General features: G+C 58.3%; 39 protein-coding genes and 2 pseudogenes. 11 read left to right on the forward strand and 30 right to left on the reverse strand.

All coding sequences use genetic code 11. The annotated features are described in order from the left end of the window. Together ACVWVQ_RS10490 and ACVWVQ_RS10495 are read left to right on the forward strand one after the other, a co-directional pair. A partial coding sequence (locus ACVWVQ_RS10490; RefSeq protein ID WP_457508349.1) for a DegT/DnrJ/EryC1/StrS family aminotransferase occupies positions 1-180 on the forward strand: 180 nt, incomplete at its 5' end. 257 nt (positions 181-437) lie between these two features. Then, complete coding sequence (locus tag ACVWVQ_RS10495; protein ID WP_457508351.1) at positions 438-1,478, forward strand: DUF58 domain-containing protein; 1,041 nt, start codon at positions 438-440, stop codon at positions 1,476-1,478. A gap of 104 nt (positions 1,479-1,582) precedes the next feature. On the opposite strand, the gene ACVWVQ_RS10500 is transcribed toward ACVWVQ_RS10495, so the two are convergent. From ACVWVQ_RS10500 to ACVWVQ_RS10515, 4 genes are all read right to left on the reverse strand, one after another. Beyond that, positions 1,583-2,542 carry a patatin-like phospholipase family protein gene (locus tag ACVWVQ_RS10500; protein ID WP_457508353.1) on the reverse strand — a complete coding sequence of 320 codons (960 nt, stop codon included), beginning with the start codon at positions 2,540-2,542 and terminating at the stop codon, positions 1,583-1,585. Positions 2,543-2,609: 67 nt separating this feature from the next. Continuing rightward, positions 2,610-3,248: a histidine phosphatase family protein gene (locus ACVWVQ_RS10505; protein WP_457508355.1), complete on the reverse strand. Its 639-nt coding sequence runs from the start codon at positions 3,246-3,248 to the stop codon at positions 2,610-2,612. Positions 3,249-3,293: 45 nt separating this feature from the next. Then, a complete protein-coding gene (locus ACVWVQ_RS10510) occupies positions 3,294-4,262 on the reverse strand; it encodes an NAD(+) kinase (RefSeq protein ID WP_457508388.1) in 969 nt (322 codons plus the stop codon). Between the two features lie 206 nt (positions 4,263-4,468). Next, complete coding sequence (locus ACVWVQ_RS10515) at positions 4,469-5,686, reverse strand: RNA-guided endonuclease InsQ/TnpB family protein (protein WP_457508357.1); 1,218 nt, start codon at positions 5,684-5,686, stop codon at positions 4,469-4,471. A 242-nt stretch (positions 5,687-5,928) separates the two neighbouring features. On the opposite strand from ACVWVQ_RS10515, the gene ACVWVQ_RS10520 reads away from it, so the two are divergent. Next, positions 5,929-8,154: a serine/threonine protein kinase gene (locus tag ACVWVQ_RS10520; protein ID WP_457508359.1), complete on the forward strand. Its 2,226-nt coding sequence runs from the start codon at positions 5,929-5,931 to the stop codon at positions 8,152-8,154. Here ACVWVQ_RS10520 and ACVWVQ_RS10525 read toward each other — a convergent pair. The 3 genes from ACVWVQ_RS10525 to crtH form a co-directional block, all read right to left on the reverse strand. Further along, positions 8,151-8,657 (reverse strand): hypothetical protein, encoded by a 507-nt coding sequence (locus tag ACVWVQ_RS10525; RefSeq protein ID WP_457508361.1) that lies wholly within the window; start codon positions 8,655-8,657, stop codon positions 8,151-8,153. The genes ACVWVQ_RS10520 and ACVWVQ_RS10525 overlap by 4 nt on opposite strands. Positions 8,658-9,105: 448 nt before the next feature. Next, positions 9,106-11,073 (reverse strand): O-linked N-acetylglucosamine transferase, SPINDLY family protein, encoded by a 1,968-nt coding sequence (locus tag ACVWVQ_RS10530; protein ID WP_457508363.1) that lies wholly within the window; start codon positions 11,071-11,073, stop codon positions 9,106-9,108. Positions 11,074-11,336: 263 nt separating this feature from the next. Beyond that, entirely contained in the window at positions 11,337-12,893 is a 1,557-nt protein-coding gene (gene crtH, locus ACVWVQ_RS10535) for a carotenoid isomerase (protein ID WP_457508364.1), read from the reverse strand. A 203-nt stretch (positions 12,894-13,096) separates the two neighbouring features. On the opposite strand from crtH, the gene ACVWVQ_RS10540 reads away from it, so the two are divergent. Continuing rightward, positions 13,097-14,116 (forward strand): aromatic ring-hydroxylating dioxygenase subunit alpha, encoded by a 1,020-nt coding sequence (locus ACVWVQ_RS10540; protein WP_457508366.1) that lies wholly within the window; start codon positions 13,097-13,099, stop codon positions 14,114-14,116. Here ACVWVQ_RS10540 and ACVWVQ_RS10545 read toward each other — a convergent pair. From ACVWVQ_RS10545 to ebsA, 10 genes and pseudogenes are all read right to left on the reverse strand, one after another. Next, on the reverse strand, positions 14,099-15,049 hold the full coding sequence (locus tag ACVWVQ_RS10545) for an ABC transporter permease (protein WP_457508368.1): 951 nt from the start codon (positions 15,047-15,049) through the stop codon (positions 14,099-14,101). The two genes, ACVWVQ_RS10540 and ACVWVQ_RS10545, sit on opposite strands and share 18 nt — an antisense overlap. Next, a complete protein-coding gene (locus ACVWVQ_RS10550; protein WP_457508389.1) occupies positions 15,043-16,182 on the reverse strand; it encodes an ABC transporter ATP-binding protein in 1,140 nt (379 codons plus the stop codon). The genes ACVWVQ_RS10545 and ACVWVQ_RS10550 overlap by 7 nt, the downstream gene beginning before the upstream one ends. A gap of 224 nt (positions 16,183-16,406) precedes the next feature. Beyond that, positions 16,407-17,288, reverse strand: a complete 882-nt coding sequence (locus ACVWVQ_RS10555; protein WP_457508370.1) for a PD-(D/E)XK nuclease family protein — start codon at positions 17,286-17,288, stop codon at positions 16,407-16,409. 183 nt (positions 17,289-17,471) lie between these two features. Beyond that, positions 17,472-18,011, reverse strand: coding sequence for a hypothetical protein (locus ACVWVQ_RS10560; RefSeq protein ID WP_414331790.1), 540 nt, complete (start codon positions 18,009-18,011; stop codon positions 17,472-17,474). Positions 18,012-18,108: 97 nt separating this feature from the next. Next, positions 18,109-18,292: pseudogene (locus ACVWVQ_RS10565) on the reverse strand (hypothetical protein); the annotation flags it as partial. A 35-nt stretch (positions 18,293-18,327) separates the two neighbouring features. Then, the gene (locus ACVWVQ_RS10570) at positions 18,328-20,661 is read right to left on the reverse strand and encodes a DNA polymerase III subunit gamma/tau (RefSeq protein ID WP_457508391.1); all 2,334 of its coding nucleotides are present in this window, start codon (positions 20,659-20,661) and stop codon (positions 18,328-18,330) included. A gap of 122 nt (positions 20,662-20,783) precedes the next feature. Further along, positions 20,784-21,308, reverse strand: coding sequence for a hypothetical protein (locus ACVWVQ_RS10575; RefSeq protein WP_457508372.1), 525 nt, complete (start codon positions 21,306-21,308; stop codon positions 20,784-20,786). A gap of 29 nt (positions 21,309-21,337) precedes the next feature. Further along, a complete protein-coding gene (coaE, locus tag ACVWVQ_RS10580) occupies positions 21,338-22,054 on the reverse strand; it encodes a dephospho-CoA kinase (protein WP_457508374.1) in 717 nt (238 codons plus the stop codon). Positions 22,055-22,128: 74 nt separating this feature from the next. Next, the gene (gene cimA / locus ACVWVQ_RS10585) at positions 22,129-23,823 is read right to left on the reverse strand and encodes a citramalate synthase (protein WP_457508376.1); all 1,695 of its coding nucleotides are present in this window, start codon (positions 23,821-23,823) and stop codon (positions 22,129-22,131) included. Continuing rightward, positions 23,813-24,184 carry a type IV pilus biogenesis protein EbsA gene (gene ebsA / locus ACVWVQ_RS10590; RefSeq protein WP_457508378.1) on the reverse strand — a complete coding sequence of 124 codons (372 nt, stop codon included), beginning with the start codon at positions 24,182-24,184 and terminating at the stop codon, positions 23,813-23,815. The genes cimA and ebsA overlap by 11 nt, the downstream gene beginning before the upstream one ends. A 492-nt stretch (positions 24,185-24,676) precedes the next feature. Here ebsA and larE point away from each other — a divergent pair, with 492 nt between their 5' ends. The 3 genes from larE (at position 24,677) to ACVWVQ_RS10605 (ending at position 28,205) form a co-directional block, all read left to right on the forward strand. Then, entirely contained in the window at positions 24,677-25,597 is a 921-nt protein-coding gene (gene larE / locus ACVWVQ_RS10595) for an ATP-dependent sacrificial sulfur transferase LarE (protein WP_414417221.1), read from the forward strand. 52 nt (positions 25,598-25,649) lie between these two features. Next, positions 25,650-27,482 (forward strand): DUF3769 domain-containing protein, encoded by a 1,833-nt coding sequence (locus ACVWVQ_RS10600; protein ID WP_457508380.1) that lies wholly within the window; start codon positions 25,650-25,652, stop codon positions 27,480-27,482. Positions 27,483-27,920: 438 nt separating this feature from the next. Beyond that, positions 27,921-28,205 carry a DUF1830 domain-containing protein gene (locus tag ACVWVQ_RS10605; protein WP_457402739.1) on the forward strand — a complete coding sequence of 95 codons (285 nt, stop codon included), beginning with the start codon at positions 27,921-27,923 and terminating at the stop codon, positions 28,203-28,205. Between the two features lie 24 nt (positions 28,206-28,229). Here the strand turns inward: ACVWVQ_RS10605 and ACVWVQ_RS10610 are convergent, their stop codons facing one another. From ACVWVQ_RS10610 to ACVWVQ_RS10635, 6 genes are all read right to left on the reverse strand, one after another. Next, the gene (locus tag ACVWVQ_RS10610; protein ID WP_457508382.1) at positions 28,230-28,619 is read right to left on the reverse strand and encodes a hypothetical protein; all 390 of its coding nucleotides are present in this window, start codon (positions 28,617-28,619) and stop codon (positions 28,230-28,232) included. 31 nt (positions 28,620-28,650) lie between these two features. Further along, positions 28,651-29,376, reverse strand: coding sequence for a hypothetical protein (locus ACVWVQ_RS10615; protein WP_414417224.1), 726 nt, complete (start codon positions 29,374-29,376; stop codon positions 28,651-28,653). Positions 29,377-29,417: 41 nt separating this feature from the next. After that, entirely contained in the window at positions 29,418-29,987 is a 570-nt protein-coding gene (locus tag ACVWVQ_RS10620; RefSeq protein ID WP_414343197.1) for a DUF3110 domain-containing protein, read from the reverse strand. 89 nt (positions 29,988-30,076) lie between these two features. Next, positions 30,077-30,328 (reverse strand): hypothetical protein, encoded by a 252-nt coding sequence (locus tag ACVWVQ_RS10625; protein ID WP_414381985.1) that lies wholly within the window; start codon positions 30,326-30,328, stop codon positions 30,077-30,079. A gap of 247 nt (positions 30,329-30,575) precedes the next feature. Then, a complete protein-coding gene (locus tag ACVWVQ_RS10630) occupies positions 30,576-30,920 on the reverse strand; it encodes an ArsR/SmtB family transcription factor (RefSeq protein ID WP_457508395.1) in 345 nt (114 codons plus the stop codon). Positions 30,921-31,171: 251 nt separating this feature from the next. After that, positions 31,172-32,089, reverse strand: coding sequence for a LysR substrate-binding domain-containing protein (locus ACVWVQ_RS10635; protein WP_414357059.1), 918 nt, complete (start codon positions 32,087-32,089; stop codon positions 31,172-31,174). Between the two features lie 130 nt (positions 32,090-32,219). Between ACVWVQ_RS10635 and ACVWVQ_RS10640 the strand changes: the two genes are divergently transcribed. Further along, a complete protein-coding gene (locus ACVWVQ_RS10640) occupies positions 32,220-32,978 on the forward strand; it encodes a sulfite exporter TauE/SafE family protein (protein ID WP_414357058.1) in 759 nt (252 codons plus the stop codon). A 133-nt stretch (positions 32,979-33,111) separates the two neighbouring features. Here ACVWVQ_RS10640 and ACVWVQ_RS10645 read toward each other — a convergent pair whose 3' ends face one another. Continuing rightward, complete coding sequence (locus ACVWVQ_RS10645; protein ID WP_457508397.1) at positions 33,112-34,305, reverse strand: metallophosphoesterase family protein; 1,194 nt, start codon at positions 34,303-34,305, stop codon at positions 33,112-33,114. 219 nt (positions 34,306-34,524) lie between these two features. Between ACVWVQ_RS10645 and ACVWVQ_RS10650 the strand changes: the two genes are divergently transcribed. Beyond that, positions 34,525-34,959: a Fur family transcriptional regulator gene (locus ACVWVQ_RS10650; RefSeq protein WP_414331897.1), complete on the forward strand. Its 435-nt coding sequence runs from the start codon at positions 34,525-34,527 to the stop codon at positions 34,957-34,959. A gap of 47 nt (positions 34,960-35,006) precedes the next feature. Here ACVWVQ_RS10650 and ACVWVQ_RS10655 read toward each other — a convergent pair whose 3' ends face one another. From ACVWVQ_RS10655 to ACVWVQ_RS10665, 3 genes are all read right to left on the reverse strand, one after another. Beyond that, on the reverse strand, positions 35,007-37,112 hold the full coding sequence (locus tag ACVWVQ_RS10655; RefSeq protein ID WP_457508384.1) for a thioredoxin domain-containing protein: 2,106 nt from the start codon (positions 37,110-37,112) through the stop codon (positions 35,007-35,009). A 106-nt stretch (positions 37,113-37,218) separates the two neighbouring features. After that, entirely contained in the window at positions 37,219-37,722 is a 504-nt protein-coding gene (locus ACVWVQ_RS10660) for a GNAT family N-acetyltransferase (RefSeq protein ID WP_457466605.1), read from the reverse strand. A 77-nt stretch (positions 37,723-37,799) separates the two neighbouring features. Next, a complete protein-coding gene (locus tag ACVWVQ_RS10665) occupies positions 37,800-38,267 on the reverse strand; it encodes an SRPBCC family protein (protein ID WP_457466604.1) in 468 nt (155 codons plus the stop codon). Positions 38,268-38,561: 294 nt separating this feature from the next. Here ACVWVQ_RS10665 and ACVWVQ_RS10670 point away from each other — a divergent pair, with 294 nt between their 5' ends. Beyond that, positions 38,562-39,338, forward strand: a complete 777-nt coding sequence (locus ACVWVQ_RS10670) for a DUF502 domain-containing protein (RefSeq protein WP_457466603.1) — start codon at positions 38,562-38,564, stop codon at positions 39,336-39,338. On the opposite strand, the gene ACVWVQ_RS10675 is transcribed toward ACVWVQ_RS10670, so the two are convergent. From ACVWVQ_RS10675 to aroA, 3 genes and pseudogenes are all read right to left on the reverse strand, one after another. Beyond that, on the reverse strand, positions 39,335-39,685 hold the full coding sequence (locus ACVWVQ_RS10675; protein WP_457508386.1) for a TIGR03792 family protein: 351 nt from the start codon (positions 39,683-39,685) through the stop codon (positions 39,335-39,337). The genes ACVWVQ_RS10670 and ACVWVQ_RS10675 overlap by 4 nt on opposite strands. A 122-nt stretch (positions 39,686-39,807) precedes the next feature. Beyond that, positions 39,808-40,204 (reverse strand): annotated as a pseudogene (locus ACVWVQ_RS10680) (IS630 transposase-related protein); the annotation flags it as partial. A gap of 98 nt (positions 40,205-40,302) precedes the next feature. Then, positions 40,303-41,637, reverse strand: coding sequence for a 3-phosphoshikimate 1-carboxyvinyltransferase (aroA, locus tag ACVWVQ_RS10685; RefSeq protein ID WP_457508399.1), 1,335 nt, complete (start codon positions 41,635-41,637; stop codon positions 40,303-40,305). Positions 41,638-41,823: 186 nt separating this feature from the next. On the opposite strand from aroA, the gene rsmH reads away from it, so the two are divergent. Next, positions 41,824-42,783: a 16S rRNA (cytosine(1402)-N(4))-methyltransferase RsmH gene (rsmH, locus tag ACVWVQ_RS10690; protein ID WP_457473853.1), complete on the forward strand. Its 960-nt coding sequence runs from the start codon at positions 41,824-41,826 to the stop codon at positions 42,781-42,783. The last annotated feature ends 108 nt before the right edge of the window (positions 42,784-42,891 follow it).

The raw sequence follows: 42,891 nt of genomic DNA on the forward strand, positions 1-42,891 counted from the left end.
CCGTTGCCGCTGCAGCCGGTGTACCGAGGGCTGGGCTACAGGCGGGGGGATCTGCCCAAGGCGGAGTTGTGTGCTGCTCAGGTGTTGTCTTTGCCCTGCTTTCCTGAGTTGACCCTCTGTCAACAAAAACGGGTGGCTGTTGCCATCGCAGACATCCTCTCCACATCATCACCCCCATAGCACCAATTATGATTATTTCAAATTACACTGAAGTAGCTTGTAGATTCCAGACTCTCCTTCTCCTTTGGGAGAGGGGCTGGGGATGAAAAAGCGCTGAGAGGACTGCCGTGTTGTTGAAACTAAGCCGAAAATTATTTCAAAGGATGGGAGGCCGGGGAACCTTCTCCTCAAAGCAGGGATCGAGATCTCGGGTTCGCTTTCTGCGCCGCTTCCGCTTTACCCGTATCGGGGGGCGGTTTATCGGGATCGCCCTGTTGGTGAGTATTGCTGCTTTCAACACCGGCAACAATCCCCTGTACTTGTTGCTGGGGATGCTGCTCAGCCTCATCCTCATCAGCGGTACCCTCTCTGATATCACCCTCAAAGATTTGGAGGTGAGCCGGCAGTTGCCCAGCCGCATTTTTGCCGGTCAGCCTGTCTTGCTGGGGCTTACGCTCATCAACCGCAAACGGCGCTTGCCCAGCTTTTCGTTGCAGGTGAGCGAACGCATTGAGGGGCTGAGGCGGGAAGATTGGCCTTCCAGCTATGTTTTGCGGGTGGATCCCGGTGCCAAGGTGGACACTTTTTATCAGCATACTTTTTCAAAGCGGGGAGTCTGGCAGTTGCAAGGTTTTGAAGTTGCCACCAGTTTTCCATTTGAACTCTTCCGCAAGGCGGTAGAGATTAGGGATCCCCAAACGGTGATCGTGTTTCCGCGGCCTGCCTCGGTTCAAGGATTGGTGCTGTGGGATCAGCTCAGCAGCGGCAACCAATTGCGCCCCCAACCCGGTCGAGAGGGAGACTACCTGAGCTTACGGCCCTACCGCCCCCAGGACGATGTGCGCTCTGTCCATTGGAAGATCTCGGCAAAACGGGATCAACTAATCGTGCGGGAGTTGGAGCGTCCACGATCCCAAGCCATCACCCTCTGTTTTGAAAATCGCTGGCAGCCCCAGAAAGAGAGGCCCGAGATCCATCGAGACAAGTTGGAGCGAGCTGTAGAGCGCTGTGCCGGGATCCTCTTCTACTTGATGCGAGAAGGTTACCCGGTAGCACTCGTTACGTTACAAGAGCGGACTCCTTTTGGGTCAGACCTGGCCCATCAAGATCACCTGCTGACCGTGTTGGCACGACTTACTTTTGTCGGGGATCCCCAGCTCAGCCCTCCACTGGAAAGAGAACCTGATCCCTCTGTCAAGTTTGACCTCACCCCTCAAGATCGCTGTGTGCTGCTGGCCCATCCCGACCAGGATGGAAAATCTGCCCCGGCCCATCTCATCCACACGGGATCGCTGTTGCAATTTATCCCAATTGAGTGAGCTTCAGGCCCATTTTGATAGCAGGATCCATCGGGGATTGTTTAGAAAGCTGGGGGCGCAGATCCTTGCAAAGCTTTAGGTTGAACTGCTGAAGAAGTGGTGGTTCACTGCTCCAACTTTTGTCGCAATTCTGGAATGGCCCGCCGCATTTGTCGATAGCCCTCCTGAATAATCGGATCTGCTTGATGAAAATCGAAGATCCCATACTGGCTCAGCTTGGGTTGTAAGAGCAAATCCGGCGGATGTTCGGCTAAAACACTGCGGGTAACGATTTGCTCCATCACGTTCAACGTCTTGCCAATAACGTCGAAAATATTGGGACCAGAGGGCTCATCTGGAAACCATTGGCTAATTTTTTCTTGGATCCCTTGTTGTAGGGATTGATAGCGTTTGCGAATGCGGGTGATGAAGTTGGCTTCTTCTTCGATCACTTCTCCTTCAGCATTCAAGCGCTGTCGCCGTTGAAGGGTTTCTTCCACCTCTGTTTCTTCCAGTTGCGACTCCACATCCGCGGGATCCACATGGTTGAGATTGACCGCAACAACAACATCGGCCCCCATCTCTCGCACCACCCGCACTGGCACCGGGTTGACAATGCCCCCATCTCCGAGATAGCGCCCTTCGTGGTGAAAGGGAGTGAAAATTCCTGGGATAGAGATGCTGGCCCGCACGGCATCTGCCATTTTGCCCGAACGCAACAGCACCTCCTGGCCTGTGATCAAGTCGGTAGCCACACAGCAAAAGGGGATCCCGGCCTCTTCAATACACAGCTCTTGCAAATGTTCTGTCAGCAGCTCATAAATTTTGTTGCCATCCAGCAGGCCACAGGTGGGAAAGACCACATCAAACAAAGACAGGATCATCTTCCAGTTAAGATCTCGCACAAAGTCTTCCAGCTCATCCAGTTCTCCCGCTGCATAAATGGCTCCCACAAAAGCGCCAATGCTCGTCCCAGCAATGTAGTCAACGGAGATCCCAGCCCGCTCTAGAGCTCGAATCACACCAATATGAGCCCATCCCCTCGCTCCGCCGCTGCCCAGTGCTAATCCCAGTTTTTTGCCCATGATTGCTCCCTCAAAAAGAGACCCAAAAGACTTCAGGAATCTTAAACTTTGCTCTCTCTAAAATCAATTAGGTACCTGCCCTTTCTCGCAGATCGGGAGGCAGATAACTGCGTTCCCCTAAGATTTCCAGAAGGGGGCCATAGCGGTCGAACTTGACCACGCTGACCGAGGCGGCCAAAACCTCAATGCGATCCCGGTAGCGGCCCAGGTCGATGCCCAGCAGGCTGCAGAGAATAACCCGAATGGTGGCCTTGTGGGAGACGATCAAGACGTGGCCGCCTGTCCATTTTTCCTGGATCTCGGCCACAACCGGCATGGCCCGATTGGCAATTTGCACGGCGGTTTCGCCCCCCGGAGGGGCGTTCCAGGCCGGCTCGGTCATCCAGCGCCAATAGGCTTCTGGGTAGGCTTCTTGTGCCTCGGCGTGGGTTTTGCCCTCCCACTCGCCGTAGTGAATTTCTCTTAGGCCCTCTCGAATCTGCATCTCCAAGCCAACTTTCTCGGCCAGGGGGCTCAAGGTAGCCAAGGCGCGCCGCATTGGGCTGACGTAGAGAGCTTGCCAAGGGATCCCAGCATAGGCTGCGGCAAAGGCTTCTGCCATTTGTTTGCCTTCGGGGGTGAGGTCGGGATCGAGAGCGCCGCAAAAGCTGCCGGAACGGCTGTAGGGGGTTTCTCCGTGTCTAAGGAGGTAAAGTCTCAGTCTCATGGGAGATGTGCGGATGGGTGGTGAACTTCGCCACTCTAGCTCTCCTTATCCCCCTTCGGGGCGGTGGTTGGTGGTGGGGATGTAGATGCGGCTGCCCGCCCACTGCAATTTTTCCCGCAGAGTGCGAAAGTAGGAGAGCTCTTTTTCCAGGATCATCAGCTTGGCCGGTGTAGGCGCTTGCTGAATGTGAACCCACTGGCCGGGATTCACCGACTGGGCCAACACGCCATCTGTCCACAGGCGGGTCAACCCTTCGGGATCGGCAAGAGGCCAAATGTCCACCCTGGCTGTGCCGCTGATGACAATAGGACGGCTGGACAAACTCAGGGGACAAATAGGGGTGATGATGATGGCGTCGAGGGTGGGCTCGAGGATGGGGCCATTGGCTGCCAGAGTGTAAGAGGTGGATCCCGTCGGTGTGGCCACCAGCACGCCATCCCCGTGGTACTGATCCAAAATCTCTCCGTTGACCTCGATCTCCATGATCGCGGCAGGCAGCCGTTCTCGGTTGATCGGCTTCAGGCAGATCTCATTGAGGGCATAGTAGACTTCGCTAACCGGGCGGCCCTGGGGTTTTCCCTCTCCACGGGCGGCCAAGGGATCCCCTCGTCCCAACTGCGGCTGTTCCCAAATCTGGGCTTGCAACATCATGCGGGCTTGCAAGAAAAAATCCCCCGCCTGGATACGATCCCAGGGATCCTGTTGCAGCACCCGCTCCGACTGGGCCAAAAACCCCAGCCTACCCCCCGCTTTGATCGGCAAAATCGGGATCCCATGGGGAGCCAGGTATCGTGCCGCCGCCAACACCGAGCCATCTCCCCCCAGCACCACCGCCAGATCGATGGGATCCGAGGTGGCCTCCAAAAAGACTGGGTAGGGGTTGTGGTGCAAGCCGGTGGGAGCCGTTAACACCGTAACGCCGCGCCGGCGCAACTGTTCAGCACACCTCTGACAAGCGGCTTTGCTCTCCCGATCCCCCTCTTTGTAGGCAATCACCACCAAGCCCAAGTCCATGGTCAACCTCATCAAGGGATCCCTGTCGATTGTCCCCTTCTTCAGACTGGGGATTGCTCAGGATAATCCAGACTATCCCCCCCAAAGTTAACCAGAAAATGTTCTCTTGGACGGTGAAACCGATCACCGCAGCTCTCCCTTGAGCGTCACTGCCCCCGCCAGAGCTTTCTTCTACAACTTTTAAGTAACAGTTAAGTAAATGTAAACTACCCGACCCTGACTGCTTCGCAGCACAGGGCGGGCTTTCGGTAGCCCTGCAGTTGGCAAGCCAACCACGAGCCTCTAGGCTGGTTTACGGCAGCCCCCAAAAGCGCAATCACATTCGCACCATTCAAGTCCGCATCCCCTTCCCATCCACAGTGTCCACACTTAAACTTCTTTCCACTGCGGTAGGATTGCGCAGGGTCGGGATGAATGTGCAAACACCGGTGGCAGGTCTGCGACGTGTAAGCAGGCGGCACAAGAATCAGAGAAACCCCTGCAGCCCTCGCCTTGTATTCCAGAAACTGGCGTAGTTGGTAGAACGCCCAACTGTTGGCCCTGCGCCGTTCGGCTTTGCTGCGCGGCTGTTGATTGACCCTTTCCCGAATCCCTGTCAAGTCTTCCAGAGCAATAGCGCTATTTGTCGCCTTTGCCCTGGAGACAATAGCTTTGGAGATGCGATGATTGACCCACGCCTGAAAGCGTCTCTCCTTGCCAGACAGCCGTTGCAACAGTTCTCTGCATCTGCGCCGCGAACTGCGGGTGCCCTTACTGGCTTTGCGTTGGAGTGCCGCCCTCAGCTTGGAGTAGTGGTCGCGGATTCGGTTCAACTGCTGTCCATTCCAGTTATCCCCTTCTGACGTATGGGCAATATCTGTCCTTCCCAAGTCCACCCCCAGCACTCTACCCGTGCGTTGCGGTGGGGATGGCTCTGCTTCCACACAGATTTGAATGGAGTAGGAACCGTCTTTGCGCTTGACCAGAGTGGCAGATTTGGGATTGGAGCCCGCCAGCCGTTCTCTCTGGTAGCGGCCAATCGCCAGCTCAAAGCGCTCCCGACCCTCCACCGTGGTCAGCGACACCGTCCAGTCTTTCTCGCGGAACGAAAAGATACGAGCGTCGTAGGTAGCGAAGCCCCCTTTGAACGCTTTGACGGGGCGGTTTTTCTGTTGGGCAACTTTACGGGCGCCGGCCAGCCGTCTGCAGACCTGCTGGTCGCGTAAGCGGGACGTAGTCCTTGCCAAGTTACTGGACAAGCCGAACCGGGCACGGATTTCGCGGTAGCACAGAGACTGGAGCTTAACGGCGTTGGCGACTTTCTCCGGCGTGTTCTGGTTGACCCAGTTCAACGCCTGCACAAAGGCATCCATTGTCGCGTCCAATTTGGCGGCTTGCGACTGGGACGCCTTGAGCTTGCAGGATACGGTCAGGACTTGGGTCATGGTTCTATCATAACTTCCGCATTCCTCCCGACACTGACCCTACGGGTACAGTGCGGGGCTCCTGCGATTTCTAGCTGAGAAGTCACCTTGAAGAATCAACTGAAAACCCCGCCATTTCCAACAGATGGCCCCAATCCGGATCCCTGAGTTCAGCCACCGGCGTAGGCTGGTGCAGACCTCAGCAATTCGGTTTATGGTATGGACATTCCCCCTGCAATTCCTCTTCTCCAAGCTGCAAACCCATGACCGCAGATCTCACCAACCGCATTTTGGGCAACCGCTACCAGCTGATTCAAGAAATTGGTAGCGGCGGTATGGGATCCGTCTTCCGCGCCTTAGACTTACACAACAACGGCCAAGAGGTAGCTGTCAAGATCTTATATGCCCCCATGCTGCTGAGCCGGGGCGACTTCCAGACAGACTTGCGCCGTCGCTTTGCCGAAGAGATCCGCGTTAGCACCCTTCTGGGGCAGCATCCTCGCATCGTCAAGGTTTTGGATCACGGCCAAGAGGGGGAGCAGGCCTACTTGGTGATGGAGTACCTCAAGGGGCAGGATCTGGGCAAGCTGATCCGAGAAAAAGGGGCTTTGCCGGTTCGACAAGCCGTTCGACTAGCCTTGCAGGCCTGTGAGGGGCTGCACTTTGCCCACACGTTTCAGGCCAAGGTAGAGGGTCGCGAGATTCGAGGCGTTATCCATCGCGACATCAAACCCAGCAACCTCTTCATCGAGCAAGTTTTTCAAAATGGCAAGCTCATCCCCCAACTGAAAATCCTCGACTTTGGCGTGGCCAAAACCCTGGCGGATCACACCCTCAGCCTGGGCACCCAAAAAGGGGGAGGATTTATCGGCACAGCTCGCTACGCCTCTCCCGAACAGATACGGGGCAAAGCCTTGGATGCCCGCTCGGATATCTACTCCTTTGGGGTAGTGCTCTACGAGATGCTGACGGGATCCATGCCCTTTCAGATGGAAACCGACTCCCTGCACAGCTGGATCCACGCCCATTGCTACGAAAGCCCAATCGAGATCAACCCGAAGGCAGCTCCCCAGCCGATCCCACCCCCCTTGGCAGCCGTGGTGATGGATTGCCTGAAAAAAAACCCAGACGAACGACCGCAAACGATGCGGGAGCTGGGGGAACGACTGCTGCAAGCCTATGACCTGACGGCAACCACCCAACTCTCTAGTGGCCAAGCCAGCACTGTGATCCTGCCCACCGGCAGTGCCAAGCCTCAACAGGATGCTCCACCCTCTTCTGAGTCCAAGCCACCGATCCAAACCACCCGCAATACAGGATCGGCTTCTGGAGCCTTTGAAGATATCCGCGATGAGGATCTGGATCTCATCGAAGATGAGCCGGTCTCTCCCCCTCCTCCAGGTGCAGGGATCCCCTATTACATCACCGAGCGGGAACCCTCCTCAGCAGAAGCTTCGCCGGAAACACCGGATCCCTCCCCCCAAAGTGAGGATGAAACTCCCAAAACGCCCTCCACAGTGATCCCAGCCAGCAACGCTCTCCCGACCGTTCAGGATCCCCCCGTCGCTCGCCCTGCCACGCCGGCACGAACCGATACTCCCCGCACTCGCCCTCTGCGGCAAGCTGCCCCCCAAACGGTTCTACAGCCTTCCGACAGCAACCTGAAGTGGGTTTTGGCCGGGGGATCCCTGGGCGTTATGGCTTTGCTGGCCGCCTTTTTGCTGTGGCCACGTCCAGCGGTTCGCGATAGCCGGGAAGAACCGGATCCGATCCCTACCGCTGAAGTAACCCCAACACCTACACTCGAACCTGCTCCCACTCCAACGCCGACACCCACCCCGACTCCAGCACCAACACCCACTCCGGTGCCAACGCCCACCCCGACGCCGACGCCGACGCCCACCCCGACTCCAGCGCCAACACCCACTCCGACGCCGACGCCCACCCCGACTCCAGCACCAACACCCACTCCGGTGCCAACGCCCACCCCGACGCCGACGCCGACACCCACCCCGACTCCAGCGCCAACACCCACTCCGACACCGACGCTTACCCCTATCCCTCAATTCACCCCGCTTGTCCCTCGTACTCCTACCCCCACCCCGACTCCATCCCCCACTCCCACTGCCACACCTGCCCCAGCAACGCCAACACCTGCGGCAGAGCTGGCCCTCAGCGGCGAGTGGCTTTACGAGGGAGGATCTTTTATCTGGCAGGGATCCCTGTGCAAGGTCAATGTTGCGGCTGGCGTCCAGGAAACCGTCTCCATTCGTCAGGAGGGCAACCAGATCAGCGTTTCCTCCCCCAGCTTTTCTGAGCGCAGCGGCCAGCTTATCGGCAGCCAACTTTCTGTCAGCGGTAAGGCAGCGGGTAGTGGCACCCCAACCATCACTTGGAGCGGCACGGTCAGCGCTGACGGGCGCTCGATTCGAGGAACGGCTACCTGTGGTAGCGCCAGCTTCGCCATTAGGCTCACACGGCAGAGCTAAATACCTACGCCTCCTCCCCGATCACCGCCGCCGCCGTCTTCCCTATCGTCCGGTTTCTGTTGCCGTTGAGGCGGTGGAGGAGGAGCAGCAAAGCTTTCGCTCACAACTTCGATGGTGTAAGGGCCTCGCCCAGGGCTACCCGGCCCAGCCGTTGGAGAGGCATTTTGCGCCCAGTAGCTTTCCACCCGGAGCAAGTAGCAGCGGTCTTGCCGCACGGGGATGGTCAGCTCAGAGGTGGTAAAGTTGCCAGGGGTGGCATCATCATTCACAAAAACGTCAGGATCAAATCTCTGGTTGCTGTCAAAGCTGCCGATGACCAATAGCGGGTCGAAAACCGGGCTGGTCAGCCGGATCGTAACCCCCGTAACGTTGGCTGCAGAGGGAAAGTAAAGAAACCCATCTGAATAAAAGGTAAACGTGCCGGGAGGGGGTGGGAATTCCCGGGCATTTCGAAAATTGCCCTCCTCATCAAAATAAAACTCCAAAAGGCTATTCGGCCCCAAGGTTCCACTGCGCCTATCCCCCTGTCGGCGCAGACCAATCGATGCAAAAAGGCCTGGACTGAAGGCTTGTTCGCAGACGTTCACCAGAGGCGGTATTGTACTCCCTCCACTTCCTCCACAGCCTGCCAAAACCGCAGCTGAGGCCAAAAGGCACAAGAAAACCCTCTGCAGGGATCCCTGCGGAGCTCTAGAAGCATTCGATGCTGGCCCTGGCATAAGCACTCCTCCGGACACCGGATGTCAATGTTCCTCTAGATTACGATGCTCTGAGCAATTCTCAGCAAAATGCAGATCACTGACAGGATTTTCCCACGTTTAGGCTTGCACCGGCCTGGGGGGGCTGTTCCGCTGTTGACCTCGAGAAGGGAGCTTCAAGGGCGTAGTGGGGCCGTTGAGCCAATTTTGTCCTCAGGAAGGGATCCAGAGCAAAACCCTTTTTCGCAGTGGGCTAACCACTACTGGCGTCGGGCTTCTTGGTGAGGAAGAAATGGGCCAGGGCTGCCACACATTCTCGATCTTCGAAGAGTAGGTGGCATCGCTGCCGAACCTCCTCAGCCATGTGGTAGCGAAACTCAGAATCGGATCCCAGTTTTACGGCCAAATCCTCGTAGCTTTTAAGATCCGAGGCAATTAAGCTGTCCAGCTCCATTCTTTTGAGAATGGCATAGGTATGCCGCCCCCGCATCAGCTTTCCAGGGCAAGTGATTACAGGTAACCCAATCGCAACGGCTTCTAGGGTGGTGATCCCACCTGACCAGCCATAGGAATCTAACATAAGATCGGCACAGCGGTTGAGATCCAAGTAGTCTTGATAATCCAATCCGGGCAGGATCAGGCAGTGGTCTTCTACATTGAGGCCATACAAAGAAAAAGCCCGGGTGAGCCGTTCCCGAAATTGTCGGGCAATAGCAGCATTGGGTAGAGCCAAAAAAACAAATTGAGCGTTGGGCACTCGCTGAGCAATAGCGGCAAAAAGATAGTCATATTGGGGCAGATATTTACCCAAGTATTGACAAGCTAGGTAAACCACTGCGTTTCTGCGCAGGCCGAAATCCTCTCGATAGCGCTTTTGCTGAGGCAAAACCGGCTTTTCGAAGCAAGTACCCAAATGAGGTAAACGAATCAGGGTTTCACTATAATGTTCTTGAGCATCCTCTGGCTCCATTAAATCGCTGGAGAGGAAATAGTCAATCGTAGAAAGTCCAGAAGTTATAGGATGAGCCCAAGTGGAGCACTGTATCGGTGCCAGTCGCAGGGAAGCCAGTTGCAGAATAAGAGGTGAAAGACCAATCTCCAAATACACCAAAATATCTAGCTGATCCTGCAGGATTTGTCGGGCTGCATCCTCAAGTCCGGTGGGAATGTATCGAAACACATCGGCATATTGACGATACCGGTCTGTCATGAAATCGGTTCTGGGATCCAAGTGATAGGCGAAGACTTGAAACTTTCGCTCCGAGTTAGCCTGTCCATCAGCCCAATTGGCGTTCAGGTACTTAACCCAACCCAGAGATAAGCGGCTGTAAGAGCAAGCTCGCATGGAAGCTGAGGCAAACCCAACTCGGAGGGGATCCCCTGGTTGGGATTGGCAAGGAAGATATCTCCAATCGGGATAACAGGCGTTGACTATGCGTTGAACAAACTGGGCATATTTTTTCTGCAAATCCAGGTCGTTGTAGCCTTGGTACTGTAGGTAGTGATTGGTTCCCAGTCCTGACGCCCACAGCGCTCTGCGACGTTGCTCCTCCGTTTCTAGGGGAGTTTCCTCAATAAGACAATCCAGATGCTCGATAAAGCGAGCACGAAAGGAGTTGAGTTCTTCCTCGCTCCGATAGACTGCTGGCAGATACAGATGATAAAACCAACGAGCCTGTTCTAACTGGGGATCCAAAGCCATTGCTTTCTCCAGGTGATCCAACGCAACAGCGTGTTCTCCTTGATCTCGACAGGCGATGGCCAGATTCAGATGCACCTGCGCCAAAGGGATCCCTGTCTGTTCATCCGAGTTTTCCAGTAGAGGATTGAGTAGGGCAATGGCTTCTTCGCTACGTCGCAGGTTAACTAAGATTTTTCCAGCTTGAAAGGCAGATCCAGCAGCGTGTGGATTCAGTTTCAGGCTTTGCTGATAACAGGATAGCGCTTCCTCCAGTTGACCCAAAGACTCATAGACGACACCCAAATTGTGGTGATACAGAGCCACTTCGGGATGTTGCTCAATGGCTTCTGCAATGAGAGCCGCTGCCAATTCCGAGTCTCCTCTGGCTTGAGCTACCGTTCCCAACAGGTGAAGGGCATCTGCATGCTCAGGAAAATCCGCCAAGATTTCGGAGTAAATGGCCTCTGCTTGCCGCAGATCTCCTGCCTGCTGAGCTCGGATCCCGGCCAGAAGTTTGTCTGTAGGTGTCAAGTCCGACATCCGCTACAAAGTGGCTAGAAATTCCCCAGATTTCTCTGCCCAGTATAGTCATTTCAAGTGGATATAAACATCCCCCAAGCTCCACCATTAGCCCTTTTCCCAGAGGAAGAGGGGAGTTGGGGATCAACGGAACAACAGTTTCACTGCTATTGGGAATGCCCCCGTTGTGTTGCTTCTGAGTTGTTGATGTTTGGATGTCTATGTCGGCATTTCGAGGACTTGTAACTCGCTTTTCCAAACCGGTAAGCGAGGAGAAGGGCAACCTAAACCAAATCCGCTGCCACCCGGTGGGCGCAGGCAAAGCCGGAGAAGGCAACGGCATTGAGCCCTTGGCCGGGGAAGGTGCTATCCCCCACGCAGTACAAGTTGGGGATGGCGGTGCGATTGAAGGGCATGCCCAGCAAGCCCCAGGGATCCCGGCTGGGGATAGGCCCATAGGTGCCGTTGCTGCGGCTCAAAAAGCGGCGGTGGGTGCGGGGGGTGCCTATCTCCTTCAGTTCAATGTGGGATCCCAGTTGGGGCCAAAGGGCCTCCAGGCGGCGGATAAGCCGGTCGGCGGCTTGCTGTTTTTGGATCTGGTACTGGCTTGGGTTCAACCCTTGCCAGGTGGACATCCAACTGGGGGTAAAGGCATGAACAATGTGGCGGCCCGGGGGAGCCAGGTCGGGATCCAACAGGGTGGGGACGGAGACGAAAAGGGTGCCCTGCTCAGCCTCCATCTGATCCCAATCTTCCAGGAGAATGTGGTGACAATGGCATTCGCCGGCCAGGGCCTCGGCCCGCACCCCCAGGTGCAAGCTTAAAAAGCTAGGGGATTGCTGGTAGCGTTTTTGCCACTGCCGCTCCGCCCTGGGCAGGGATCCCGGCCATAGGCGCTCAAAGGTGTCCCAGCGGGTGGCATTGGAGATGATTGTGCGGGCAAAGAGCTTTTCCCCGCTGGCCAGCTCTACACCCACCGCCCGACCTCTTTCTTCTAGGATCCGCCGCACGGACGCTTTGTAGCGGATCTGCCCGCCATGGGCCTCTAGTCCCTGGGCCAGCTTTTGGGCGATCTGCCCCACCCCCCCTTTGGGATAGTTGACACCGCCGTAGTGTCGGTCACAAAACACCATCCCGGCATTGATGATGGGCGTGCGATCCGCCGGCACCACCGACCAGCAGTAGCACTCCATGTCCACAAAGCGCAGCAAATCCGGATCCCGCAGACAGCGCCGCGCCACCTGGCCCACATTCACCGGCAAATAGCGCGCCAAGGTCAGGCAGCCGAGGGGATTACCCACAAAAGACCGAAACAGATAGCCCCACTCCTCCAACGAGAGCAGCTCCATGGCGTTGAGGCTGTTGAAGATGGGCCACAGGCTATCGTAGAACCGGCGAATGCCGGCGGCTTCCCGGGGAAAGTAGCCGGATAGCTCCTGCAAAAACTGCCCGTAATCCCGGTGTACTCGGGGATTGAGCCCCTTGGGCAGGTGGTAGGCAATCTGCACCGGATCGGGGATAGAGTCTATGGACTGGCCCACCGCTGCCAAGGCGCGGGTCAGCAAGTTGGTGGTACCCTGGGTGCCCAACCCAAAGATCATGGAAGCGCCCACGTCAAAGCGGTAGATCCCGTTGCCTAAGGGATCCGGACGCTCAAAATAGCCGGCACTGCCCCCTGGAATGAGGTATTTCTCCAGCACCAGCACACGGTATCCTTTGGCAGCCAACTGGCTGGCCGCGACCAATCCCCCGATCCCAGCACCGATGACGATGGCATCCCAAGCAGGGGAAGGGGTGTGCAGAGCCTGCAAGAAGGTCTGAGAAGGCAAAGTTGAGGTCAAGGGATCCCTCTGGAAACTCAAACGCAAGATCAGTATCTTTACCGTACCAGAGGTTCTAGGGTTTCCTCATGAGTTGAGCTCCCCTGGGAATGAGTTTGCCCAGATCTGCAAGATCCCCAAATAGAGATTGTGGCGCGGGCTACGGAACCGAATTCACGAATTTGCTATACAGAATCCGGCCACACGACACAGATGGTTTTGCCATGTTGGTGACCCAGCATCCTGTCTTTCGGCGCTTTTGGTACCCGGTGATGCCCCTCAGCCGATTGGAGCAGGGATCCCCGCAACCTTTCGAGCTGCTGGGGGAAAAGATCGTCCTTTGGCTGGACGAGGCCGGACAGCCCCAGGCAGCCGCAGACCGCTGCTGTCATCGATCGGCTCAATTGTCCAAGGGGATCGTTGGCAACGGCCACCTTCGCTGCCCCTACCATGGCTGGGAGTTTGATGGCACGGGAGCCTGTGTCAAGGTGCCGCAACTGCCGGATCAGGCCCGCATCCCAGAGAGCTACCGCATTCCCGCCTATCTCTGCCAGGCCCGCTATGGCTATGCTTGGGTGTGCTTGCATCCCCAGCCTCTACGGGGGATCCCGGTCATCCCAGAAGCCGAGGATCCCAGTTACCGGCTCATCCACGAGTTCTACGAACGCTGGGAATGTGCCAGCTTGCGCATCTGCGAGAACGAGTTCGATGCCGCCCACATCAGCTTTGTACACCAGAACACCTTTGGCAGTATGGAAGACTTGGTACCCAGCCACTTCGAGGTCGAGGAGCTGGACTACGGGATCCGCACCCGCACAGTGCTCGGTGTAGCCAACCCAGAGCTGCAACAAAAAAACCTGGGCATTGCTGCCGCCAAAACCGAGCGCACCACCACTTCAACCTGGCATTTGCCCTTCACCAACCACCTTCACATCCGCTACCCCAATGGCCGCAGCCATGTTATCGTCAACACCCCCACTCCCATCAACGACCGAGCCTCCCAGGTGGTGCAGTTTTGTTTGCGCAACGACACCGAGGCCGATACCCCAGCCGCAGAGGTTATCCGCTTTGACCGGGCCGTGACCCTGGAAGACAAAGCCATTTTGGAAACCACGGATCCCGACGTGCCCCTCACCCTCAGCGCCGAGCAGCACATGCTCACCGATAAGCCCGGGATCCTGATGCGCAAGCAACTGGCAGCTTTGCTCAAGGCCCACAGCAGCTCCTCAAACCAGATTTTCTAGGCTGCGGGTGCCAGCGTAGCGGCTGTAGGCGTAGATCAACCCCAGGGTGAGGCCGGTGACCAAAAAGCTGAGGGCCGCCCCGAAAGGATAGTCCAGGCTGGAGCCAAACTGCAACTGAATCACATTCCCGATCAACAGCGTTTTGCTGCCCCCCAACAGATCCGGCACTACGAACATGCCGAAAGCCGGGATCCCCACCAGAATGAGGCCCGCCGCCAGTCCAGGCAAGGTCTGGGGCAGAAGCACCCACCAAAAGACCTGCCAACCCTTGGCATAGAGATCCCGTGCCGCTTCCGCCAGCCGCCAATCGATGCGCTCCACCGCCGTGTACAGGGGCAAGACCATGTAGGGCAAAAACGTGTAGACCATGCCCAGATAAACCGCCAGCCAACTGGGATACAGAGCCGTTTGCGGTGGGATCCAGCCCAGCCAGGCCGCCAAGCGAGCCGGCCACCCTTCCGGGGCCAGCACCACCATCCAGGCATAGGTGCGGATCACCAGGTTCGTCCAAAAGGGCACCACCACCAAGGTGAGCAACAGATCCCGTTGTCGGGGTGGGTGGGCGGCAATGAAGAAAGCCAATGGGTAGGCCAGCAGCACGCAAAAAAAGGTGGTCACCCCCGCCACCAGCAGGCTGCGGCCCAAGATCTGCCAGTAGATGGGCGTCCATCCCAAGGGGCCAAAGCCGAGAATGCGCAGATAGCTCTCCAGGGTCAGGGGCAGTTGAATCTGGCCAAACTCCCCGCGGCTGAGAAAGCTGCACACCAACAGCAACAGCCCCGGCAGCACCAGAAAAAACATCACCCACAGCACCCCTGGCCCAGCAAAAATTAGGCTGCGCCCCAACTCCTGCCAAGGGGTGAGCAGCTCCCCAAATCGCACCTGGGCTTGGCCAGGGATCCACTTGCCCACAGGAGATGGCAGCTTCAACATCCAGTCTCCTCCTGACGGGGATCCGGTCGCAAACGGATTAGGCTTTTCGGGGGTAGGTGGGCCACCAGCGCTGCGCCGATCTCAAACCCTGCATCCTCAATATCGGTGTTGAGGGCCGTGGCCTTGAGCTGCTGACCTTGGTTTGTCCGCAACAGGTATTGGTTCTCAGCCCCAGTGTAGATGAGGTTTTCCACCCGCACCGGCACCTGGTTGGGCAGCAGATCCCAGCCGCTGCGAGAGAGCTGGATCTTTTCCGGGCGAATAGCCAATTGCACCGGTTCCGAGCTGGCCGGGATCCCCAAGACCTTCAGCTTTCCCAAGGGCGTATCCACACAGTCCGTCCCACAGGCGATCCCCTCGATCAGGTTGCTGGCCCCTAAAAAGTCGGCTACGAAGGCCGTCGCCGGGCGCTCATACACCTCATCGATAAGGCCCACTTGCTCAATGCGCCCCGCCCGCATCACCGCCACCCGGTCGCTGGTCACCAAAGCCTCTTCTTGGTCGTGGGTAACGAAAATAAAGGTCATGCCCAGGCGGCGCTGCAACTCGCACAACTGCACCTGAAGCTGCTTGCGCAACTTGGCATCCAACGCCGACAGCGGCTCATCCAACAAGAGCACTTCCGGCTCGTTCACCAAAGCCCGAGCCAAGGCCACCCGCTGCTGCTGTCCCCCCGACAGCTCATGGGGCTTCCGCTTGGCCAGAGCTGCAATCTCCACCAATTCCATAGCAGCCGCTACCCGCTTGCGCAGAGCTTCTCCCCGCACACCCCGCATGCGCAGGCCGAAGGCGATGTTGTCCTCCACCGTCATAAAAGGGAAAAGGGCATAGCTCTGGAACACGGTGTTGACATTGCGCTTGTGGGCGGGCAAGTGGCCCACCGGGCGACCTCGAATCACCACTTCCCCAGCATCGGCCATCTCCAGGCCGGCCAGGATGCGCAGCAGGGTGGTCTTGCCGCAGCCGGAAGGGCCCAGCAGGCCGAAAAACTCCCCCCGCCGGATGTTCAGCTCAATGCCATTGAGAGCCACAAAATCGCCAAAACGCTTGTAGAGGCCGGTTACTTCCACATCCCAGTCGGGATCCCGGACGGTGGAAGTACTGGAGATGACACTCGCGATCACAGTTGACAGCGCTGATAAAACCATCTAACCCAGTATGCAAGTCTCCGAGAAAATTGCAGTTATCCTCCACACCAGGGGCACAAGTTCCAGGCCAAGCCCTGCAACCGGGGATCCCTGGCCGTAGCCTTTCCAGATGGGAAACGTTGGGAACAAAGGACTCCGTCTCGCTATCGCGAACGGCCCCATAATAGGGTATGCATGGGTTGCTGCCAAAACAGCTCCTGCCCCGGCCCTCAATAGGTATCAGGGATGGGATCCTCAGGCGGCGCAGGCTCTTGCATGGGCCAAACCCAATCTGTGAGGTCTTGGGAAGGGATCCCTTCCGGTAGCAGCCCATGGCAGCGGGAGCGAAACAGACAACTGTTGCAGCGCTCAGTGTGGGGGGTCATGGGAAAGTCTTGCGCCTCCAGTTGCCGCAGGTGGTTCAGAGTGGCTCTTAGGTGGGCCAGGTCTTGCTCATAGGCGGCGGCGCTGTAATACCGGTGGAAGGGCTGCTGCGGATGTTGCACATACCAAAAGGTCAGTTGCACCTGCTCCGGCTCAAAAGGGCCTTCCAGGGGCAGCTGCTGAGCTACCTCGCAGAGCAGCAGAGGGTAAAGGCGCACCTGCCAGTCTTGGGCCAACTGTTCATCGCGAGGACGTTGACGCTCAGTTTTCCAGTCCAGGATGTGCAGGGATCCGGGGATAATCACCAGCCGATCCAAACGGGCTATCAGCTTAAAGCCCTCAATCCGTTGCCACAGGGGCAACTCCGCCAACACCCGTCCCTGGGGATGGGCATGGGAGCTGGCCAAGAACACCTGCCACCACTGCTGCACCACTTCATCCAGGGCAGACAAACGCAGCTCCACCTGCCGCCCGCGGCTGTGCCATTCCACCAAACGGTGAAACTGCCGTCCGCGCCTCTGCTCCAGCTCGTGCTCAAAAGCCCTGGCAGCAGGCCAGATCAACCGCTCCAGGTACACATAGCGAAACAGGCGGGGGCAATGGTCCAGCAAGGCCAGCGAAGAGGCGGAGAGGTTGACCTGCTCAAGACTCAACCTCTCCAGAGAAGGGGCAGAGCCTGGTCGCGAAGCAGGCGTAGCCTCAAAGGGGGCAATCGGGATCCCAGACATGGGCAAGTTCTGGCGAGGGTGGGATAGTTCAACTGTTCGCGCTAGCAGGACGGAGTCCTTTCCGCCAACCCCATCCGCTTTTCCGACATAGAGCCTGGCCCGGAAGGGAGCTGGATTGCCGTTGGCCCTCAGAAGACAGAATCCCTGCCTGGACAGCCAGACCCGGAACCGCCTGTGGTTGGGCTAGGTTCCCACCGGACTTGCCCAGACCCAGATGGCGACCATCCCATCCCAGAGCAACAGAAGCAGAGCAAAACATCCTAGGAGCCCGTACATCCAAGGCTGAACGTAGGGGCGCAGCCCGCCAATCTCCAGTTGAGCGTGCCGTCGAATCTCAGCCAACAGCTGCTTGAACCTGGTCACCCGCATCGGCAAAAGTACGCGATCCCCCCCTCGGCTGACCAAGTAATACACCATACCACCCTGGCTGGTGGAGCGGGGCTCAATGCGCTCGATATCGGCCCACCGGATCTGCCACTCCTGCCGCACAAAAGGCGGCACCCAACTGGGGTAGGTGGCCTGCATGCCCTCTTCGTCCAACTGAATCTGCTGGCTCAGGGATCCCAGGACTACCCCCCATCCCAGCAGCAGAGCAATCCAAAGGGATCCCAGCTCAAGAGGTGTTGCCTGTTGCCGAGCCAGCAGGATGGGTAGGGGCAGAACCAGTCCCCAGTACAGAGCCTGCACAGCGCAGCGAATTAAGGGAGAGATGGGGAAGGTCATCGTCGGCAAGATGAGGCTGGCTTTATCAAACTTAAGATAGCGCTTAAAAAGGCACCTGATACATTTACGCTGAACACTGCTGAACATCACTGTTCAACTATGCAGCGATAGCATTCTGTTTGTTTCCAACCAGAATGGCGGTATCCCGCAAAGCTTTGAGTAGAATACCCAAAGCGCAGTTTCCGTGTCGTCTTACTACCAATTTTCTGCTTTGCTTTGGCTACCATGTTGGCAGACTCGAAAGTAAACAGAAAGATCAACTGGTAGTAATCCGTACTGAACATATTATACATTATTTTCAGTATAGTTGAGCTTATTATTGACTAGAGTCATGCTCCTCCTCCAAGGACTCCGTCCCGCTGAGGCGAACGGCAAGCTGAGAAGACTGCTCACGCCGGTAGGACGGATTCCTTACTGCATTGGGAAAGTCTACGGGATGAGGACTCCGCCCCGCTGACGCGGACGGCTCTGCTCCTGTTGGCGAGCCGTAGGTCTCACCGGAGAGCAGGTCAGGGGATCCCTCGGCTTCTATAGCCTCTATTGAGGAGAGCTCTTCCGTGGATCCCGTCACGTCAGACCCCAACACCCCTTCCAAATCCACCAAGCTGCCGTTGAAGTGGTCGGCAAAACGGCGGGCAATCTCCGCCAGCTCCTGGGTTAGCTCGAAGGACTGCCCACCGTGCAGGGTGTCGCGGCGCTCTGCACGACTTGGAGAATCGGTCGCGACAGCGGTGCGGAGCACTTTGTTCGCACCGGCGGGAGAGAGTCCTTGGGTTGCCAAGCCGGCCACCTTGGGGCCACCCATAGGATTGTCCCGCTCAGGCTCTGGCGAAGGTGGGCTGGAGTCAGAAGGGGAATGTTGCTGTCGTCGGGCAAGGTCGTGGCTCTGCGGTTCTGCTCTGGGCTCCCTTGAGGAAGCACGACTGTTGGTGCTATCGCTCTGCAACCCCGGCGTGGTGACAGGATCTGGGGGGACGGGGGGCAGGTCTTTTTCTCGGCTGGGCAATGCCGAGGACTCCGTCCCACTGACGCGAATGGAAACATCCGGCCCCCGCTGCACAATCAAGTTGAGCTGCACAGGACGCTGGAGCAGGTTGTGGAGCACCGACCGCAGTTCGGCTTCTTTGCTGCGCACTTTTTCCACCAAACCCTTGCTGGGAAAGGCGAGGGTAATTGCCTCAGGAGTCTCTTGGTGCAGGTGGCCGGATCCCATCAGAGCCTTGGTGAGGGGAGAGAGGCGCTTGAGGAACTCGTCCCAGTGGGGGCGCAGCAGCTTGACTGTGGCGGCGTCCCTTGCCGGTTCTCTGGGCTGCTCCGAGGACTCCGTCCGAGTAGCGCGATCTGCCTTCTGGCTCGACGCAACAGCAGGGGAGGCTGAAGGCCCAACAGTTAATTCATCTATCTCACCAACAGTTGATGGGCTTGATGGGCTGATGGTCGCAGCAGGGGCCGGAGGGGCTGTCCCGTCTGGGGGAGTTCTCTGGGGTGCAGGAGATAGGTCAAGGGCTGGGAAAGGACTCCGTTCCGCTGAATCCTCAGCCACCATGCTTGGGCGCAGCTGGCCCAGCAGATCCACTAGGGCAATTTCCAACCACAGTTGGGGCTGTCCGCTTTGACGAATTTGCGGCTCACACTGGCGCAGATGGCTCTGGGCTGCCAGCAGTATCTCCACCGAGTAGCGAGGGGCCCGTTGCTGCAGGGCTGCCCAGGTGGAGTCCGTTACAGCGACCAACTCCCGTTGCTGGGGGGCTGTCTTGACCAGCAGCAGATCCCGGTAAAGGGCCACCAAGTTCTGCAACAGGGCTAAGGGCTCTTTGCCCCGCTCCAACAATTGCCGAGTTTGGCTGAGCACCGCCTGCACATCCTGAGCCAGCAGCGCATCCATCAGAGCCAAAAGCTGCTGTTCCGGGATCCCGCCCACCAAGTCCCAAACCGCCTCCGGGGTGATGGATCCTTCCAAGAGGCTGAGCTGGTCCAGCAGGCGTTCGGCGTCCCTCAGGCCCCCTTGGGAAAGTTGGGCCACCAGTTGCAGCGCCTCCGGCGTGATAGGGATCCCTTCTTGGGCGGCGATCTTGCCCAGGTGGGCCACCATGTCGTCGAGGGGGATGCGGCGGAAGTCAAACCGCTGACAGCGGGAAACAATGGTGGGCAAAACCCGCTGCGGGTCAGTGGTGGCCAGGACAAATACCACGCGGGGGGGCGGCTCTTCAAGAGTTTTCAGCAAGGCGTTGAAGGCCGCATTGCTGAGCATGTGGCACTCGTCGATGACATAGACTTTGTAGCGGCTGTTCACCGGGGCAAACTGGGCCCGCTCGATCAGCTCGCGGATGTTGTCTACGCCGGTGTTGCTGGCCGCGTCAATCTCGAGAACATCCAGGGAGGCTCCCGCAGTGATGGCGCGGCATTGGCTGCACGCCTGGCAGGGATCCGGCGTCGGCCCCTGTTCACAATTCAAAGACTTGGCCAAGATGCGGGCGCTGGAGGTTTTTCCCGTGCCCCGCGGCCCGCAGAACAAATAGGCAGGCGCCACCCGCCCCAGCCGGATGGCATTGGCCAGCGTTTGCACCACCGCTCCTTGGCCGACCACATCGGCAAAGCGCTGCGGGCGGTATTTTAAATGCAGGGGTTCATAGTTGCCAGCGGTGGCCATTTCCGGGATCTCCAAGCAAGCAGCGCCCCAACCGGAACCGCGCAAGAGCTCTGCTCTGCTGACGCGATCCCACCGGGGCTCTCCTATTCTGGCTTCTCGATGGCGGGATCCCTCTTTGCCCATCAAGAGTGGGGCTGGGCGGGCAGAGCTTTTGTGCTCCCCTCTGCTAACGTGACCGGCGGCGGGCCAGGGGACTTGGGATCCCGGCGACGCAGAGAGGGAAGCTGGGGCAGTTGCACTCTCCAGCCGGGCGAGTCAAGCTGATCCATGTGCTGCACGCGGTAGCTGAGCTGATACACCTCCTTCCTAAGCTGGCGATTCTCGGCCTGGATGGCGGCGATGCGCTGGCGGATGGGCTGCAGGCGGGCTTGCAGCTTGCGCCGGTAGAGCTCTGGCAACTCTTGAATCATCTGCTCCAGCAACTGCTTCTCTTGGTAAAGCTGCTCAATCTCCGCCTCATAGCTGCGAATTTGTCGGTGTTGCTTTTCTTGGCGCAGCTCCAGAAGGTCTATCTGGCCCTGCAAGATGCGATTGCGCTCTCGCAAAAGCTGGATTTCCCGCTCCCGCGCGGCCAGAGCTTGGGCAAACTCCGTCTCGCCAACGCAGCCTGCTTCCTGCATCGTTTCTCCCTCAACCCATCCGTACATGGATACCAAGGGATCCGTCCCACCAGACCCTACCCGTCACTGTATCCGGCCCGCGGGGGTGAGGCAAATGGCCTCTGGCCCGCCGACGCCAAAGCTTGCTTCACCTGGGCTTCCAGCTCGGCCAGGGATCCGGAGTTGTCCAGCACCACATCGGCACGGCGCACTTTTTCCGCCAAAGGCCACTGGCTGGCGATGCGAGCTTCGATTTCTGCCGGTGTAAGAAGATCCCGGCGGGCAAGGCGTTGCCGCTGCTGCTCTGGGGTGCAAGTCACCACCCAAATCTCGCTGGCCCAATTTTCCATGTGGGCTTCAAACAGCAACGGGATCATCAGACAAACGGTTTGAGATCCCTGCCCAGAAGAAAATCCTACCCCGCTACGCTTTTGGGAGGCAGGCTCTTCCTCAAGCGGCACCCCATGGACTTTAGAGCTCTGCTCCGCCAACGCGGACAGAAAATCTTGCAGTTGAGCTCTAACGAAAGGGTGGATTTGGGCCTCCAGCCAAGCCCGCTCAGCGGCATCTGCAAACACGATCTGGCCCAACTGCCGGCGATCCAGATCCCCGGAGGGTGTTTGGATGGCCTTCCCATAGCGTTCCAGTACCCGCTCGCGAATGGGGGATCCCAATGCCAAAGCCTGGCGGGCCATTTGATCGGCATCGGCCACCGGGATCCCGTGCTGCTCCAGGATGCGGGCGACCGTGGATTTGCCCGTGCCCACCCCGCCTGTCAGGCCGATGATTCGCATAGCTGTCGTGGTTACGGTTTAGCTTGCTGGGGTAGAGGGGCGCTGCCAGGGTAAAGCCAGTTGAAGGTTTTTCTTCAAGGGGAGGCCGTTTTTGCAGCCAGCGGAGAAGAACGGTGCTCTGCCGCAGCCGGCAAAGGAGAGCTGGGCGGCAGCAGGCTATACTCAAAGCCCTCCACCAAAGCCCGACAGGAGGCCTCGATGATGTTGGTGGAAACCCCCACCGTTGTCCAACGGCGGTGACCGTCGCTAAACTCCACCAGCACGCGCGTTTTGGCCGAGGTGCCGGCTCGCCCATCCAAAATGCGCACCTTGTAATCAGACAGGTGAATCGCCTCCAGTTGGGGATAGAACTCCAGCAGCGCCTTGCGCAACGCCCCATCCAGAGCGGCCACCGGCCCATTGCCTTCCGCCGCCGTCACCCGAGTCTGCCCCTGCACCGCGATTTTCACCGCTGCCAACGATTGCACATCCGTTGCCTCGCCACTGGGATCCCGGTCTTTGCTGTTCCAATCGGAGCGTGTGGTGGTCGTCACGTTGAAGCTGAGCACCTCAAAAGGATGGGAGCGTTGTCCCAGCAAGCCCCGCACCAACAGCTCAAAGCTGGCCTCAGCAGCCTCAAACTGGTAGCCCTGCAGCTCCAGGGTTTTCAGCCGCTCCAAAATCAAGCGCACCTGCGGATCCGACTTCTCCAGCCGGATCCCGAATCCGGCCATTTTGTGGAGGATGTTGCTCAGCCCCGCCTGTTCCGAGACCACAATGCGGCGACAGTTGCCCACTTGCTCCGGGGCGATGTGCTCGTAGGTGAGGGGGTTTTTCTGAACGGCGCTGACGTGGATCCCGCCCTTGTGGGCAAAGGCCGATAGGCCCACAAACGGAGCATGGTCATCCGGGGCCAAATTGACCACCTCGCTGATGGAGCGGGAGATCTCCGTCAGGTGTTGCAGCTTCTCTTGCGGCAGACAGCGATAGCCCAGCTTCAGTTGCAAGTTGGGAATGACGCTGCACAGGTCGGCATTGCCGCAGCGTTCCCCATAGCCGTTGATGGTGCCCTGCACCATGCGCGCCCCTGCCTGCACCGCCGCCAGGGCATTGGCCACAGCAGTGCCGGAGTCGTTGTGGGTGTGGATCCCTAGGGGCAAATGCCGCAGGTGATGGGATTCTGCCAAGACGGCTGCCGTGATCGCCGCAATCTCGTGGGGCAGGGATCCGCCATTGGTATCGCAGAGAACCAGCCACTCTGCCCCTGCCTCGGCAGCCGCCACCAGGGTTTGCAGGGCATAGTCGGGGTTGTGGCGATAGGCATCGAACCAGTGCTCGGCATCGTAGATGACCCGCCGCCCCTGGGATCCCAAGTAGGCAATGGTATCCCGGATCATAGCCAGGTTTTCGGCCAGCGTGGTGCCCAGACCTTCGGTAACATGCAGATCCCAAGACTTGCCGAACACCGTCACGTAGCGGGTGCCCGCCGCCAAAATGGCCTGCAGCATGGGATCGTCTGCCGCCCGCCGCCCCGGCTTGCGGGTAGAACAAAAAGCCACCAGCTCGGCTTGCTCTAGGGGCTCTTCCCGCATCTGCCAGAAAAACTGCACATCCTTGGGATTGGCTCCTGGCCAGCCCCCTTCAATAAACGGGATCCCCAGCCGATCCAGCAGCTTGGCAATCTGTAACTTGTCTTGCACCGACAGCGATAGACCCTCTCGCTGGGCCCCATCCCGCAGTGTGGTGTCGTAGAGAGTGATGGTGGCTGAGCAACCCAGATCAATCTTCATATCGCATCAGTTTCTTGTAAAAGGCGGTGGAGAAATCCGGCTGTTGTCCGCGCTGCACCAAAGCGACCACATCGATCAGATGATCCACAAACTCGTAGTTGGCAATGGAGAGCTGATAGGTGAGATCTGCATCCTGAGCAAAGATCACCTGAACCACCGTCAGATCCGAGGGCAACGGGGACATGTGCCAACTGGCCAAGAAGCGGACAGGCTCTTCCCCCTCGATGGCCCTCTGCCCTTCCAGGCTGGCTTTTTTGTAGAGGCCCACCGCGAGGGCTAGGTACTGTCGGCGGGCAACGGCGTAATAGGGCTGATAAACGGCCACTTCTGGCGGGCTAGCGGGTTCAAGTTGCAAAGCCATGGTGCGCTAGGAGAGGGGTACCGCTTTTTCTGATTTCATGAAGTTCTACAAAATGGGTGGGATCCCTATAACCAAGTAGATATCTCTGCATTGGCTGTAGCAAGTGTCGCCGGAAAAAGCTGTGAGGTCAATTGCGGCAGAGAACCCAGAAAAAATTATAAGGGGCCACTGCAACCCATTTCATTCAGCGTATCGCGAAGCGGTGCGGTTCCCGGTAGGGTGCCGGAGGCATAGCACCATCGCGACAGCAGGTCAGCGGACTACGGATAGATTGCCCAATTGTCTACTTTTCCTTGAGGGATCCCGCATCCCAAGCTGGAGGGAAGCGTTGGAAAGTCGGGGATCTCTGGGAAAGAATAGAAAAGGAGGGATCCCTGCCCCTGCTCGCAACCGGCTCTTCTCCTGCCGGCGGTGGCGAGACGGTGCCCTTGCTTGGTTCTCCAAACGCTTGGCATCTTCTGTCTTCATGAGCACAGCCCAAGGCCCAACCGCATGAGCACAGCCCAAGGCCCAACCGCCTCTCGTCTCGACCCTCTCCCCCCCGGAGAGGGAGGAATAGCGGCCAACCCCCTGCTGGAGTGGGATCCCGTCCTGCAGCACAAGTTCCAGCAGCTTGTCCAGATCTTCGCCGAGATGGAGCAGGTCTTGGTGGCCTACTCTGGGGGGGTTGATAGCAGCCTGGTGGCCAAGTTGGCCTGCGATCAGCTGGGGGAGCGGGCCCTGGCTGTCACCGCTGCTTCTCCTTCGCTGCTGCCGGAAGATTTGGAGGAGGCAATTCAGCAGGCTCGGCAAATCGGGATCCGCCATCAGATCGTCGAAACCCACGAGCTGGAGGATCCGAGCTACGCTGCCAACCCTGTTAACCGGTGTTACTTCTGCAAAAGCCACTTGCACGATACCTTGCGCCTGTTGGCCCAAGCCCAGGGATATAACCATGTGGTGGATGGCCTCAATGCCGACGATCTTGCCGATTACCGACCGGGGACACAGGCAGCTCGGGAGCGCGGCGTGCGTTCCCCTTTGGCGGAGGTGGGGATGAGCAAGCTGGAGGTGCGGCAATTGTCTCGCCACCTGGGGCTGTCTTGGTGGGATAAACCGGCCCAACCCTGCCTCAGCTCTCGCTTTCCCTACGGGGAGGCAATCACCCCTGAGAAGCTGCGTCGGGTGGGAGCGGCGGAGCGCTACTTGCGCAGCTTGGGTTGGCGGCAGGTCAGGGTGCGCTCGGAGAAGGACACCGCCCGCATCGAACTTCCTCCGGATCAGATCGTGGAGTTTGTGCAGAAAACCAATCTGGAAGCGCTGGTCAAGGCCCTGCAATCCTTCGGCTATCTCTATGTCAGTCTCGATTTGGAGGGCTACCGCAGCGGCAAGCTCAACCGAGTCCTCAACCTTTCCCAGTTGGCCACAAGCTAGCGGGCTGGGGAAGCCGTAGGGGATCTGTGTTGAAGTTTCGCGCCGGATGATTATGAGAGGGTTGCGGTTGCTCTGGCTCTGCTTGGGGGTGCTGGGGTTGGCAGTTGCCGGCCCTACTGCGGCTCAGGTGGAGTCCCAGAAGAAGGGGGGCGCTCAGCCCATGGATACGACTGACCTCAGCGCCGTTGCCGACCGAACGTTACGGCTGCGTTCTGACCGGCAAACCTTCGATCAACGGGCGGAAGTCTTCCAAGCAGAAGGCAATGTGGAGATGCGGCTGGGCCGCTCTGTGTTGCGGGCGGATCGCCTGCGCATTGAACTGCGACAGCGGCGGGCTGTGGCCGAGGGCAATGTTTCTATTCAACTGGATCGGCAGCGCATTCAGGGATCCCGCCTAGAATACGACTTTGAGCAGGAGCGGGGGTTTTTGGAAGAGGCCTTCGGGCAGGTGGATATTGGCCAGTTGCAGGCCGGTGGATCCCCGGCAGCCGCTTTGGCGCCAGAGCGGTTGGTGCGCTTTCGTGCCGTTCGCATTCGCTTCGATGCCAACACCTGGGAAGGAGAACAGGTGCGGCTGACCAACGACCCGCTGGATCCGCCGGAGTTGGAGATTCGTAGCCCACGGGTGACCTCCACTCTTCAGGCAGATGGTTCCAGCCTGCTGATTGCCGAGGCGGGGCAATTGGTTTTCGACCAGGTCTTGTTTCTGCCCCTGCCCATTCGGCTGCGCTTCGACTCGTTGAACCGTCAGCCTCCGGTCAGCATCTTCTACGACGATTTCGACCGAGAAGAATTGCGACGGGGCCTGATCCTGCAACCCAACTTCGAGCTGCTGCGGGATCCCAATGTGAGCTTGGTGCTCTCCCCGCAACTGTATCCGCAGCGCCTTTGGGGCAGTGAGCAGGGCCTTTTGGATGGGATCGGGCTGCGGGCCGATTTTCGTTGGCGGCAACCGGAAGCCAACGCTCAAACCTCGCTGTTTGCCGAGCTGCGGGGGATCGTCTTCCAGGAGTTTGCTCAGCGCTTGCGAGCCCAGGTCGAACACCGCATCACCACCGGCGATGGCGGAGAAGTCGCCTACACCTACGCCTATCGGGAACGCTTCTTCAGCGGTCGCCTGGGGTTTCAAATTGTGGAAAACCGCCTCGGTGCCAGCTACCGCTCACCCACCCTCCGCCTGGGCAATACCGGCTTGGATCTCAGCTACCGCATAGCCGCCGACTACATCGATGCCTTGGGGCAGCCGGATGAAATCGACACGGATCCGGAGTTGGCCTTAGCCAACACCACCGACCGCATTCAGCTCTCCCGCCTGCAACTGGGGGCAACCTTGAATCGCTCCTTTCCCCTCTGGAGCCCTCCCAAGACGGCGGCGGATCCCCCACCCCGCTTTTCCGCTCTGCCCATCGAGCAAGGGATCTGGCTCAGCACCGGTGTGAGCAGCAGCCAGTCTTTTTACTCCAATGGCCGAGCCCAGAGCTATACTGCCGGCAGTATTGGCATTGATGCGGTGATTGGGGCTTTTGTGGCCGATACCTTCGACTACACCAACCTGAGGGTGACCTACTCCAACGGTTTTTTGGCCGGAGCCTCGCCGTTTTTGTTCGACCGCATCACCACGCGGGAACAGCTCGTCTTGGGCTTTTTGCAACAACTGTACGGCCCGCTGCGGGTAGGGGCAGAGACAACGGTAGATTTGCAGTCGGGCCAGCAGGTGGATGTCGTCTATCGCCTGGGCTACGACCGCCGCACCTATGGCTTCAGCCTGCAATACAATCCGGTGCGCCAGTCGGGGGCTCTGGAGCTGCGGGTGGAGGGCCTGAACTGGGATCCCGGCCAATCCTCGCCGCAGCCGATGACGGGATCGAGGATCCAAGAGCCCTGATCCCCAAACTCCAAGGGAACGGAAAAATGTAATCCTGACTACTACTCTGTGGAGATTTTCTATGAGAAATTACCCCAACTTGGGGAGAAATCCTACCTCAAATCTGCCTTGAATTGCAGAACCCTTCTGGACATCGAAACGGTAAGGTAAGATACAGAAGTTACAGTCATTTTAAACAGGAATGAGACCTTTCCGTGGCATTGCTTCCTAACTCTCCTTTCCCAAAGGAGAGGGGCTGGGGGTGAAGGATGACTCCCTCTGTAAGCGGCGCGGAACGCTTGGGAAGTGTTTCAATCTAGTTTGGAGTGACTATGAATGACTATGTTTTTCCAGGATTGATTTCTGCCAGTTGGGATCGCCGTATCGCAGACTACCGCAGTGATCCCCAGACGGTGTTAGGGTAGATGATAGGCTGAGCAACGTGGGCTGGTAATCTGAATTATGCAAACACTCGATGCAATCCCCGATAAAAAACGAGCAGAGCGAATAACCTGTAGCTACATCAATGCGACCAGCTCTATTCAGGTGGTTCGCATCACGAATATCGAAAACTGGTACTTTGAGCGGGTGGTCTTTCCAGGCCAGCGGCTGCTCTTTGAAGCGGTGCCTGGAGCCAAGCTAGAGATTCACACGGGCATGATGGCCAGCTCCATTCTGGCAGACACCATCCCCTGTGAAAAGCTGCGCGTTCGAGAAACGGAGCCGGTGACTGCGGGCGCCTAGATCTCCAGAGGCCATGGGTGCGGACTAGGTTTCCCGGCCTTGTTGCCTTCTCTCCTCACTCTCTGGGCTGGGGGAAGGCTGAGGCGAGGGGCTGGCGGAGCGGCGGGGCTTGGGAGGTAGGGGGATCTCCAGGAAACGGGCGCTCAATCTCACCAGGCTGGTCTCTTGGGGCGGCCAAGGGATCCCCAACCAACGGGCCGTGATCTCCAGCAAGCTGGGGGGTGGTGTCGGCGTAGGAGTTGGCGTGGGTGGTGGGGTGGGATAGAGATCCAGGCGCGGTGGCCGTGGGGTGCTAACCCGAAAAGCATCGGGGGGCGGTTGGGTCAGGGGTACATTCGGATCCCCGCATCCCAGCAAGCCCAGCCCGCCGGCAAGCAACAGGCCGTACAATTTTCGAGTGCCTCTACTGCCCATGAATACGCTGCTGGACACCTCTAACAGGGTATCATCGGGATCCCAAGGCTCTGAGCTGGGCTTGCAAATCTTCCTCCAGCACAGATAGCTGGCGAGCCAAGGTCACGTAGCGGTTGGCGGTCAGGTTTTTGGCGGTAAACTGCTCCAGCAGTTGCTGATCCCGGGCAACCATTTGGTTGAGATACTGAGCCACAGAGGCTTGTGGATCCTCGATCAAAGCTCGGCACACCTGTAGGGCCATCACCAGTTGGGCCCGCACCTGCAAAAACAGCGACTGGATGTACTTTTGCTCAGCCTCACTGAGTTGCCGAAAATCCCGCCAATGCTGCCCCCCCTGCAGGGATTGTTGGAGCTCGTTGACCCAGTGGTTGTAGTCTTTTACTTTGCGGGCCAAATCGGTGGCAAACTTCATCACCTCGGGGGTGCTGTTGAGCAGATGGGCTTCCTGCCAACGCTGCCGGATGCGATGCAGGCTTTTTCCCAAGCGCAGGCTGACTCTCAGGATCCCCAACAGGAGCAGCAGTAGGATCCCGGCAGCCGCGGTATAGGACACCCAAGAGCCGGGATCCCGCATCCCCAAGAAGATGACCAAGGCTATTGCTATCAAACCAAAGGCCAGCATGCCCCAGGAGCGTAGCCGCTGTTGCTGCAGACGCAGGTACTCCGCCCGCAAATCAAAGGCCTCGCAGCAAGCGTCCAGATCGGCGGCCATGAGCTGGCGAAACTCGTCCACAGAGATCGGTTCCACACTAATCATCGAGGGCACCCTTAACGCAAGTGGATCGAGGCCAAACGGCATCAAGACCTGCCCTGCCAATCACGGGCAGCTTCCGTGCTTTCTTGTAGGGGCTCCAGCGTTTCGCTGGCCGGAACCACCATCAACCCATACCCTCCGCTGCGGCAAAAATCGACGATCTCCTGCGTGTCAAAGCGTTCTGCCACGGGCTTGGGCAGTCCCTGTTGAGCCAACCGCTGCGCATATTTTCTTGCCGCAAACGAGCTCTCGAAAGCAATGACAATATCTTGACCCCCAACCTGGCGCGTGCAGATTCCCTCCTGCCCATTGGCTTGGTAAAGCAGCACAATCACCTGGGGGGGCAAGTCCTCTGGGCTGACCCAAGACAAACCCTTCTCAGCCTGGGATCCCCCGCTGAGCAATACATCCCGCGCCTCATTCAGCCGCGCCAGTTGCGCCTCTAGCAAGGGTCTTTGTCGCTCGTCCTCCAGTTCTGCGAGGGCAGTACTGAGGGTTTGGTATTCCTGAAACAGTCGCCCCCGGATCTGCCGCTCGGTTGCGTCCGGCGGAAGGTTGAGAATCTGAAGGGCTTCGGCGGTGTTCATCATGGGCTCTGATTTATTCAAAATCATTGCCTAGACTAGCTGCTTTGAGAGTCTCTGGAGAGAAATTCTCCTATGATCGTGGCTGCCCGCTTTCTCGGCCAGAAGAGAGGGTGGACTCACCGTTCGCGCCAGCGGGCCGGAGGCCTTGTGCGGCGATGATTACTTCCATCTTGGGGCTGCTCAGCAGGGGAATTGACCTGGGGTTGGTCAGATAAAGAGGGAAGGGGGAAGCCCAACTCAAAAGCCTCTCGTGCCAGCAAAGCCAGCAGAGATGGATTCAACTGGGCGCGTTTCACCCGCTCCTTGAGGCGATTCCACAGGTGTGCTCGGTGGATGCGTTCCAACTCTTCTCGCTGTTCACGTATCATGTTGTTCCCACCTCTCTTGTATCAATCCTAACTAAGCAACAGGGGAGCTGGTGTCAGGGAACTTTGATGGATTTTAGGAGATGGGATCCTCATTTTCTCCGAGTTGACCCGCCGGGATCCCTGGGGTTGCCAGCAGGGAACACTATTCACATCTGTAATTTCTTGTGTTGCAGCAAGCCCGTCTTCGGAATGTACAAGGGCGGGATCCGACAGTTTTTCTAGGGACATTTTGGGATCCCTGCGCGCCTTAGAGGTCTTCCACACAGGGAACTGCGGCCTTGACAGGGCCAGCTTGCCCCAATCTATCCAAAAAATGCTGCAGGAGCTGAAAACCGGGTGGGTTGAGGCTGTAGTAAATCCAGCGCCCCTGCTGGCGAGCATTGACCAATTTCGCATCCCGCAGGGTTTTTAGGTGAAACGAGAGCTTGGATTGGCTCACCTTCAGCTCCTCGCAGAGATCACAAACACACAACTCACGCCCCTGCAGCAGTTGCAGCACACGCAGGCGAATCGGGTCGGAGAGGGCGTGGAATCCCTCCCGCACCTGCTCATCCATCCAATCCCCTTCTACCTCGACCAGCAACGAAACCATCATTCAACCAGGGTAGCAGGAGTTTTGCGCTCCAGTTGTCGATCAGTTGGACGGCAGGGAAAAGGCGCAACAGTCAACCGGCTCAGCGACGGTAGGTCAACCGCGCTTGAAGATAACACTGCCAACATTCCGTTGCCAACTTTGTGTTCTCTTTAACGTTTCTTGTTGCTGCCTTCACAAGCTCTCTACAGTTTCGCTGGAATCAATCACCGGCATCCGTTATGCAAGAGACACGGCTGCAGCGGCTATAGTTAGTGTTGCTGGAAAAAGCTGCTTTGAATCATCTGTTGAAAAGCCTGGGCTGCGCGCGAAGTGTGGCGTTGGCGGTGCTTAAGCAGCAGGAAGGGACGCTGCAGAGCATCCGATCCATCAGCTAGGGGCACTGCCTTCAAATCTCCCAAGCGGACTTCGTTGCGGATCATCAATTCCGAGATGGCGCCGGCTGCGGATCCCTGGCTGACTAGGGCTTTGATCATTTCGCCACTTTGCAGCCGCAAGATCACCGATAACTGCTCGATCGAAATCCCCCAACGGGCCAAGGCTGCTTCAAAATGCTGCTGGGTGCCGGATCCGGCTTCTCTCATGATCCAGTCGGTTTCTACCAGCTCCGGGATCCTTATTTCTGATCTGGGGTACCAAGGATGTTCCCTGCCGACGATGATGCAAAGTCGATCCCAGTCAAGGATGTGCTGCTCCAGGTGAGGCAGATCCTCCGGTCGGATGGCACCCTCCACCAAGCCTAAGTCGAAATCACCCCGCAATAAGCCTTCAGCAATAGCTTCGGTGTTGGCCAAGGTGCAATGGATTTGAATGCCTGGGTAGCGCTGCTTGTAGAGGCTGAGGCGGTAGGGTAGCCAGTAGTTGCCGATGGTGAGGCTGGAGCCGAGGTGGAGATCTCCCATCTGCAAGTTGTTCAGCTCTTTCAGGCCCTGTTCTGTCTGTTCCACTCGCCGGAGAATCTCTTGGGCCTGTCCTTTCAGCCAACGTCCGGCTTCTGTCAACTCTACCCGACGGCCAATTCGGTGAAACAAGGGGATCCCGTAGCTCCGCTCTAGCGCCTGAATGGCAGCGCTGACAGCCGGCTGGGTGATGTGGAGGGCAGCGGCAGCTCGAGTGAAATGCAGGTGCTCGGCCACCGCCAAAAAAATACGCAATTGCTCTAAGGTCATCTTCTCATCAGGGATCCGAAAGGCCACGACTGAAGCATAACTAGAGTCTATTTTTTTTAGAGCTAAAAACATTTGATTTTATGATTTGTCTCTTTTACTGTCAGAGCAGAGCTTTGTCGTGGAGATCCAGATGAGTTGGTGGGTGACGCTTTTGGTAGGGTGTGGCATTGGCTTTTGCGCGGGGCTGTTTGGGTTGGGTGGTAGTTCGTTGGGCACGCCATTGCTGCGCTTGTTGGGCATGCCTGCTGCCTTGGCTTTGGCCAGTCCCCTGCCCCTCACCTTGTTCAGCGCTTTGGGAGGGGTGGTCACCTTTCAAAAACGGGGGATGATCCACTGGCGAGTGGTGGGCCACACAGTGTTTTGGGGGATCCCGGCGGTGGCTCTTGGAGCATGGACGACGAAGTTCCTGCCGGGCATGGCGCTAATGCTGCTGACGGCAATGTTTATTTTGGGGATCGGGCTCTACGGCCTAAACGGTTTACGAGGTTTTCTTCCCGGCGAGGGGGAAAAGGAATTGCACCTGGAGCGGATCCCGGTGGGTTCTGTCCTGTTGGGCTTCTTCAATGGGTTGTTGGCCAATGGCGGTGGACTGGTGTTGGTACCCTTTTATCAACTGGTGGTGGGGCTGGATCTGCGGGGCGCTCTGGCCAGTTCTCTGGCTTCGGTGGCGCTGTTGGCTGTTCCGGCCATTCTGGTGCACAGCAGCCTGGGGCATATCGCCTGGGATATCACCTTCTGGCTGGCGCTGGGAGTGTTCCCCTGTACGGTGCTGGGTGGCAGGTTGGCGTTGCGACTTTCCACGCCCCTGTTGACCCGTTTGTACGGGGGGTTTCTGGTAGCAATGGCTCTCTACTTCGGTATCCGGGAGATCTCGCAGTCGTCGGTATAAACCACGCGGATCGCGGTCGATCCCCTCATCCAGCAGCCGTGGTGACGGCAGAAGTAGAACCCTCGCGAGAGCATCTGCAAACGGCCTATCAATCTTTTGCTGAAATGGAACGTTCTTGAACGAGATGGAAACGCTAATCCCGACACAGGGATCCAATACGAGCTTGGCAGGTGGCGATTTCTTCAGGGGTGAGGTTGTCCCAATTGACGTCGCGGCGCAGCACCAAGCCATTGTGCCCGGTGATGAAGCGGGGCAGCTCTGCTTGGTCGATCACGCTCAGATCCCGCATGTGATAGGTAGTGTAATAGGTAACATCTGGGCTCTCGAAATCCACGTCGATAAGGGTGAGGGTCTTGCGGGGGGGCAGAGGGCTGCCCAAGAGGGGACGAGGGCCAGAGCCGAGAATGCCGCAGTGAAGCAGTTGCAGTTGCCCTTTGTGGCCAGGGTAGTAGCCGTGGTCGTGGCCGCTGATGTAGGTGTGGACGCGGTACTTCTCCAGCAGAGCCCGTTTGGCATCCGCCTCCAGCAGCACTTCTCCCGGATCGTCGCGCCCGACAGTGATGGCGTAGAGGGGCAGATGGCCGATGACAATGCGCAACTTGGCCTTCTGAGCCCGTTCGCTGGCCAGAGCCGCTTCCGCCCAGGCCATTTGTTCCGGTGGGATGTAATTGCAGGTGGCATCCCAGACTAGGTAAAACACATCGTCTTTTTCAAAGGTGTAGTAGAAGGGAAAGTCCCCCCGATCCACAAAGTTCAAACCTGGGTCGTGGGCCGGATCGTTCCAAAACTCGCGGGCCAGATCCCGTTCTTTTTGAAAGAGAAAGCCGCCCCGCGTGGTGCGGGCACAGGAAGCATCGTGATTGCCCAAGGTAAAGCCGTAGGGAAGTTTGGCCGCACGGATTGGGCCAGCCACATGCCGGTCGAAGGCTGCCCACATGGCGCGAATGCGCTCCTCCGACAGGCGGGGATCCTGACCGGCCACCATATCTCCTCCTCCCAAAACAATATCCGGCTGAAGATAGGGGATGAGGCCGATGCCCCGATCCACCTCTGGGTCGTATTCCACCGAGCCGTAGATGCCGTTCATGTCACTGATGACCAAGAGGCGCAGATCTCGGCGGGGGGGGATGTAGAGGCCCTGGGGGGCATCTGGATGGGGGACGACGGTGGGGGTGGGCTGGGGGGTAGGAGAGGGGAGAGCGGCTCTAGGGGATCCCATCCCTGGGGCTAGATGAGAGGGCTGCTGCCGACTGGCCCAATAGGCTCCTGCCAATCCACTGCTGCTGGCCAACCCCAACAAACCCAGAATTACCTTGCGCCGCTGCATGATCTTTGCCCCCAACACTCCAGCGGTATTGTAGAAAATCAAAAGGCTGATGTTGGGCTCTTCCATCTGCGCACGGCCTGGACTCGGCTCGAAGATGGCTATGCGCGGCAGCTCTTGTAGAGTTCGGGGTGTTTTTTGAACAACTGTTGACGCACAAATGCTACCTTGGTAGAGACGAGCAACTACCTATCTCAGACTCGGTATGACTTGAGGTTTTCCATGCCTCGCCCCTTGGATTCTTTGGAAGCTGCTTTGGAACGGTGCCGGGAGTGCAATCTGCGTTTGAGCCGACAGCGCCGTTATATCCTGGAGCTGCTGTGGCAGTGTGGCGAGCACCTCTCCGCCCGCGAGATTTACGATCGCCTAAATCAGCAGGGCAAACCGATTGGCCACACGTCCGTTTATCAAAACCTGGAAGCTTTGGCCAGCCACAACATTGTCGAGTGCTTGGATCGTGCCGATGGGCGCCGCTACGGCAACCGCACCCATCCCCACAGCCACGTGAACTGTCTGGATAGCAACCGCATCTTGGATGTGGACGTGGAGCTGCCGCCTGAACTGCTGGCCCAAGTGGAGCAACAAACGGGCACCCGCATCCAAAGTTACCGCATTGAGTTTTTTGGGGTGGAAAAGCCTGCGGAGCCCCAGCAGTAACCTTGGCAAAGGGATCCCTGCTGTCCTGGGAAAAAATTGGGCAAAGGTCAGTAAGCCCGGTTTTGGCCTTTGGTGATTTGCGACTGGATTTGCTCGAGAGAACTGGCAGGGGCCAGGCATTTGTTGCCCCAGCACACCAGCCCTAGAGCTCCTTCCGGCAGAGGTTCGGCTTCGGTGGGGAGAGCAAAGACGGTGGTGGGCCAAGATCGTTGCTGAAAGGCGGGAATGGAATCGGCCTCCAGGGTGACTTTCACCCAATTGCTATACCAATCCAGTCCGGCAAAAAGGCTGGGGCAGGTGCGCGGCTGGGTGCTCATGATGTGGGCAAAGGTTTTCAAGGCCTGCTCTGCCCGCTCCAGGTAGTCCAGATCTCCAGTGAGGGCGGCAAGGCGCACCAGGTTGGCAATGGCCACCCCATTGGCTGCAGGGGTAGCGTTGTCCTGGAACTCCTTCTCTCGCACCAACAGCTCAGGGGCACTCTGGGCATCGCTGACAAAGTATCCCCCCCTGGCCGGATCCCACAGTTGCGCATCCATCTCCTGCTGGAGCTGGAGGGCAGCCTGCAACCAGTCTTGAGGGGTGGGATCCCCCACCAGGGGCAGGCAGGCTTGCTGCAAGTCCAACAGGGCCTTGATCAGCAGGGCGTAATCTTCCGATTTGGCGGGCACCTGAGCTGTGCCATCGTAGTTCAGGCGCAACAGGGATCCGGTCTCAGGGTGGCGCTGCTGGCTGAGGATGAATTGGGCTGCCCGCAGAGCGAATTGCAGATAGTCTGCGTTGCCGAACACTTGATAGGCCCGCGCCAGGCCGGAGATCATCAAGGCGTTCCAAGAGACGATCATCTTGGTGTCGGTGACAGGTGGGATTCGCCCTGGCCAGGATTGCAGACGGGCCGATTGGGCATCCACTGCCGGAGGGAAGGGAACTCGTCGATCCGCAGAGCCATAGCGTGCCTGAAACAGATGGGTGGTCAAGGCGGCTTCAACTTCTGGCGGCAACGCTCCTCCCTGTTGGCGCTGCAAGACGATGCAGCCGGGCCGATCGGGGAAATTGCCCCCCGGCGATAGGTCAAACGCCTGCTGCAAGGCGCGGAAGGTTTCTTCCCCCAAGAGCTCCTGCAGCTCCTGCCAGCGCCAGACGTAGAACTCTCCCTCCTCTGGCTCTCGATCTTCTGCCCGGGCAAAGCTGTCGGCATCTTGAGCGGCGTAGAAATACCCGGCAGGGGCGGTCATCTCTCGCGCCACCCACTCCACCGTCAGCCGCACCGCCCGCTCGATGGCCGGATCTTGGATACCGTGCGCCCACAGATCGGAGAGAAACTCTAGGATCTGCCCGTTGTCGTAGAGCATCTTTTCAAAGTGGGGCACCGTCCAGGTGGGATCCACGGTGTAGCGGTGAAATCCTCCGGCCACATGGTCGAAGATCCCTCCCAGCACCAAGGCCATGCCTCGCTCTTTGGCCCGTTCCAGAGCGCTCTGCGAGCCGGGGATCCCTTCTGGTGGGTCGAAGCGGGCCGAACGCAATACCAACTGAGCGTAGGGCATCATGGGAAATTGCTGCACCGCCCCGGCATTGGCGAGCAAAGGCTGGATCTTAGGGATCCCAGAGCGCAGCAGGTCGGCGGGAATGTGGTCTTCCGGCACTAAGTCGCTGAGGGTGGTCAGAGCCGTCAAAATCTGGCCTTTCATCTCCTCTATTTTTTCCTTTTCCTGCCGGTAAAACTGCAGGATGCGCTGCAGCAAGGCCAGAAACCCCGGGCGGCCAAAGCGGGGCTCTACAGGAAAATAGGTGCCGGCGTAAAAGGGCACCAGGTCATCGGGCGTGAGGAAAACATTGAGGGGCCACCCCCCCTGCCCGCTCATAAGCTGCAACGCCTGCATGTAGATGCTGTCGAGATCGGGCCGCTCCTCGCGATCCACCTTGATGGGCAAAAAATGGGCATTCAAAAAGGCGGCAATTTCAGGGTTGGAGAAGGCCTCGCCCTCCATGACCGTACACCAGTGGCAACTGGAATAGCCGATGGATAGGAAAATCGGCCTATCCTCGGCCCGGGCTTTCTCCAGAGCTTCTGGGATCCAAGGCCACCAGTCCACCGGGTTCTCGGCGTGCTTGCGCAAATAAAGGCTGGAACTTGTGGCGAGGCGATTGGCCATGAGTACACCCTCTCACCCTTTTTGCTTTTCAGGCTAGCGCGTCCTCCTCCCAAGGCAGAGCCAACCCACTGTTGTTCAAGATACACTCACCCAGGATCCCTGTCGGTCAAGCCTGCTTCTGCTCGGCAGCCGGGACTAAAAACTCCAGAGGGCGCCCGTGCAAGACCAAGGTGGTGCTGGGGTTTTCCACAAAGCCGATCCGCTCGTAAAAGCCGCGCTGATGGGTTGTGAACAGGTAGATGCGCTCCACCGACTGCAGGTGGGGATGGCTGATCAGGGTTTCCACCAACTTGCGGCCAATGCCCTGACGTCGGTAATCGTGATCAACCACGATATCCCAGAGGACGGCCCGGTAAACCCCATCGGAAGTGGCGCGGCCAAAGCCAATCAGGCGCTCCCCATCCCAGGCGCTGACCACCGGATGGCTGTGAGCAACGGCCCGCTCCATCTCCTGCCGCCGGCGATTCTGCGCCCAAAAGGCATTGCGGTTCAACAGCAGGAGAAGTTGATCCAGATCCAGCTCGCCCCGCTCCAGAGAGAAGCGAATGTTGCGGTTGTCCACCGGCTGACGAGAGAGGGCAATGACAGGCTCAGGAGAGGGATCGGGCATGAAGAAGACCTTTGCAGCAGTGAGGGTTGGCAAGGAAGGGGGAGTTCAGCAAAACACTTAGGCCTGACGAACGGAGACTAGCTGGCCGAGGCATTGTCGGCGGTTGGCCCCGCCTGCTCTAGGGCATAGGCTTTGAAGCGCTCCAGATCTGCCTGGATGGTGCTCTCCACCACTTTGCCCACAAACAGGCCATCCAAGATTTTGCCGAGGATCCCCGGGAGCTTGTAGGCCACCGACAGCTTCACAATGGTACTGCCTTTGCGGTCGTAAAAGCGCAGCGCGCCCCGATTGGGCAGCCCCTCCACCGAACTCCAGCCGATGTGTTGGTGTTTCACCACCGTGTGGGTGCGGGAGATCCAACTGAAGGTGAGGCCGCGGGTATCCAGTGTCCACCGGGACAGCTCCTGATCCAGCAATTCCACCGAGCGGATCCACTTCATCCAGCGGGGCATGAGGGTGAGGTTGGCCCACAAATCCCATACCTGCTCGATGGGAACAGGTACCTCCACCTGACAGGTATGCTCTAGCCAATCCGACTCTGACATAGGGCCTCCCACGCAACACCCGGCAGAAACGCGAACCATCCAAGGGCTTGACCACAACGCCTCGGAACGGGATCCCTGCCTTTACAAAATTTTATATCGACCTAAGATAGCATTATCGGCCTCGTGAAAGTTTGGGGCTCTGCGCTTTTTGGCAGCCCGATTTCTTTTGCCGGCAAGTTGCGGCTGCCCCCCATGAGGGCAACGCAGAAGGCAGGTATCATGATTGCCATCTGCAAGCTTCACTTGCAAGGGTTCGATGCATCCACTCGGTTGACTCGACGGGACGACCTCACCATGGTTTCTCAATGGAAACAGCATCTGAAGAACTACTTCGTGGCGGGGTTGCTGGTGGTGATCCCTCTGGCAACTACCATTTGGCTGACGGTGGAGGTGGCCACCTGGAGCATTGGCTTTCTGACCAGCATTCCGAAGCAGTTCAATCCCATCCAGGGTTTGCACCCGATCTTGATCAACCTCATTGATCTGGCGGTGGGCCTGTTGACGCCGATTGTGCTCATCCTGTTGATTGGCTTCATGGCCCGCAACATTGTCGGCCAGTGGCTGCTCAATCTCAGCGAACAGTTGCTCCATGCGATTCCGGTGGCGGGTCTGGTGTACAAGACCTTGAAGCAATTGGTCAGTGTTTTGTTTGCCCCCAACAATCAGCGCTTTCGGCGGGTGGTGCTGGTGGAATATCCCCGACCAGGAGCTTGGGCGCTGGCCTTTGTGACGGGCACCATTCAAACTCCCATTCGGCCCGATGGGCCGCAGCGCTCCCTTGGCCTGTTTGTGCCCACCACCCCCAATCCAACGACGGGCTGGTACGCCATTGTGCCGGAAGACCAGGTGGTGGAAGTGTTCATGCCGGTGGAAGATGCTTTTAAGATGCTCATTTCCGGCGGCATTGTCACCCCTGAGAGTTTTGAAGCGGGGCTGCAGCGGCGAGAAGGAGCTTTGGCCGTGACCATGCCCAGTTTGCGGGAGCTGGTGGAGCAGGAGCGGGTGGCAGGATCCTCCAGGGCCGACTCGGTGCGCTCCGAGGTAGGTTTTGAGAGCGAAGGGATCCCTTAATCCTGCTTTCCTGTCCCTGCAGAAGGGCCGGGCTGCCAGAGCTGGTACTCTTTGGCCTGTTCCAAGCGCACATAAAAAGGCCGCATTTGCCGATCCAATGCCTCCACTTGCTCGGGGGAAAAGGCTTTCCAATCAGCGCGGCTGGCCCAGCGGAGGATGAGGTGGACAAGTTCAGGATCCTGCTGATCCAGCCAAACTTCTTTGCCCAGAAAACCCGGATGCCGGCGCAGGGCGGATCCCCAAACCCGCTCGTCTTGCTGAAGAAAGGCTGCTTGCCCACCGGGAGGAACCCGGAAGCAGAGATGTTCGATGGCGATAGGGCCGGGCGGGCTGGGATGGGTTGACACAAGAACAAGGGCGACAAAGTTAGAGATGGGGATGTGGTCAATTCAAATAGCAACAAGACACTGGCCAGTGCAACAGCTCTGTTCGCGAAAGCGGGCCGTAGGTCTTATCCCTTCACCAACGGAACCAGGCTCTCACTCCCGTACTTCTGAACCCATCCCCTCAAGACCCTGGAGTGCTGAATTCTCTCTTCTCGATCCCGCTCTCGATACCCTAACTCTTTTTTTTCGTGTTATTTGCAGCTTCCTGAGAGCATAGTAAATAGCACTGGGTTGGACGCCGAACCTCTGGGCTCTCTCCTTCAGTCGAGCTTCTGGGTACTGGTCCACATCTTGCTGCAGGGCGGCCAAGTCTATCTTGCGTTTCCGGGTCTTGACTTTTGTCGGCCTAAGATCCTCTCGATTCAGCCAGCGATAAACCGTTGCGCGACTGACTTTGTAAATCTGTGCGGCTGTGGTGGGGCTGCCCCCTTCCTGGACATACCCTACGACTCTTTCTCTCAGGTCTAAGCTGTAGCCCATGGAGCTTTCTCCTGAGTCTGCCTTCATGCCATCTTACTTTAATACCGTCTCATCATCAACTGAATTGACCATAGATCTTCGCTCCCCACAAGATCCTCTCAAGACTCGAGGGAAGAAGCTGTCAATCGTTGCAGGGTGGGAATGAAGTCGGGGTAGGAGATGCGGGCACAGTCGGCTCCTCTGAGGAGGGTGGATCCCTGCGCTCCCAGGGCTGCCACCATCAGACTCATGGCGATGCGGTGATCCTCGTGGCTATCGACCTCAGCTCCATGAAGGGGGATCCCTCCTTTGATTTCCAGGCCATCAGGATATTCAGTGACCTGGGCTCCCATGCGGCTCAGCTCTTGGGCTATGGCAGCCAGACGGTCGCTTTCTTTGACCCGCAGCTCTGCGGCATCGCGAATCACGGTGATCCCCTCGGCAAAGGCCGCCGCCACCGCCAAAACCGGGATCTCGTCGATCAGGGTGGGGATGAGATCGCCGGCGATGGTGCAGCCGCGCAAGCGGGCCGAACGCACCCGCAGATCTCCCAGGGGCTCGCCGGCCATTTCCCGGCAGTTTTCAATTTGAATATCGGCCCCCATCTCCTGCAACACCTGCAGCGCACCGGTACGGGTGGGGTTGAGGCCCACATCCCTTAGCAGCAATTCGCTCTCGGGCACAATGGAGGCGGCCACCAGCCAAAAGGCTGCCGAGCTGATATCTCCCGGCACCTGAACTTTTTGGCCCACCAGGCGGGATCCCCCCACCACGGCCACGGTTTTTGTTTCCGGATCCACCTGAATGTCGGCTCCGAAGGCCCGCAACATCCGTTCCGAGTGATCCCGAGAGAGAGCCGGCTCGGTGACTTGGGTGGTGCCTTCTGCCAGCAGGCCCGCCAGCAAGAGGCAGGATTTCACCTGCGCCGAAGCCACCGGGGAGCGATGGTGAATGCCCTTCAGGGATCCCCCTTGCACGGCCAAGGGTGCCAAGGTTCCACCGGCCCGTCCCCAAATGCTGGCCCCCATCTGCCGCAGTGGTTCTACCACCCGTCCCATGGGCCGCGAGCGCAGGGATCGATCCCCGGTGACGGCAAAAAAGCGCCCGGCATGGCCCGCCAGGATCCCCAGCATCAGTCGCAGGGTGGTGCCGGAGTTGCCGGCATCCAACACGTCCGCCGGTTCTTGCAGCCGGCCCAGGCCAACCCCCCGAATGCGAACACACTCGCTGTTAAGCTCCGAAATATCTGCCCCCAGCGCCCGAAAGCAGGCTGCCGTACTGCGGGGATCCTCTCCCAGCAACAGCCCTTGGATGGTGGTTTCTCCTTCGGCCAGGGATCCCAGCATCAGGGCGCGGTGGGAAATGGATTTGTCGCCGGGGATGCTGACTTGGCCGCGCAGGCCCTTGGCCGGCGAGAGGGTCAAGATATCAGTAGCAGAAGAGTGAGTCAACACAGCAACCCTGACGGCAGACTTGGCAAAAGCGGGAGCAGTCTCATCATACTCAGAGCGGGACTCGCGCCCCAGAGATTTTGCCGGGGATCCCAAGACAGCCTGTCTTTTGACGGCCACCCCTCTTTTCTCAGAGGATCACCTTAACAACATGGATTCCTCGGTCGGGGCCTGGCCTCGGCCTTTTTTTTGCAGATACTGAACTTTGTAGCAGCAGAAATAGAACCCCCGCAAACCGTGCTTGGCGAGGTGTATCAACACGATTCCGTTTTGACCGAGGAGGTGATGGCCTACCTGCAACCCCAGGGGGGCGGCACTTTTCTGGATGTGACGTTGGGAGGGGGTGGGCACAGCTTGGCGCTGCTGCGGGGGGGAGCTGCCCGAGTGGTGGGGTTGGATCGGGATCCGGCGGCTCTACAGGCGGCGCAAGCGCGTTTTGCAGCAGAAGGGATCCCCGGCAGCCGCATCCAACTGTGGCACCTCAATTTTGCCGATTTCGATCTGCAGCAGCACGGCTTTCGGGATGAGCAGGGGCAGGGGATCCCCTTCGATGGCATCGTGGCCGACTTGGGGGTGAGTTCGCCGCAACTGGACTGCCCTGAGCGGGGATTTAGCTTTCGCGGGGAGGGGCCGCTGGACATGCGCATGGATCCCAGTGCCGCTCAGGAAACCGCTGCCGATTGGGTTAATCATCGCCCGGTCGAAGAGTTGATCGAGATTTTCACCCGTTACGGCGAAGAGCGATTTGCCCGCCGCATTGCCCATCACATCGAGCAGGCTCGTCCCCTCGCCACAACCACTCAGTTGGCCCAGGTGGTTTGGCAGGCAGTACCTCCGGCAGCTCGGCGAGGCCGCATCCACCCGGCCACTCGGGTCTTTCAGGCGTTGCGCATTGCCGTGAACCGAGAACTGGAGGCTTTAGAAACCTTGCTGGCCCAAGCCCCCACTTGGTTGAAACCCGGCGGCAGGTTGGCCGTAATCAGCTTCCATAGCCTTGAAGATCGCCTGGTGAAATGGGCCTTTCGCAGGGATCCCCGTTGGCAGGTGCTCACCCCCAAGCCCTTGTCCCCTTCCGAACTGGAACGGCAACGTAATCCACGGGCCCGCTCTGCCAAACTGCGAGTGGCTGCCCGCAGCAGTCAGATGTAGGCTTAGGTTGGTTCTGATACATTTACGCTGAACACTGCTGAGCATTACTGCTCAGCGGTGAAGCGATAGCATTCTGTCCGTTTCCGTTGTCACTACGCGACGCTGACG

This window comes from Thermostichus sp. MS-CIW-36 (assembly GCF_054059035.1).

Excerpts from the sequence above, each read along its gene's own strand:
- ACVWVQ_RS10545 (WP_457508368.1), bottom strand. The coding sequence starts at position 15,049 with ATGTTGAAGCTGCCATCTCCTGTGGGCAAGTGGATCCCTGGCCAAGCC.
- ACVWVQ_RS10520 (WP_457508359.1), top strand. The coding sequence starts at position 5,929 with ATGACCGCAGATCTCACCAACCGCATTTTGGGCAACCGCTACCAGCTG.
- ACVWVQ_RS10645 (WP_457508397.1), bottom strand. The coding sequence starts at position 34,305 with ATGCAGCGGCGCAAGGTAATTCTGGGTTTGTTGGGGTTGGCCAGCAGC.
- ACVWVQ_RS10510 (WP_457508388.1), bottom strand. The coding sequence starts at position 4,262 with ATGGACTTGGGCTTGGTGGTGATTGCCTACAAAGAGGGGGATCGGGAG.
- ACVWVQ_RS10575 (WP_457508372.1), bottom strand. The coding sequence starts at position 21,308 with ATGTACGGATGGGTTGAGGGAGAAACGATGCAGGAAGCAGGCTGCGTT.
- ACVWVQ_RS10620 (WP_414343197.1), bottom strand. The coding sequence starts at position 29,987 with ATGATTTTGAATAAATCAGAGCCCATGATGAACACCGCCGAAGCCCTT.
- ACVWVQ_RS10660 (WP_457466605.1), bottom strand. The coding sequence starts at position 37,722 with ATGCCCGATCCCTCTCCTGAGCCTGTCATTGCCCTCTCTCGTCAGCCG.
- ACVWVQ_RS10610 (WP_457508382.1), bottom strand. The coding sequence starts at position 28,619 with ATGGGCAGTAGAGGCACTCGAAAATTGTACGGCCTGTTGCTTGCCGGC.
- ACVWVQ_RS10650 (WP_414331897.1), top strand. The coding sequence starts at position 34,525 with ATGCCTCGCCCCTTGGATTCTTTGGAAGCTGCTTTGGAACGGTGCCGG.
- ACVWVQ_RS10500 (WP_457508353.1), bottom strand. The coding sequence starts at position 2,542 with ATGGGCAAAAAACTGGGATTAGCACTGGGCAGCGGCGGAGCGAGGGGA.
- ACVWVQ_RS10665 (WP_457466604.1), bottom strand. The coding sequence starts at position 38,267 with ATGTCAGAGTCGGATTGGCTAGAGCATACCTGTCAGGTGGAGGTACCT.
- ACVWVQ_RS10515 (WP_457508357.1), bottom strand. The coding sequence starts at position 5,686 with ATGACCCAAGTCCTGACCGTATCCTGCAAGCTCAAGGCGTCCCAGTCG.
- ACVWVQ_RS10635 (WP_414357059.1), bottom strand. The coding sequence starts at position 32,089 with ATGACCTTAGAGCAATTGCGTATTTTTTTGGCGGTGGCCGAGCACCTG.
- ACVWVQ_RS10615 (WP_414417224.1), bottom strand. The coding sequence starts at position 29,376 with ATGATTAGTGTGGAACCGATCTCTGTGGACGAGTTTCGCCAGCTCATG.
- cimA (WP_457508376.1), bottom strand. The coding sequence starts at position 23,823 with ATGAAGATTGATCTGGGTTGCTCAGCCACCATCACTCTCTACGACACC.
- ACVWVQ_RS10530 (WP_457508363.1), bottom strand. The coding sequence starts at position 11,073 with ATGTCGGACTTGACACCTACAGACAAACTTCTGGCCGGGATCCGAGCT.
- ACVWVQ_RS10630 (WP_457508395.1), bottom strand. The coding sequence starts at position 30,920 with ATGGTTTCGTTGCTGGTCGAGGTAGAAGGGGATTGGATGGATGAGCAG.
- ACVWVQ_RS10625 (WP_414381985.1), bottom strand. The coding sequence starts at position 30,328 with ATGATACGTGAACAGCGAGAAGAGTTGGAACGCATCCACCGAGCACAC.
- ACVWVQ_RS10670 (WP_457466603.1), top strand. The coding sequence starts at position 38,562 with ATGGTTTCTCAATGGAAACAGCATCTGAAGAACTACTTCGTGGCGGGG.
- ACVWVQ_RS10540 (WP_457508366.1), top strand. The coding sequence starts at position 13,097 with ATGTTGGTGACCCAGCATCCTGTCTTTCGGCGCTTTTGGTACCCGGTG.
- ACVWVQ_RS10600 (WP_457508380.1), top strand. The coding sequence starts at position 25,650 with ATGAGAGGGTTGCGGTTGCTCTGGCTCTGCTTGGGGGTGCTGGGGTTG.
- larE (WP_414417221.1), top strand. The coding sequence starts at position 24,677 with ATGAGCACAGCCCAAGGCCCAACCGCCTCTCGTCTCGACCCTCTCCCC.
- ACVWVQ_RS10570 (WP_457508391.1), bottom strand. The coding sequence starts at position 20,661 with ATGGCCACCGCTGGCAACTATGAACCCCTGCATTTAAAATACCGCCCG.
- ACVWVQ_RS10640 (WP_414357058.1), top strand. The coding sequence starts at position 32,220 with ATGAGTTGGTGGGTGACGCTTTTGGTAGGGTGTGGCATTGGCTTTTGC.
- ACVWVQ_RS10655 (WP_457508384.1), bottom strand. The coding sequence starts at position 37,112 with ATGGCCAATCGCCTCGCCACAAGTTCCAGCCTTTATTTGCGCAAGCAC.
- coaE (WP_457508374.1), bottom strand. The coding sequence starts at position 22,054 with ATGCGAATCATCGGCCTGACAGGCGGGGTGGGCACGGGCAAATCCACG.
- ACVWVQ_RS10555 (WP_457508370.1), bottom strand. The coding sequence starts at position 17,288 with ATGTCTGGGATCCCGATTGCCCCCTTTGAGGCTACGCCTGCTTCGCGA.
- ACVWVQ_RS10505 (WP_457508355.1), bottom strand. The coding sequence starts at position 3,248 with ATGAGACTGAGACTTTACCTCCTTAGACACGGAGAAACCCCCTACAGC.
- ebsA (WP_457508378.1), bottom strand. The coding sequence starts at position 24,184 with ATGGCTTTGCAACTTGAACCCGCTAGCCCGCCAGAAGTGGCCGTTTAT.
- ACVWVQ_RS10560 (WP_414331790.1), bottom strand. The coding sequence starts at position 18,011 with ATGACCTTCCCCATCTCTCCCTTAATTCGCTGCGCTGTGCAGGCTCTG.